48 protein-coding genes, 3 tRNA genes and 1 pseudogene (2 of these 52 cut by a window edge) are annotated in these 57,671 nt (G+C 59.7%); 40 read left to right on the top strand and 12 right to left on the bottom strand.

Annotated features, from left to right (window positions below):
* The 3 genes from AB4N64_RS21465 to AB4N64_RS21455 form a co-directional block, all read right to left on the bottom strand.
* Positions 1 to 1,122, bottom strand: partial view of a LutB/LldF family L-lactate oxidation iron-sulfur protein gene (locus AB4N64_RS21465; protein WP_460118284.1) — the 5' portion only. 333 nt of this gene lie to the left of the window's left edge; only the first 1,122 of its 1,455 coding nucleotides appear in the window; it begins with the start codon at positions 1,120 to 1,122; the stop codon falls past the left edge of the window.
* Positions 1,119 to 1,943 (bottom strand): (Fe-S)-binding protein, encoded by an 825-nt coding sequence (locus AB4N64_RS21460; RefSeq protein WP_460118282.1) that lies wholly within the window; start codon positions 1,941 to 1,943, stop codon positions 1,119 to 1,121. Before AB4N64_RS21460 ends, AB4N64_RS21465 begins: the two co-directional genes overlap by 4 nt.
* Before the next feature lie 142 nt (positions 1,944 to 2,085).
* A complete protein-coding gene (locus AB4N64_RS21455; protein WP_460118280.1) occupies positions 2,086 to 3,780 on the bottom strand; it encodes a lactate permease LctP family transporter in 1,695 nt (564 codons plus the stop codon).
* A gap of 261 nt (positions 3,781 to 4,041) precedes the next feature.
* On the opposite strand from AB4N64_RS21455, the gene AB4N64_RS21450 reads away from it, so the two are divergent.
* Entirely contained in the window at positions 4,042 to 4,809 is a 768-nt protein-coding gene (locus AB4N64_RS21450; RefSeq protein ID WP_460118278.1) for a GntR family transcriptional regulator, read from the top strand.
* Positions 4,810 to 4,925: 116 nt separating this feature from the next.
* Here the strand turns inward: AB4N64_RS21450 and smpB are convergent, their stop codons facing one another.
* Positions 4,926 to 5,408 (bottom strand): SsrA-binding protein SmpB, encoded by a 483-nt coding sequence (gene smpB, locus AB4N64_RS21445; RefSeq protein ID WP_460118276.1) that lies wholly within the window; start codon positions 5,406 to 5,408, stop codon positions 4,926 to 4,928.
* 118 nt (positions 5,409 to 5,526) lie between these two features.
* Between smpB and AB4N64_RS21440 the strand changes: the two genes are divergently transcribed.
* The 4 genes from AB4N64_RS21440 (at position 5,527) to AB4N64_RS21425 (ending at position 8,320) form a co-directional block, all read left to right on the top strand.
* Positions 5,527 to 6,930, top strand: coding sequence for a sodium-dependent transporter (locus AB4N64_RS21440; RefSeq protein ID WP_460118274.1), 1,404 nt, complete (start codon positions 5,527 to 5,529; stop codon positions 6,928 to 6,930).
* A gap of 7 nt (positions 6,931 to 6,937) precedes the next feature.
* On the top strand, positions 6,938 to 7,372 hold the full coding sequence (locus AB4N64_RS21435; protein WP_460118272.1) for a type II toxin-antitoxin system RatA family toxin: 435 nt from the start codon (positions 6,938 to 6,940) through the stop codon (positions 7,370 to 7,372).
* 2 nt (positions 7,373 to 7,374) lie between these two features.
* Complete coding sequence (locus AB4N64_RS21430) at positions 7,375 to 7,677, top strand: RnfH family protein (RefSeq protein WP_460118270.1); 303 nt, start codon at positions 7,375 to 7,377, stop codon at positions 7,675 to 7,677.
* Between the two features lie 232 nt (positions 7,678 to 7,909).
* Positions 7,910 to 8,320 (top strand): hypothetical protein, encoded by a 411-nt coding sequence (locus AB4N64_RS21425; protein WP_460118268.1) that lies wholly within the window; start codon positions 7,910 to 7,912, stop codon positions 8,318 to 8,320.
* Between the two features lie 244 nt (positions 8,321 to 8,564).
* Here the strand turns inward: AB4N64_RS21425 and AB4N64_RS21420 are convergent, their stop codons facing one another.
* On the bottom strand, positions 8,565 to 9,092 hold the full coding sequence (locus AB4N64_RS21420; RefSeq protein WP_460118266.1) for an outer membrane protein assembly factor BamE: 528 nt from the start codon (positions 9,090 to 9,092) through the stop codon (positions 8,565 to 8,567).
* Positions 9,093 to 9,189: 97 nt separating this feature from the next.
* Between AB4N64_RS21420 and fur the strand changes: the two genes are divergently transcribed.
* A complete protein-coding gene (gene fur / locus AB4N64_RS21415; RefSeq protein ID WP_110966279.1) occupies positions 9,190 to 9,594 on the top strand; it encodes a ferric iron uptake transcriptional regulator in 405 nt (134 codons plus the stop codon).
* A 76-nt stretch (positions 9,595 to 9,670) separates the two neighbouring features.
* Here the strand turns inward: fur and recN are convergent, their stop codons facing one another.
* Positions 9,671 to 11,344, bottom strand: coding sequence for a DNA repair protein RecN (gene recN / locus AB4N64_RS21410; RefSeq protein WP_460118264.1), 1,674 nt, complete (start codon positions 11,342 to 11,344; stop codon positions 9,671 to 9,673).
* 240 nt (positions 11,345 to 11,584) lie between these two features.
* Between recN and grpE the strand changes: the two genes are divergently transcribed.
* From grpE to AB4N64_RS21370, 8 genes are all read left to right on the top strand, one after another.
* Positions 11,585 to 12,151: a nucleotide exchange factor GrpE gene (grpE, locus tag AB4N64_RS21405; protein WP_460118262.1), complete on the top strand. Its 567-nt coding sequence runs from the start codon at positions 11,585 to 11,587 to the stop codon at positions 12,149 to 12,151.
* A gap of 102 nt (positions 12,152 to 12,253) precedes the next feature.
* Positions 12,254 to 14,170, top strand: coding sequence for a molecular chaperone DnaK (gene dnaK / locus AB4N64_RS21400; protein WP_460118260.1), 1,917 nt, complete (start codon positions 12,254 to 12,256; stop codon positions 14,168 to 14,170).
* A gap of 310 nt (positions 14,171 to 14,480) precedes the next feature.
* The gene (gene dnaJ / locus AB4N64_RS21395; protein WP_460118258.1) at positions 14,481 to 15,605 is read left to right on the top strand and encodes a molecular chaperone DnaJ; all 1,125 of its coding nucleotides are present in this window, start codon (positions 14,481 to 14,483) and stop codon (positions 15,603 to 15,605) included.
* Positions 15,606 to 15,614: 9 nt separating this feature from the next.
* Positions 15,615 to 16,421, top strand: coding sequence for a 4-hydroxy-tetrahydrodipicolinate reductase (gene dapB, locus AB4N64_RS21390; protein WP_460118257.1), 807 nt, complete (start codon positions 15,615 to 15,617; stop codon positions 16,419 to 16,421).
* A gap of 261 nt (positions 16,422 to 16,682) precedes the next feature.
* Positions 16,683 to 17,819 carry a glutamine-hydrolyzing carbamoyl-phosphate synthase small subunit gene (carA, locus tag AB4N64_RS21385; RefSeq protein ID WP_460118255.1) on the top strand — a complete coding sequence of 379 codons (1,137 nt, stop codon included), beginning with the start codon at positions 16,683 to 16,685 and terminating at the stop codon, positions 17,817 to 17,819.
* A gap of 119 nt (positions 17,820 to 17,938) precedes the next feature.
* Positions 17,939 to 21,160 (top strand): carbamoyl-phosphate synthase large subunit, encoded by a 3,222-nt coding sequence (gene carB, locus AB4N64_RS21380; RefSeq protein WP_460118253.1) that lies wholly within the window; start codon positions 17,939 to 17,941, stop codon positions 21,158 to 21,160.
* Positions 21,161 to 21,162: 2 nt separating this feature from the next.
* Positions 21,163 to 21,639, top strand: a complete 477-nt coding sequence (gene greA / locus AB4N64_RS21375) for a transcription elongation factor GreA (protein ID WP_460126823.1) — start codon at positions 21,163 to 21,165, stop codon at positions 21,637 to 21,639.
* 28 nt (positions 21,640 to 21,667) lie between these two features.
* Positions 21,668 to 22,072, top strand: a complete 405-nt coding sequence (locus tag AB4N64_RS21370; RefSeq protein ID WP_460118251.1) for an MFS transporter — start codon at positions 21,668 to 21,670, stop codon at positions 22,070 to 22,072.
* Positions 22,073 to 22,081: 9 nt separating this feature from the next.
* On the opposite strand, the gene AB4N64_RS21365 is transcribed toward AB4N64_RS21370, so the two are convergent.
* Entirely contained in the window at positions 22,082 to 22,390 is a 309-nt protein-coding gene (locus AB4N64_RS21365; protein WP_460118249.1) for a YhbY family RNA-binding protein, read from the bottom strand.
* Positions 22,391 to 22,491: 101 nt separating this feature from the next.
* Between AB4N64_RS21365 and rlmE the strand changes: the two genes are divergently transcribed.
* The 17 genes from rlmE (at position 22,492) to AB4N64_RS21280 (ending at position 38,458) form a co-directional block, all read left to right on the top strand.
* Complete coding sequence (gene rlmE, locus AB4N64_RS21360; RefSeq protein ID WP_460118247.1) at positions 22,492 to 23,121, top strand: 23S rRNA (uridine(2552)-2'-O)-methyltransferase RlmE; 630 nt, start codon at positions 22,492 to 22,494, stop codon at positions 23,119 to 23,121.
* A gap of 202 nt (positions 23,122 to 23,323) precedes the next feature.
* Complete coding sequence (gene ftsH / locus AB4N64_RS21355; RefSeq protein WP_460118245.1) at positions 23,324 to 25,225, top strand: ATP-dependent zinc metalloprotease FtsH; 1,902 nt, start codon at positions 23,324 to 23,326, stop codon at positions 25,223 to 25,225.
* Positions 25,226 to 25,233: 8 nt separating this feature from the next.
* Positions 25,234 to 26,085 carry a dihydropteroate synthase gene (gene folP, locus AB4N64_RS21350; protein ID WP_460118243.1) on the top strand — a complete coding sequence of 284 codons (852 nt, stop codon included), beginning with the start codon at positions 25,234 to 25,236 and terminating at the stop codon, positions 26,083 to 26,085.
* 16 nt (positions 26,086 to 26,101) lie between these two features.
* Positions 26,102 to 27,439: a phosphoglucosamine mutase gene (gene glmM / locus AB4N64_RS21345; protein ID WP_460118241.1), complete on the top strand. Its 1,338-nt coding sequence runs from the start codon at positions 26,102 to 26,104 to the stop codon at positions 27,437 to 27,439.
* A 66-nt stretch (positions 27,440 to 27,505) separates the two neighbouring features.
* A complete protein-coding gene (gene tpiA, locus AB4N64_RS21340) occupies positions 27,506 to 28,261 on the top strand; it encodes a triose-phosphate isomerase (RefSeq protein WP_460118239.1) in 756 nt (251 codons plus the stop codon).
* 4 nt (positions 28,262 to 28,265) lie between these two features.
* Complete coding sequence (gene secG, locus AB4N64_RS21335; protein WP_017336473.1) at positions 28,266 to 28,649, top strand: preprotein translocase subunit SecG; 384 nt, start codon at positions 28,266 to 28,268, stop codon at positions 28,647 to 28,649.
* Positions 28,650 to 28,671: 22 nt separating this feature from the next.
* Positions 28,672 to 28,757: transfer RNA gene (locus tag AB4N64_RS21330), tRNA-Leu, on the top strand.
* A 98-nt stretch (positions 28,758 to 28,855) separates the two neighbouring features.
* Positions 28,856 to 28,932, top strand: a tRNA-Met gene (locus AB4N64_RS21325).
* Positions 28,933 to 29,057: 125 nt separating this feature from the next.
* On the top strand, positions 29,058 to 29,516 hold the full coding sequence (rimP, locus tag AB4N64_RS21320) for a ribosome maturation factor RimP (RefSeq protein WP_460126821.1): 459 nt from the start codon (positions 29,058 to 29,060) through the stop codon (positions 29,514 to 29,516).
* Positions 29,517 to 29,563: 47 nt separating this feature from the next.
* Positions 29,564 to 31,045 (top strand): transcription termination factor NusA, encoded by a 1,482-nt coding sequence (nusA, locus tag AB4N64_RS21315; RefSeq protein ID WP_460118237.1) that lies wholly within the window; start codon positions 29,564 to 29,566, stop codon positions 31,043 to 31,045.
* Positions 31,046 to 31,072: 27 nt separating this feature from the next.
* Entirely contained in the window at positions 31,073 to 33,610 is a 2,538-nt protein-coding gene (gene infB / locus AB4N64_RS21310) for a translation initiation factor IF-2 (protein WP_460118235.1), read from the top strand.
* Positions 33,611 to 33,769: 159 nt separating this feature from the next.
* Positions 33,770 to 34,171 carry a 30S ribosome-binding factor RbfA gene (gene rbfA, locus AB4N64_RS21305; RefSeq protein ID WP_460118233.1) on the top strand — a complete coding sequence of 134 codons (402 nt, stop codon included), beginning with the start codon at positions 33,770 to 33,772 and terminating at the stop codon, positions 34,169 to 34,171.
* A 3-nt stretch (positions 34,172 to 34,174) separates the two neighbouring features.
* Positions 34,175 to 35,092 (top strand): tRNA pseudouridine(55) synthase TruB, encoded by a 918-nt coding sequence (gene truB / locus AB4N64_RS21300; RefSeq protein WP_460118231.1) that lies wholly within the window; start codon positions 34,175 to 34,177, stop codon positions 35,090 to 35,092.
* 142 nt (positions 35,093 to 35,234) lie between these two features.
* Positions 35,235 to 35,504: a 30S ribosomal protein S15 gene (gene rpsO, locus AB4N64_RS21295; protein ID WP_460118228.1), complete on the top strand. Its 270-nt coding sequence runs from the start codon at positions 35,235 to 35,237 to the stop codon at positions 35,502 to 35,504.
* A gap of 196 nt (positions 35,505 to 35,700) precedes the next feature.
* Positions 35,701 to 37,806 (top strand): polyribonucleotide nucleotidyltransferase, encoded by a 2,106-nt coding sequence (gene pnp / locus AB4N64_RS21290; RefSeq protein ID WP_368556984.1) that lies wholly within the window; start codon positions 35,701 to 35,703, stop codon positions 37,804 to 37,806.
* Positions 37,807 to 37,946: 140 nt separating this feature from the next.
* Positions 37,947 to 38,022 (top strand) — tRNA-Thr (locus AB4N64_RS21285).
* Positions 38,023 to 38,152: 130 nt separating this feature from the next.
* Positions 38,153 to 38,458 (top strand): DUF6388 family protein, encoded by a 306-nt coding sequence (locus AB4N64_RS21280; protein ID WP_460118226.1) that lies wholly within the window; start codon positions 38,153 to 38,155, stop codon positions 38,456 to 38,458.
* A gap of 74 nt (positions 38,459 to 38,532) precedes the next feature.
* Here the strand turns inward: AB4N64_RS21280 and nadC are convergent, their stop codons facing one another.
* Positions 38,533 to 39,381 carry a carboxylating nicotinate-nucleotide diphosphorylase gene (nadC, locus tag AB4N64_RS21275; protein WP_460118224.1) on the bottom strand — a complete coding sequence of 283 codons (849 nt, stop codon included), beginning with the start codon at positions 39,379 to 39,381 and terminating at the stop codon, positions 38,533 to 38,535.
* Positions 39,382 to 39,629: 248 nt separating this feature from the next.
* Here nadC and AB4N64_RS21270 point away from each other — a divergent pair, with 248 nt between their 5' ends.
* The 6 genes and pseudogenes from AB4N64_RS21270 to AB4N64_RS21245 all read left to right on the top strand — a co-directional run bounded on the left by AB4N64_RS21270 (position 39,630) and on the right by AB4N64_RS21245 (position 46,059).
* Positions 39,630 to 41,798, top strand: coding sequence for a DUF1631 domain-containing protein (locus tag AB4N64_RS21270; protein ID WP_460118222.1), 2,169 nt, complete (start codon positions 39,630 to 39,632; stop codon positions 41,796 to 41,798).
* Positions 41,799 to 41,862: 64 nt separating this feature from the next.
* The gene (gene ampD / locus AB4N64_RS21265; RefSeq protein WP_460118220.1) at positions 41,863 to 42,423 is read left to right on the top strand and encodes a 1,6-anhydro-N-acetylmuramyl-L-alanine amidase AmpD; all 561 of its coding nucleotides are present in this window, start codon (positions 41,863 to 41,865) and stop codon (positions 42,421 to 42,423) included.
* Positions 42,420 to 43,256 carry a regulatory signaling modulator protein AmpE gene (gene ampE, locus AB4N64_RS21260; RefSeq protein ID WP_460118218.1) on the top strand — a complete coding sequence of 279 codons (837 nt, stop codon included), beginning with the start codon at positions 42,420 to 42,422 and terminating at the stop codon, positions 43,254 to 43,256. The genes ampD and ampE overlap by 4 nt, the downstream gene beginning before the upstream one ends.
* 210 nt (positions 43,257 to 43,466) lie before the next feature.
* Positions 43,467 to 44,558 (top strand): annotated as a pseudogene (locus AB4N64_RS21255) (methyl-accepting chemotaxis protein); the annotation flags it as partial.
* Positions 44,535 to 45,464, top strand: a complete 930-nt coding sequence (locus AB4N64_RS21250) for a methyl-accepting chemotaxis protein (protein WP_460126819.1) — start codon at positions 44,535 to 44,537, stop codon at positions 45,462 to 45,464. The pseudogene AB4N64_RS21255 and the gene AB4N64_RS21250, both read left to right, overlap by 24 nt.
* 205 nt (positions 45,465 to 45,669) lie before the next feature.
* Positions 45,670 to 46,059 carry a hypothetical protein gene (locus AB4N64_RS21245; protein ID WP_460118216.1) on the top strand — a complete coding sequence of 130 codons (390 nt, stop codon included), beginning with the start codon at positions 45,670 to 45,672 and terminating at the stop codon, positions 46,057 to 46,059.
* Here AB4N64_RS21245 and AB4N64_RS21240 read toward each other — a convergent pair whose 3' ends face one another.
* The gene (locus AB4N64_RS21240) at positions 46,060 to 46,836 is read right to left on the bottom strand and encodes a TatD family hydrolase (protein WP_460118214.1); all 777 of its coding nucleotides are present in this window, start codon (positions 46,834 to 46,836) and stop codon (positions 46,060 to 46,062) included.
* A gap of 3 nt (positions 46,837 to 46,839) precedes the next feature.
* Positions 46,840 to 47,835 carry a catabolite repressor/activator gene (gene cra / locus AB4N64_RS21235; protein WP_460118212.1) on the bottom strand — a complete coding sequence of 332 codons (996 nt, stop codon included), beginning with the start codon at positions 47,833 to 47,835 and terminating at the stop codon, positions 46,840 to 46,842.
* 287 nt (positions 47,836 to 48,122) lie between these two features.
* Here cra and ptsP point away from each other — a divergent pair, with 287 nt between their 5' ends.
* Genes ptsP through AB4N64_RS21220 form a run of 3 tightly spaced genes read left to right on the top strand, consistent with a single transcriptional unit; the run spans position 48,123 to position 53,670 of the window.
* A complete protein-coding gene (ptsP, locus tag AB4N64_RS21230; protein ID WP_460118210.1) occupies positions 48,123 to 50,978 on the top strand; it encodes a phosphoenolpyruvate--protein phosphotransferase in 2,856 nt (951 codons plus the stop codon).
* Positions 50,978 to 51,919, top strand: a complete 942-nt coding sequence (gene pfkB / locus AB4N64_RS21225; protein ID WP_460118208.1) for a 1-phosphofructokinase — start codon at positions 50,978 to 50,980, stop codon at positions 51,917 to 51,919. The genes ptsP and pfkB overlap by 1 nt, the downstream gene beginning before the upstream one ends.
* A gap of 11 nt (positions 51,920 to 51,930) precedes the next feature.
* Positions 51,931 to 53,670, top strand: coding sequence for a PTS fructose-like transporter subunit IIB (locus tag AB4N64_RS21220; protein WP_460118207.1), 1,740 nt, complete (start codon positions 51,931 to 51,933; stop codon positions 53,668 to 53,670).
* Between the two features lie 313 nt (positions 53,671 to 53,983).
* Here AB4N64_RS21220 and AB4N64_RS21215 read toward each other — a convergent pair whose 3' ends face one another.
* Positions 53,984 to 56,509 (bottom strand): PepSY domain-containing protein, encoded by a 2,526-nt coding sequence (locus AB4N64_RS21215; RefSeq protein WP_460118205.1) that lies wholly within the window; start codon positions 56,507 to 56,509, stop codon positions 53,984 to 53,986.
* 275 nt (positions 56,510 to 56,784) lie between these two features.
* A protein-coding gene (locus AB4N64_RS21210; protein WP_460118203.1) for a TonB-dependent receptor crosses the window boundary here: on the bottom strand, positions 56,785 to 57,671 show its 3' end. Its footprint extends 1,432 nt past the window's final position; 887 of the gene's 2,319 nt are visible here — the last part of the coding sequence; its start codon lies off the right edge, out of view — the gene reads right to left on this strand; the stop codon is at positions 56,785 to 56,787.

The raw sequence follows: 57,671 nt of genomic DNA, 5'->3' as shown, positions 1-57,671 counted from the left end.
GGCGCCGCACAGCGACGAGGCGCTCGGGTGGTTACGCACCTTCGCCAAACCGACCATGTGCGGCGTGATGATTTTTCCGATAGGGCCGGGGTACACCTCCCCATAGGCGTGGCCGCCGATTCGGGTATACACCGGGCAATGGTTCATGCAGGCGCCGCAGCGGATGCAGTTCAGGCTCTGGCGCAATTCGCTGTCGGCAAACGCCTGGCTGCGACCGTTGTCCAGCAGCACCAGGTGCACTTCCTGCGGGCCGTCGAGTTCATGCTCCTTGCGCGGGCCGGAGATCATGTTGACGTAGGTGGTGATCGGGATGCCCAGGGCAGAGCGGGTCAGCAGCGACAGCAGCGGCACCACGTCGCGCAGGTTTTCCACGACTTTCTCGATGCCGGTGACAGCGATGTGCACCGGCGGTACGGTGGTGGTCATGCGCCCGTTGCCTTCGTTTTCCACCAGCAGCAGGGTGCCGGTTTCGGCGACGGCGAAGTTGACACCCGAGACGCCGATGTCCGCTTCGAAGAATTTCTGCCGCAAGACCTTGCGACCGATCTGAATGAGTTGGTCAACGTCCTTGGTGTATTCCACGCCAAGTTTGTCGTGGAACAAGGACGCGACCTGACCGGCATTCTTGTGGATCGCCGGCATAATGATGTGTGAAGGCTTCTCGTGGTCGAGCTGGACGATGTATTCCCCCATGTCCGACTCCAGGCATTCAATGCCTTGAGCTTCGAGGACATGGTTCATTTCCATCTCTTCGCTGACCATCGATTTGCCCTTGATCACTTGCCGCCCCTCGTGAGCGCGGATGATCGACAGGACGATGTCATTGGCTTCGTCCACCGTTTCCGCCCAGTGCACTGTCACACCGTTGCGGGTCAGGTTTTGTTCAAGCTGCTCGAGCAGGTCGGGCAGCTTGGATAGCGCACGGGCGCGGACGGCATTGCCCAGCGCTCGCAAATGTTCTCTTTCGTGGGCATCGCCGAAGGCGGTTGCCCGTTTGGACATCAGTGAATCCATCGCCTTGCGAAAGTTGTTTCGCAATTGCTGGTCACCCAATGCCTTGTGCGCACGGGTGTGGAAATCTTCTTCTACGGCGACCGTAGGAATAATCGTGGAAGCGTTCATTGAGCGCCTCCGGTGCGTTGCCAGAGGAAGCTGGCCAGATGCTGACCGCGCAACGCTTCCTGCTGTTTTTCCAGTGAGCCGTTGATGTTCATCAGGCAACCGCAATCGGCACTGATCACCTGATGCGCGCCGGACTCCTTCAACGAGCGGGTCTTGTCAGCCACCATTGCCCCGGAAATATCTGGCATACGGACGCTGAAAGTCCCACCGAAGCCACAGCATTCGCTTTCACGGCTGTGCTCCACCCGTTCCACGTTGCCCAGTTGCGCCAACAGCTCGCGACCGTGCAGGTGGGTGTTCATCTCGCGACGGGCCGAGCACGATGTGTGCAGGGCCACTTTGACCGGGGCGCCGCTGTCCTTGAGCTGCACCTTGCAGACAAACAGCAGGAACTCGGCCAACTCATACGTCCGGGCCGCCAGGGCCTGGACCTGTTGCAACGTCTGCGGCTCGTCCTTGAACAAGTCGGCGTAGTGCTCGCGGATCATGCCCGCGCAGGACCCCGACGGCACCACCACCGGATAATCCCCGGCAAACAGTGCCAGTTGCGCGCGCGCCACGGTCCGCGCCTGCTCGGTGTAACCCGAGGTGTAGGCCGGCTGTCCGCAGCAGCTTTGCCCTTGCGGGTACTCGACACGAATGCCTTCGCGCTCCAGCAGGTGGATCGCGTCCATCCCGGCTTCCGGGTAGAACAAATCCACCACACAGGTCCCGAACAGGTAGACCCGGGACGGTTTTTCGCCGGGGTACTGTCGAGGCTCTGGCAGGGGCGGGGCGACGCGGGTCGCATTCGGCACGGCGTTGTAAAAAAGCTCGCTCATCAGGCGTTGTCTCCGGGTGGTCCCGGTTATCCGTCCGCTGAGGCTGCTCAATATAGAGCGTATTGCTTTCAGCAGCCTTACGGACCGGGTTGTGGATAACTGACGCCGCAGTGGGGCGCGGCGTCGGTTCTTGCGCAGGGGATCAGTGCACCAGCATGCCGGTGAACCAGTAGGCTTGAGCCAGGGTGATCAGGCCGACGATGGTGGCGAAGAACAGGCTGTGTTTGAGGGTGAAGCGGAACAGGTCCGATTCCTTGCCCACCAGGCCGGTTGCGGCGCACGCCACGGCGATCGATTGTGGCGAGATCATCTTGCCGGTTACGCCGCCGCTGGTGTTGGCCGCTACCAGCAGGGTGTCGTTGACGCCAATCTGGTGTGCGGTGGTGGCTTGCAGCGAACTGAACAGGGCGTTCGACGAAGTATCGGAACCGGTCAGGAATACGCCCAGCCAGCCGAGGAACGGCGAGAAGAACGGGAAGGCCGCACCCGTGCCAGCCAATACCAGGGCCATGGTCGACGACATGCCCGAGTAGTTGGTGACGAAGGCGAAGGCCAGCACCATGCCGATGGACAGGATCGGCCAGCGCAGTTCGTAAAGGGTCTCTTTAAAAGTGGTAAGACCAGTTTTGACGTTGATCTTCAACACCAGCATCGAGATCAGCGCCGAGAAGAAAATCGCGGTGCCGGTCGCGGAGATCGGGTCCAACTTGAACACCGCTGGAATGGCGGTTGGTGCTGCCACGATCGGTGCGGTCTTGATTACCAGTTGATCGAGGTGCGGGATCGCAAAGTTGAACACCCAGCTGTACATCGAACCGCCAGCAGCGAACATGGCCTTGAACGGTTTCAGGGTCCAGATTGTGACCAGCACGGTGAGGATCAGGAACGGCGACCAGGCCTTGAAGATTTCACCCAGGCTGTAAGGCGATGCCGTGGTAGTGCGAGGCTGGCCGAAACCACCGGCACTGGCGGTGACCACCGAGGCGGACACGGCACCGGCGACATGTTGCCCGGCGGCGCGTTTTGGCTGCCAGACTTTCAGGAACAGGGTCAGGGAAATCAGGCTCGCCAGGGCCGAGGTGATGTCCGGCAGTTCCGGGCCGATGAAGTTGGAGGTGAAATATTGGGTAACGGCAAAGCTCAAGCCAGCCACCAACGCTGCCGGCCAGGTTTCACGGACGCCGCGCAGGCCATCCATCATGAACACCAGCCAGAACGGCACGAACAACGACAGCAGCGGTAGTTGGCGACCGGTCATGGCGCCGATCTTGAACGCGTCGATACCGGTGACCTGGCCGGCCACGATGATCGGGATCCCCAAGGCGCCAAAGGCTACAGGCGCGGTGTTGGCGATCAGGCACAGGCCGGCGGCGTACAGCGGGTTGAAGCCCAGGCCTACCAGCAGGGCGGCGGTAATCGCTACCGGCGCGCCGAAACCGGCGGCACCTTCAAGAAATGCACCGAAGCAGAAGCCGATCAGCAGAACCTGCAGGCGCTGGTCGTCGGTGATCGACAGGACCGAGCTGCGAATGACCTCGAACTGACCGCTCTTGACCGTCAGTTTGTAGAGGAAAACTGCTGCCACGATGATCCACGCGATCGGCCACAAGCCATAGGCGAAGCCGTAACCGGCGGCGGCGAAGGCCATGTCGACCGGCATCTGGAACGCGAAGATGGCAACCAGGATGGACAAGGCCAGCGTGATGCTGCCCGCCACATGGCCTTTGAGGCGGAACACCGCCAATGCCAGGAAGAAGAACACAATGGGAATAACGGCCGCGAGCGCGGATAGGCCGAGGCTGCCGAGCGGGCTATAGAGCTGTTGCCAGGTTTGCATATGGGGTGGCCCCTAGTTGTTGTTGGTAGGCACTGGTCAGCGTTCTTGGTTAATTGGTAATACCAATTTACAATCGCTGTTCGCTAGGGTAAAAGCCTTGTTGGTGGTGTGTCAATTTGCAGCACTTAAACTTTTGTCGAATAAGGGCCGCGCCGCGTGCGTGGTCTGCTCGAACAAATGTCGTCTGGTGCGTGCTGGCTCGGCGTCGATAGGCCAGAATAGAGAGCCCGGCGAGCGGTCGGGACCGTGGAGAATTGAGTTATGGGCTTTGATCAGATTCGTCAGCGCCGTTTGTCTGACGATATTGTCGAGCGGCTTGAGGGGATGATCCTCGAAGGTACCTTGAAGGCGGGCGAGCGCTTGCCGGCCGAGCGTGCCCTGGCCGAGCAGTTCGGCGTGTCACGCCCCTCATTGCGCGAAGCGATTCAGAAGCTGGCGGCCAAGGGGCTGCTGGTCAGTCGCCAGGGTGGCGGCAACTATGTGGTGGAATCATTGGGCACCACATTCAGTGATCCGCTGCTGCATCTGTTGGAAAGCAACCCCGAGGCTCAGCGTGATCTGCTGGAGTTTCGCCATACGCTGGAGGCGTCCTGCGCCTACTACGCTGCGTTGCGGGCCACGGATGTCGACCGTGAGCGACTGAGCGCGGCGTTCAATGAGTTGCAGGATTGCTACTCGCGTCACGATGAAGTGAGCCGGGCGGAAGAGGGCGCGGCGGATGCGAAATTCCACCTGGCGATCGCCGAGGCCAGTCACAACGCGGTGTTGCTGCACACCATTCGCGGGTTGTTCGATTTGCTCAAACGCAACGTGGTGACCAACATTGGTGGCATGTACAAACAGCGCACGGAAACCCGCGACATGCTGATCACCCAGCATCGGGAGTTGTACATGGCGATTATCGAAGGCCGGGCGGAGCAGGCGCGGGAAGTGTCCAGCCGGCACATTCTGTATGTGCAGGAAGTGCTGGAGGAAGTGCGTCAGGAAGTGCAGCGGGTGGCGCGGGCGGAGCGGCGCAAAGGGATGTAGGCGGGGATTTTGTGGTGGGTGTGCGATTGCTATCGCGAGCAAGCTCGCTCCTACAGGTTTTTTGATATCCCTGTAGGAGCGAGCTTGCTCGCGATGGGGCCATCAGAACGAGCGAATTACTCTTCCTTGCCCTTGTTGCGCACCGCACGCTGCAACTCGCGACCGGCGTCGCGCTCGCGTTCGGTATCACGCTTGTCGTATTCCTTCTTGCCCTTGCCCAGTGCGATCTCGCACTTGACCATGTGCTTGCTCCAATACCAGGACAGGCACACGCAGGCGTAACCCTTTTGCTGCACGGCAGCGGAGAGTTTGTCGATCTCGCGCCGATTGAGCAGCAGCTTGCGGGTGCGGGTCGGGTCGGCAATCACGTGGGTGCTGGCGGTGGTCAGCGGCGTGATGTGGCTGCCGAGCAACCAGGCTTCGCCGTCCTTGAGCAGGACATAACTGTCCACCAGCTGCAGCTTGCTTGCCCGCAGACTTTTTACTTCCCAGCCGGCCAGGACCAGACCAGCCTCGAACTTGTGTTCGATGAAGTAATCGTGCCGCGCCTTTTTATTCTGCGCGATGGTCCCTGTTGGGTGTTTCTTCTGTTTAGCCATAGGGGCGGCATTATAGGCAGTTGCAAGCGAGTCGGCTACGGTGAAGCTGTGTGCTTGAGCAGGTTGATTGAATCCCGGACAATGCGCGCTCTTTTTTCAATGCTTGGACGTGGTAACGATGTCGACAGACAAGGTTTCTGTCCACGGCAGTTGGGCTAGCCGCTGGGTTTTCATACTGGCCGCGACCGGTTCGGCCGTGGGCCTTGGGAGCATCTGGAAGTTCCCATACATGGTGGGGGTCTTCGGTGGCGGTGCTTTCGTGCTGATGTTCCTGGCCTGTATCGCGCTGATCGGTGTGCCGGTGATGCTCGCGGAAACGCTGATCGGCCGTCGCGCCCGCCAGAGTCCGGCCAATGCCCTGAAAGTGTTGGCGCTGGAGGCCGGGCATTCGGCAAAGTGGTCCTGGGGCGCGTTCGCCGGAATGATCACGGCCCTGTTGATTTTGTCTTTCTACAGCGTTGTCGGCGGCTGGTCGCTGGATTACATCATCGACATGGGGCGCGGCGATTTCCAGGGTGTCACGCCTGACCAGGTTGGCGCGTATTTCGGTCATGTGATCGCCGATCCCTGGCGCCTGACACTTTGGCACACGATTTTTATGGTGCTATCGGCCCTCGTGATCGCCAAAGGCGTCGTCGCCGGGCTCGAACGCAGTTTGCGCATCATGATGCCGCTGTTGTTTGTGATGATCCTGGTGCTGCTGGGCTACAGCATGACCACCGGCCATTTCATGGATGGCCTGCATTTCATGTTCGACTTCCACCCGGAAAAGGTCCTCGATGGCTTGCTGCCAGCGATGGGGCATGCGTTCTTTTCGCTGAGCGTCGGTGTCGGCTCGATCATGATCTACGGCGCTTACATGCCGAAGGACGCATCCATTTCCGGCACGGTGGTCGGTGTCGCGTTGCTCGATACCTTTGTGTCCCTGGTGGCGGGTCTTGCTTTGTTTCCTATTGTGTTCGCCGCCGGGATGAACCCGAGTGAAGGCCCTGGGCTGATGTTTGTCAGCCTGCCATTTGCCTTCGGGAACGTAGCATTTGGCCAACTGATGGGCGTAGTGTTCTTCGTGCTGGTAGCGATTGCCGCCTGGAGTTCGGCGATTTCGTTGCTGGAGCCGATGGTGGCTTACCTGGTTGAACGCACCAGAATCCGCCGTGCCTGGGTAACCTTCTGGCTGGCGTTCACGTGCTGGTTCGTTGGCCTGGGCACGGTGTTTTCGTTCAACATCTGGAAGCAGGCCAAGTTCTTCGTGAACGAAGGCGGGATGTTTCACCTCTACCAATGGGGTGCCGCCGGCGGTCTGGATTTCTTCGGTGTGATCGATTTTTTCACCTCGCGGATCATGTTGCCACTCGGTGGTTTGTGTTTCGTGTTGTTTGCGGGCTGGGTGATGGGGCGTGAAGCGGTGCGCGACGAATTGTCGATCCGCAGCCCCGGGTTGTTCGCCTTGACCCTGTTTTTGATGCGCTATGTGGCGCCCATCGGCATTCTCGTAGTGTTTGCCGCCCAGCTGTGGAAGTGACGCTGACATGACGACACACATTCAACGTTCGGCGCTGCTGCCGTATCCGGCACAAGCGCTGTATGACTTGGTCAATGACGTAGCGAGTTACCCGCAATTCCTGCCGTGGTGCTCGTCGGCTGAAGTCCTGGAAAGCTCCCCCGAGTTCATGCGCGCAAGCGTCGGGGTGGCCAAGGGCGGGCTCAGTCAGCACTTCGTGACGCGCAATACTCTGGTGCCGGGGCAATCGATCGAGATGAACCTCGAAGAAGGCCCCTTTACCCAATTGCACGGCATTTGGGTGTTCAAGGCGCTGACCGACAAGGCCTGCAAGATCAGCCTGGATCTGTCGTTCGATTACGCCGGGCCGATCGTTCGCGCCACGCTGGGCCCGCTGTTCAATCAGGCTGCCAACACCCTGGTCGATGCGTTCTGCCAGCGCGCCAAGCAGATACATGGTTGATCATGATTGAAATCGAGGTGGTCTACGCGGCCGTAGACCGTCAGGTGCTCCTGACGTTGACGGTGCCGGTCGGGACGACCGTGCGGGCAGCCTTGCTCGGGTCCGCCGTGGCTCGGGAGTTTCCGGAGCTGGATCTGGTCCATTGCCCTGTGGGAATCTTCGGCAAGGTTGTAGCCGATCCAGAGCGTCGTTCTGTTCAGGCAGGGGATCGAATCGAGATTTACCGACCACTGCTGGCCGATCCGAAAGAGGTGCGCCGACTGCGCGCGGTAAAAGCTGCCGAGGCTAAGGCCCGGAATCAGTGAGTGGCTTGAGCGCCAGGCAATAAAACCCGTCAGCAATGAGCAGGCGTCAGTCTCGGATTGCAGGTGCACTTTGTAGGATGTTTATTGTGCATCTGTAAGATAAGTTTGATTCTTAAAGCGAATTTTCAATTCGTTCCCATCGCGGTTGAATGCTTGGTTCTGAATAACCTAAGGTCAAATCTCGCCCTTGTTGAATGCAGGGTGCAGATAATTTGTTTAGGGATAAATACAAATGAAATTGACCAAATTTTTGAAGTGTATAAGTTTATGCTCGGTGATAGGCGCGGTTTCCGTTATTACGCCTGCCAGTGCAACTTCCAATGTCTTGACTGCCACGATCAGCGCTCAGGGTAAGGTGCTGACTCAGACGCCCGAATGGATCTCCACGGTCGAGCAGAGCTCGCAACCTGACTATCTCGCGAATTACAAGGTTGGCTTCAAACCGGGCGTCTTCACAATCGCTCCACGGTTCTGCTCGGTTTCCTTGATCGATACCCGTTCCAGCGATGATCTACTGCATGGACAGGCCAGGCTGGGGGCTGCTCCGAAACAGGAGTACGTGACCGTTATTACCCATTTGCTCGGATTGAAGGGACCTTCCGGTGATTCTTCCCAGGACTTTATGTTGATGTGTGTTAATTAAGTCCAGGTCATCCATACTCACTCGTGCTTTTGCCAACTTGACTGAATCAGTTTGGTTGGCTTTGTCGTAGCTGAGTGAGGGGCGCAACAGTTTGCGATAACCAGAAAGGAAAAGCTGATTGTTGGCGCCACACAAGAATCCGATACCAGCGATTGGGTATCGGATTGTTCGCGACGCTTGCAATGACTCGAATACTTGAGTCAGAGGCATTTAATCTTGAAGCGGCTTTTTACCTCGTCACAAATTATTGCGGCGAGGTGTCCAGCGGTTCTGGCGTCGGGACTGGAACGGTTTCTACACCGTCGACGTCCTTCTGAATCTGATCGAGTAACGAACCTGGCTTGACCGGTTTTTCCGGTTTTGGCTTCTCGGCATTTTCGGCAGGGGCGGTCACGCTGTTGCCGCTGTCCTTGCCCAGAATGGCTTCATCTCGGCTCACGCCTGGCATGAAGTCACCGGAGAGGCTGACAAGTTGATCATTTGGGTTGAAGATAACGCTAATGCGTTCCTGTTGGCGTTCACCGCCACCCGGTTGCAGGCTGTACAGATAATCCCAGCGATCGGCATGGAACGTGTCGGCCAGCAGGGGGTTGCCCATGATAAACCGTACTTGCCGTCGGGTCATTCCGGGGCGTAACTGGTCTATCATGTCCTGCGTGACGACATTGCCCTGCTGGATGTCGATTTTGTAAACCCCGGGGAATGAACAACCGGCGAGTGCGAGCAGTCCCACAAAGGTGAAACTGGTTAGCAAGAGCTTGGTGTTTTGCATCGGTGGGCGACTTCCACTATCTTGGCTGGGACAACGTAAACGCCGATCATACCCGCATTAAGAGAAGCTGCGAAGCAGCATCGCGAGAAAGCTGACCATGGTTGAAAATAGCGAACTACGCAAAGCAGGCCTCAAAGTGACCCTGCCACGGGTCAAGATTCTGCAAATGCTCGACTCCGCCGAGCAACGCCACATGAGTGCCGAAGATGTTTACAAGGCATTGATGGAGGCTGGCGAGGACGTCGGTCTGGCCACGGTTTACCGTGTTCTGACCCAGTTCGAGGCAGCAGGCCTTGTGGTGCGGCACAACTTCGACGGGGGCCATGCGGTCTTCGAGCTGGACGATGGCAAGCATCACGACCATATGGTCAACGTCGAAACCAGTGAAGTGATCGAGTTCTTCGATCAGGAAATCGAAAACCTGCAGAAAGCAATCGTCGAGAAGTATGGCTTCGAAATGGTTGATCACAATCTGGTGCTGTACGTACGCAAGAAAAAGTAAGCATGTCGCGTGAACTGCCAGGTTCACGAAACGAACAAAGGCGACCCGAGGGTCGCCTTTGTGCTTTTTGCTGGGTTTACGCCTTCGCGGCAACCACCATTTTTTTCGCGTGGGCCAGGGACTCCTTGGTCAGGTCGATGCCCCCCAGCATGCGGGCGACTTCCTCGACGCGATCATTCTTGCTGAGCTTGGACACGGCCGTGCGGGTAGCGTCTTCACCGCGCACCTTGTGCACAAACAGATGCTGATGCCCCTGCGCCGCCACTTGCGGCAAGTGAGTCACCGTCAGTACCTGTCCGCGCTCGCCCAGGCGACGGAGCAACTGGCCGACAATCTCGGCCGTCGGCCCGCCAATCCCCACGTCCACTTCGTCGAATACCAGGGTGGGTACGCGGGAGGTCTGGGCGGTGATGACCTGGATCGCAAGGCTGATCCGTGAAAGTTCACCGCCCGAGGCGACTTTGGCCAGGGCTTTGAGGGGTTGGCCGGGGTTGGCGCTGACCAGCAGTTCGACCTGTTCCAACCCGTTGGGCAGCAGTTCATCGCCGCTGTTGGGGCGTAATTCGATGGTGAAGCGCCCCCCCGGCATGCCCAGGCGTTGGATTTCCTGTTCGACGGCGCTGGCCAGGCTGCTGGAGGCTTGATGGCGCAGGTCGCTCAACTCCCGGGCCTTTTCCTGATAATGACGAGCGTAGGACGCCAACTCATCGCTGAGGCGTTCGATTGATTCGTCGTTGGCATTGAGTGTCTCGATTTCATCCAGCAGTCGCTGCTGCATTTCGGCGACTTCGGTCGGCTGGATGCGGTGTTTGCGTGCCATGGTGTAGATCGCATCGAGGCGTTCTTCCAGGTATTGCAGGCGCGCCGGGTCTGCGTCGAAGTTGTCGAGGAAACGGTTGAGCTCGCCGACGGCCTCTTCCACCTGGATTTGTGCGCTGGTCAGCAGGCTGCTGGCTTCGCCCAGTGCGCCAATGGTGCTGTTCACGCTCGAGAGGCGATTGAGGCTGGCGGTCAGTGCATTCAGGACATTGCCGTTATCACTCTCGCTGCATTGCTCGACCACCTGGCGACAGATGCCGAGCAAGGTTTCGGCGTTGGTCAGGTTCTTGTGTTCCTGCTCCAGCTCTTCCAGCTCGTTTTCGCCCAGCCCGAGATTTTCCAGCTCTTCGAGTTGATAGCTGAGCAACTGGTGGCGGGCACGTTGTTCGTCGCCGGAGTTGGACAGTCGCTCCAACTCCTGGCTGGTCTGGCGCCAGCGCTGGGCGGCGAGCTGAACCTGGCGAGCCAGATCGGTCGCGCCGGCATATTCGTCGAGCAGGCGGCGGTGGGTGTCGGTCTTGAGCAGGGACTGGTGTTCATGTTGGCTGTGAATATCGATCAGCAGCTCGCCCAGTGCCTTGAGGTCGCCCAGCGGGCAGGGCGTGCCATTGATATAGCCCCGGGAGCGTCCCTCGGCAGTGATCACTCGACGCAGGATGCACGGCCCTTCGCTTTCCAGGTCGCGTTCGGCCAGCCAGGTGCTGGCTTCCGGGATGTCGACCAGGTCGAAGGTAGCCAGGATGTCGGCCTTGTCCGCACCGGGGCGGACCACGCCGCTGTCGGCGCGGTCGCCGAGGGTCAGGCCCAGGGCGTCGAGCATGATCGACTTGCCGGCGCCGGTTTCTCCTGTGATCACGCTCATCCCGCGATCGAGTTCAAGATCGAGATGTTCAACGATGGCGTAGTTATGTACGGACAGGTGCACCAGCATGACGGCCGCTCCCAGGCTTTAGGTCTGGTTATTTATACAGTGTTTTATTCGCAGCTGACAATGCCTTGCCTTAGCTCGATTTGATTGGTCCGACGAAAGCGTTAGTGCGCCTGGGAATGACAATGCAGGGGTTTTTTGTAGGGTTAATGCGCTCGAGCCCTTGAAGCCTGTTTTTACGGCCCCATATACCGGGACAGAAGCGCGAGTACAGCTCGCGGACGAAATTGAAAGGAGAATTCTATGGCTGACGAACAGACAGTGGATACGCAAAACCCAGACGTCAACCAGGCGCCCGAGGCTTCGGGTGAAGACCTGGCGACTCGTGTGCAAGCGCTCGAAGATCAACTGGCTGCTGCGCAGGACGCCACCCTGCGAGTCACCGCTGACCTGCAGAACGTCCGCCGCCGTGCCGAGCAGGACGTTGAGAAAGCTCATAAGTTTGCGTTGGAAAAATTCGCCGGCGACCTTCTGCCGATCATCGACAGCTTGGAGCGAGGCCTGGAATTGTCCAACCCGGACGACGAGAGCATTCGTCCGATGCGCGAAGGCATCGAGCTGACCCTGAAAATGTTCCAGGACACCTTCAAGCGATACAGCGTCGAAGCGATCGACCCGCATGGCGAACCGTTCAATGCCGCTCTTCACCAGGCAATGGCCATGCAGGAAAGCGCCGACGTTGAACCCAACAGTGTGCTGAAGGTGTTCCAGAAGGGTTATCAGCTCAGCGGTCGCCTGCTGCGCCCGGCCATGGTCGTGGTCAGCAAGGCTGTGACACCGACTCAACCTTCTATTAATGAGCAGGCTTGAAATCCGCCGCAAGGCCCCCATTTATAAGTCAAGCGTTTAAGTGCTACCGCAGTTAGCCACCACTGCTGCGGCAACCAAATCCAAAGTTTCGGGAGAGTGAACATGGGCAAAATTATCGGTATCGACCTGGGGACTACCAACTCCTGCGTCTCCGTGCTGGAAAACGGCAAGGCCAAAGTGATTGAAAACGCCGAAGGCGCGCGTACCACGCCTTCGATCATCGCTTACGCCAACGATGGCGAAATCCTGGTTGGCCAGTCGGCCAAGCGTCAGGCAGTGACCAATCCGCACAACACCCTGTACGCGGTGAAGCGTCTGATCGGTCGTCGCTTCGAAGAAGAAGTGGTCCAGAAAGACATTCAGATGGTCCCTTACAAGATCGTCAAGGCTGACAACAACGACGCCTGGGTTGAAGTGAACGGCCAGAAAATGGCGCCGCCACAAATCTCGGCTGAAATCCTGAAGAAAATGAAGAAGACCGCCGAAGATTACCTCGGCGAGGCTGTGACCGAAGCGGTGATTACCGTTCCGGCCTACTTCAACGACAGCCAGCGTCAAGCCACCAAGGATGCTGGTCGCATCGCAGGCCTGGACGTCAAACGTATCATCAACGAACCCACCGCAGCTGCTCTGGCTTACGGTATGGACAAGGCCAAGGGCGATCACACCGTGATCGTTTATGACCTGGGTGGCGGTACTTTCGACGTTTCCGTGATCGAGATCGCTGAAGTCGATGGTGAGCACCAGTTCGAAGTGTTGGCCACCAACGGTGACACCTTCCTGGGTGGTGAAGACTTCGATATTCGTCTGATCGACTACCTCGTCGACGAATTCAAGAAAGAAAGCGGCATGAACCTCAAGGGTGACCCGCTGGCCATGCAGCGCCTGAAAGAAGCCGCTGAAAAAGCCAAGATCGAGCTGTCGTCCGCTCAGTCGACCGACGTGAATCTGCCGTACATCACTGCAGACGCCACCGGTCCTAAGCACCTGAACGTGAAGATCTCTCGCGCCAAGCTGGAATCGCTGGTCGAAGACCTGGTTCAGCGCACCATCGAGCCTTGCCGCATCGCGCTGAAAGACTCCGGTATCGACGTTGGTTCGATCAACGACGTGATCCTGGTCGGCGGTCAGACCCGTATGCCACTGGTTCAGAAACTGGTGACCGAGTTCTTCGGTAAAGAAGCTCGTAAAGATGTGAACCCGGACGAAGCCGTTGCCATGGGTGCTGCTATCCAGGGCGCCGTTCTGGCCGGTGACGTTAAAGACGTTCTGCTGTTGGACGTTAGCCCGCTGACCCTGGGTATCGAAACCATGGGTGGCGTGATGACCGCGCTGATCGAGAAAAACACCACGATTCCTACCAAGAAATCGCAAGTGTTCTCGACTGCCGACGACAACCAGGGCGCCGTGACCATTCACGTGCTGCAAGGTGAGCGTAAGCAAGCGGCGCAGAACAAGTCTCTGGGCAAGTTCGACCTGGCCGAGATTCCACCTGCACCACGTGGCGTGCCACAAATCGAAGTGACCTTCGACATCGACGCCAACGGCATCCTGCACGTAGGCGCCAAGGACAAGGCCACTGGCAAGACTCAGTCGATCGTGATCAAGGCCAACTCCGGCCTGTCCGACGAAGAGATCGAGCGTATGGTGCGTGATGCCGAGGCGAACGCCGAGGAAGATCGCAAGTTTGAAGAGCTGGCCGCTGCCCGTAACCAGGGTGATGCACTGGTTCACTCCACGCGCAAAATGGTCGCTGACGCTGGCGACAAAGTAAGCGCTGAAGAGAAGACTGCGATCGAAGCCGCCGTGGTTGCCCTGGAAGCCGCTGTCAAAGGCGACGACAAGGCTGCCATCGAAGCCAAGGTCGAAGAGCTGTCGAAAGTCTCCGCTCCAGTGGCGCAGAAGATGTATGCCGAGCAGGCTCAACCTGCTGAAGGCGCTGCACCGCAAGGCGAATCGGCTGAGAAGGCTGACGACGTGGTCGACGCCGAGTTCGAAGAAGTCAAAGACAACAAGTAAGTTGTTGGTCGTCCGGTTGACCGCCTTCGGGCAGTGACTGGTAGGATGTCGCCGCGCGGGAGCCTGCCTCCCGCGTTGGCGTGTCTGGAGTACACGAATTTTTACAGCATGCGACAAGGCTTCGGGCCGGCTCGGATGTTGGCGGTATGGCCGGGAATGCTCCTGCTTTTCGTGCCGCAGATGCCGCAATGAAACAAAGACCAGGATCGTTGAATTGACGTGAGTTGGGTCCGGGCCTGTATTGGGGCTCAACGAGTTTGACGAGGCTCAGGAGAGGTTTGTCGAACGTCCTCAAGAGTGCAGAAGACTTATGGCAAAACGTGACTATTACGAAGTATTGGGTGTTGAGCGCGGCTCAAGCGAAGCTGACCTGAAGAAGGCCTATCGCCGCCTGGCGATGAAGCACCACCCGGACCGTAATCCTGATGACAAAGCATCGGAAGAGCTGTTCAAGGAAGCCAACGAGGCCTACGAAGTGCTGTCCGATTCCAGCAAGCGCGCTGCGTATGATCAGTACGGTCATGCCGGTGTCGACCCGAGCATGGGGGGCGGCGGCGCAGGGTTTGGCGGTCAGAACTTCTCCGACATCTTTGGAGACGTCTTCAGTGACTTCTTTGGTGGCGGTCGCGGCGGTGCTCGTGGCGGTGCCCAGCGCGGCAGCGACCTGCGCTACACCCTGGAGCTGAACCTGGAAGAGGCTGTTCGCGGCACCACCGTGAATATCCGCGTTCCGACGCTGGTCAACTGCAAGCCGTGCGACGGTTCGGGCGCCAAGAAGGGCTCTTCGCCCGTCACTTGCCCGACTTGTGGCGGTATTGGCCAGGTGCGCATGCAGCAAGGTTTCTTCTCGGTGCAGCAGACCTGCCCGCGTTGCCATGGCCAGGGCAAGATCATTTCCGATCCGTGCAACTCGTGTAATGGCGACGGTCGCGTCGAAGAGTACAAGACCCTTTCCGTGAAAGTGCCAGCCGGTGTCGATACCGGTGACCGCATTCGTCTGTCTGGCGAAGGCGAAGCGGGCGCTCAGGGTGGCCCGACGGGCGACCTGTACGTGGTGATCAACGTGCGCGAGCACGCGATCTTCCAGCGTGACGGCAAGCACCTGTTCTGTGAAGTGCCGATCAGCTTCGTCGACGCGGCGCTGGGTGGCGAGCTGGAGATTCCGACTCTCGATGGTCGGGTCAAGTTGAAGATCCCGGAAGGGACTCAGACCGGCAAGCAGTTCCGTGTTCGCGGCAAAGGCGTTGCGCCGGTGCGTGGCGGCGGTGCAGGCGACCTGATGTGCCGCGTGGCGGTGGAAACCCCGGTCAACCTGGGTCGTCGTCAGCGCGAATTGCTCGAAGAGTTCCGCAGTTCGCTGGCGGACGACAACAGCCATTCGCCCAAAACCACCGGTTGGTTTGAAGGCGTGAAGCGCTTCTTCGGCGATCTGTAAGGAGTGAGCATGCGACGTATAGCTGTCATGGGCGCCGCTGGCCGCATGGGCAAGATCCTCGTCGAAGCGGTGCAGCAGCGCGCGCCGCTGACCGGTCTGACGGCCGCCATCGTGCGCCCCGGCAGCACGCTGATCGGCGTGGACGCGGGTGAGCTGGCCTCGCTGGGGCGTATCGGCGTTCCGTTGTCCGGTAACCTGGAGTTGGTGGCGGAGGAGTTCGATGTGTTGATCGACTTCACCCTGCCGGAAGTCATGCTGAAAAACCTCGCGTTCTGCCGCAAGGCTGGCAAGGCGATGGTCATCGGCACCACCGGGCTGGATGCTGCGCAGAAGCAGTTGCTGGCCGAGGCGGGCAAGGACATCCCCATCGTGTTTGCCGCCAACTTCAGCGTCGGGGTGAACCTGTCGCTCAAGTTGCTCGACATGGCCGCGCGCGTGCTGGGCGATGATGCCGACATCGAAATCATCGAGGCGCATCACCGGCACAAGATCGATGCGCCTTCGGGCACCGCCTTGCGCATGGGTGAAGTGATTGCCAGTGCGCTGGATCGCGATCTGCAGAAGGTCGCGGTGTATGGGCGTGAAGGCCACACCGGTGCGCGGGAGCGGGAAACCATCGGTTTCGCCACTGTTCGTGGCGGTGATGTGGTGGGTGATCACACGGTTCTGTTCGCTTGTGAGGGCGAGCGGCTGGAGATTACCCACAAGGCGTCCAGTCGCATGACCTTCGCCAAGGGCGCGGTGCGTGCCGCGTTGTGGCTGGATGCTCGCGAGCCGGGCCTGTACGACATGCAAGACGTGCTCGAGCTGCGGTAAGATGCCCCCAGAAACCGGGAGCCGATTCAGCGTCGGCCCCGGTTTTGTTACGCCAAGCGACGTCCTGTCGCATTCTCCAGCCTTTAGGGCTCATTGGCGGTAGACCAAAAAACCCTTTTTCTGTAAGCTACAGCTTTAGTGTGTCCACTAAAAGCGCGCAGAAAATTATTCAGTGAAGAAGCGGGGTGACGTGTCCATACGTCACTCCGCTTTTTTACAACCTGCGATCGCCCTTTCAGGCTTTATTTACGGGAGGTCTTCTTGACTAAGCCAGCCATACTCGCCCTTGCTGATGGCAGCATTTTTCGCGGCGAAGCCATTGGAGCCGACGGACAAACCGTTGGTGAGGTGGTGTTTAACACCGCAATGACCGGCTATCAGGAAATTCTTACCGATCCTTCCTACGCCCAACAGATCGTTACCCTGACTTACCCGCACATCGGCAATACCGGCACCACGCCGGAAGACGCCGAGTCGAACCGCGTATGGTCCGCTGGCCTGGTCATCCGTGACCTGCCACTGGTTGCGAGCAACTGGCGTAACACGATGTCCCTGTCCGATTACCTGAAGGCCAACAACGTTGTGGCCATCGCTGGTATCGACACCCGTCGCCTGACGCGCATCCTGCGCGAAAAAGGCGCGCAGAACGGCTGCATCATGGCCGGTGACAACATTTCCGAAGAAGCCGCCATCGCCGCCGCCCAGGGCTTCCCTGGCCTCAAGGGCATGGACCTGGCCAAGGTCGTCAGCACCAAGGACACCTACGAGTGGCGTTCGACGGTCTGGGACTTGAAAACCGACAGCCACGCGACCCTCGAAGCATCCGAGCTGCCTTACCACGTCGTGGCGTACGACTACGGCGTCAAGGTCAACATCCTGCGCATGCTGGTCGAGCGCGGCTGCCGCGTGACCGTGGTTCCGGCGCAAACCCCGGCTGCCGACGTGCTGGCACTCAATCCTGATGGCGTGTTCCTGTCCAACGGTCCTGGTGACCCAGAGCCTTGCGATTACGCCATCCAGGCGATCAAGGACGTACTGGAAACCGACATCCCGGTGTTCGGCATCTGCCTCGGTCACCAACTGCTGGCTCTCGCCTCCGGTGCCAAGACCCTGAAAATGGGCCATGGCCACCACGGCGCCAACCACCCCGTTCAGGACCTGGACACCGGTGTCGTCATGATCACCAGCCAGAACCACGGTTTTGCGGTGGACGAAGAAACCCTGCCGGCCAACGTTCGTGCGATCCACAAATCGCTGTTCGACGGCACCCTGCAGGGGATCGAGCGTACCGACAAGAGCGCCTTCAGCTTCCAGGGTCACCCGGAAGCCAGCCCTGGCCCGAACGACGTAGCGCCATTGTTTGATCGCTTCATCAACGAGATGGCCAAGCGTCGCTGATCGCTGGCCCTGATGCAGCAAGGCCTTAAGGGCGGTCCCGACACCGGTGGCCCCCTCAAGGCTCAACAGATTGAACAAGACGGCTTGCCGACTGACCTGCGGATTTGAGTGACAAACCCATGCCAAAACGTACAGACATTAAAAGCATCCTGATTCTCGGCGCTGGCCCGATCGTGATCGGCCAGGCCTGCGAATTCGACTACTCCGGCGCCCAGGCCTGCAAAGCCCTGCGCGAAGAGGGTTACCGCGTCATCCTGGTGAACTCCAACCCGGCCACCATCATGACCGACCCGGCCATGGCCGACGCTACCTACATCGAGCCGATCAAGTGGCAGACCGTTGCCAAGATCATCGAAAAAGAGCGTCCGGACGCGCTGCTGCCGACCATGGGTGGCCAGACCGCGCTGAACTGCGCTCTGGACCTGGAGCGCGAAGGCGTCCTTGAAAAATTCGGCGTAGAGATGATCGGTGCCAATGCCGACACCATCGACAAGGCTGAAGACCGTTCGCGTTTCGACAAGGCCATGAAAGACATCGGTCTGGCGTGCCCGCGTTCCGGTATCGCCCACAGCATGGAAGAGGCCAACGCGGTCCTCGAGAAACTGGGTTTCCCTTGCATCATCCGTCCGTCCTTCACCATGGGCGGCACCGGTGGCGGTATCGCTTACAACCGTGAAGAGTTCGAAGAAATCTGCGCCCGTGGTCTGGACCTGTCGCCGACCAAGGAACTGCTGATCGACGAATCCCTGATCGGCTGGAAAGAATACGAGATGGAGGTTGTCCGCGATAAGAAGGACAACTGCATCATCGTCTGCTCCATCGAGAACTTTGACCCGATGGGCGTGCACACCGGTGACTCGATCACCGTGGCGCCGGCACAGACCCTGACCGACAAGGAATATCAGATCCTGCGTAACGCCTCCCTGGCGGTACTGCGCGAGATCGGCGTGGAAACTGGCGGTTCCAACGTTCAGTTCGGTATCTGCCCGAACACCGGCCGCATGGTCGTGATCGAGATGAACCCGCGTGTATCGCGTTCCTCGGCCCTGGCTTCGAAAGCCACCGGTTTCCCGATTGCCAAGGTCGCGGCCAAGCTGGCCGTGGGCTACACCCTCGACGAGCTGTCGAACGACATCACCGGCGGCAAGACCCCGGCGTCCTTCGAGCCGTCCATCGACTACGTCGTGACCAAGCTGCCGCGTTTCGCCTTCGAGAAATTCGCCAAGGCTGACGCGCGTCTGACCACCCAGATGAAATCGGTGGGTGAAGTCATGGCCATCGGCCGTACTTTCCAGGAATCCCTGCAGAAAGCCCTGCGCGGTCTGGAAGTGGGCGTTTGCGGCCTGGACGAGAAGCTCGACCTGAGCAACCCGGAAAGCATGAGCGTGCTCAAGCGCGAGTTGACCGTGCCGGGTGCCGAGCGTATCTGGTACGTGGCTGACGCGTTCCGCGCCGGCCTGAGCGTCGAAGACATCTTCGGCATGAACATGATCGACCCTTGGTTCCTGGTGCAGATCGAAGACCTGATCAAGGACGAAGAGAAGGTCAAGACCCTCGGTCTGTCGGCCATCGACCGCGATCTGATGTTCCGCCTCAAGCGCAAGGGTTTCTCCGATCAGCGCCTGGCCAAGCTGCTGGGTGTCACCGAGAAGAACCTGCGCACTCACCGCCAGAAGCTGGAAGTGTTCCCGGTCTACAAGCGCGTCGACACCTGCGCGGCCGAGTTCGCCACCGACACCGCCTACCTGTACTCGACCTACGAGGAAGAGTGCGAGGCAGCGCCGTCCAACCGCGACAAGATCATGATCCTCGGCGGTGGCCCTAACCGTATCGGCCAGGGTATCGAGTTCGACTACTGCTGCGTACACGCGGCACTGGCCCTGCGCGATGACGGTTACGAGACCATCATGGTCAACTGCAACCCGGAAACCGTTTCCACCGACTACGACACGTCCGACCGTCTGTACTTTGAGCCGGTGACCCTGGAAGACGTGCTGGAAATCGTGCGTGTCGAGAAGCCAAAAGGCGTGATCGTCCAGTACGGCGGCCAAACCCCGCTGAAACTGGCCCGTGCCCTTGAAGCGGCTGGCGTGCCAATCATCGGCACCAGCCCTGACGCCATCGACCGTGCCGAAGACCGTGAGCGCTTCCAGCAAATGGTCGAGCGCCTGAACCTGCGTCAGCCGCCAAACGCCACCGTGCGCAGCGAAGATGAAGCCGTGCGCGCCGCCGCCAAGATCGGTTACCCGCTGGTGGTGCGTCCTTCGTACGTACTGGGCGGTCGGGCGATGGAAATCGTCTACAAGGAAGAAGAACTCAAACGTTACCTGCGCGAAGCGGTGCAAGTGTCCAACGACAGCCCGGTGCTGCTGGACCACTTCCTCAACTGCGCCATCGAGATGGACGTGGATGCGGTCAGCGACGGCAAGGACGTCGTGATCGGCGCGATCATGCAGCACATCGAACAGGCTGGCGTTCACTCCGGTGACTCCGCTTGCTCGCTGCCGCCGTATTCGCTGCCGGCGCACATCCAGGACGAGATGCGCGAACAGGTCAAGAAAATGGCCCTGGAACTGGGTGTGATCGGCCTGATGAACGTGCAGTTGGCGCTGCAGGGCGAAGACATCTACGTCATCGAAGTCAACCCGCGCGCTTCGCGTACCGTACCGTTTGTGTCCAAGTGCATCGGTGTTTCCCTGGCAATGATCGCTGCGCGCGTGATGGCCGGTAAGACCCTGAAAGAACTGGGCTTCACCAAGGAAATCATTCCGAACTTCTACAGCGTGAAAGAGGCGGTGTTCCCATTCGCCAAATTCCCAGGCGTTGACCCGATCCTCGGCCCAGAGATGAAGTCCACCGGTGAAGTCATGGGTGTCGGCGACACCTTCGGCGAAGCCTTCGCCAAGGCCCAGATGGGCGCCAGCGAAGTCCTGCCGACCGGCGGTACTGCGTTCATCAGCGTACGTGATGACGACAAACCACTGGTTGCAGGTGTCGCCCGTGATCTGATCAACTTGGGCTTCGAAGTGGTTGCCACAGCAGGTACTGCCAAGCTGATCGAAGCCGCAGGCCTGAAAGTGCGCCGCGTGAACAAGGTGACCGAAGGCCGTCCGCACGTGGTCGACATGATCAAGAATGACGAAGTCACGCTGATCATCAACACCACCGAAGGTCGCCAGTCGATCGCCGACTCGTACTCCATTCGTCGTAATGCCTTGCAGCACAAGATCTACTGCACCACCACCATTGCTGCAGGCGAGGCCATCTGTGAAGCGCTGAAGTTCGGTCCCGAGAAGACCGTGCGCCGCTTGCAGGATCTACACGCAGGGTTGAAGGCATGAGCATAACCAAGTACCCAATGACCGTTCAGGGCGCTCGCGCCCTGGAAGAGGAGCATGCTCACCTGACCAAGGTCGTCCGTCCGAAGCTCAGCCAGGACATCGGGACGGCTCGTGAGTTGGGTGATTTGAAGGAAAACGCCGAATACCATGCTGCCCGCGAGCAGCAGGGTATGGTGGAAGCGCGTATCCGCGACATCGAAGGCCGCATGCAGAACGCTGTGGTCATCGACGTCACGACGATTCCTCACACCGGTAAGGTGATCTTCGGCACGACCGTCGAGATTGCCAACGTCGAAACCGATGAAAGTGTCACTTACCAGATCGTTGGTGAGGACGAGGCTGACATCAAACTCGGCAAGATCTCCGTGGGTTCGCCTATCGCTCGCGCCTTGATTGCCAAGGAAGAAGGCGATGTGGTCGGCGTCAAAACGCCCAGCGGCGTTATCGAGTACGAGATTGTCGAAGTCCGCCACATCTGAAGGTAGGCGCCCGCTGCGTGCGGGCGCCATGCTTTGGCAACTGACCCAGATGCTGTGGGTGGGTGGCCTCTGGTTGTCGCATATCGGTCTGCCGCCGGTGCTGGGTCGAATTGGCCTGGCCCCGCTGCTGGTGGACGAAATTGCAGGCATGCTCAATGCGCTGATGGTGGCATTTGCCGCAGCATGTGTGGTTTTCCAGGGGATGGTGCTGGTGCGGTCCGAAGGGCTTTCCAGCCTGTGGCGCGATATTCGTGGGCAGTTACTGCTGATGGCGCTTTATGCCAGCGCAATGTTTTTCGCAGTACTTCTCGGTTGGCCGGATGCCGTTCGTTGGCAGGTATTCAGTTATCTGATCCTGGGCTTTTCCGGGGTGGTGCTGGTTTTGCAGCCGGTGCCGGGATGGAGTGGCGGGGTGCGCCATGCACACCCTTGACCCTTTCCATCACTTGAAGCGATGGACGTTCGACAGCTGCTTGTTGACGCTGAAGTTCTTGCGGTAGATCAGTGCCATCTTGCCGATGACCTGGACCAGATCCGCCTTGCCGACCTTGCACAGCTCTGCAATGGCTGCCAGGCGCGATTCACGATCGAGGATGTTGAGCTTGATCTTGATCAGCTCGTGATCCGCCAGTGCGCGTTCAAGTTCGGCTAACACACCTTCAGTCAGGCCGTTGTCTGCCACAATCAGAACTGGTTTCAGATGGTGGCCAATGGATTTGTACTGTTTCTTCAGCTCTGGAGTGAGCGGCATAATCTGACCCTTACGTCTGGATTCTGTAAAATGGCGGCCATTTTACCCGAGGGCTCGTTGATCCGCCCAACTAATCACGACCCTAATCATCGAGGTGCCCAGTGGCGCGTTCCAAGACAAGCCTTGGTTGGCTGAAAAGACATGTCAATGATCCCTATGTGAAGCAGGCGCAGAAGGATGGCTACCGCTCGCGTGCTAGTTACAAGCTTCTGGAGATCCAGGAGAAATACAAGCTGATCCGTCCTGGGATGAGTGTGGTTGACCTGGGTGCGGCACCCGGCGGCTGGTCGCAGGTCACCAGCCGGCTGATCGGTGGTCAGGGGCGCCTGATCGCCTCGGACATCCTGGAGATGGACAGCATCCCGGACGTTACTTTCATTCAGGGTGACTTTACCGAGGACTCGGTGCTCGCGCGGATCCTTGAAGCCGTGGGTAATTCTCAGGTGGACCTTGTGATTTCCGATATGGCCCCCAATATGAGTGGTACGCCTGAAGTGGATATGCCCAAAGCCATGTTCCTTTGCGAGCTGGCCCTTGATCTGGCGGAGCGCATACTCAAGCCTGGCGGCAATTTTGTGATCAAGATTTTCCAGGGCGAAGGGTTCGATGTTTACCTGAAGGACGCTCGCAAGAAGTTCGACAAGATCCAGATGATCAAGCCGGACTCTTCCCGTGGCACCTCTCGCGAGCAGTACATGCTGGCCTGGGGCTTTCGCCGCGGAAACGGGTAAAGCGGGGTTTTTTCGCAGGGTCGATAGGTTTTTCGTATTTCGCCCTGTGGGCATAAGCGAATACTGTGTAGAAAGTGTTTCACAAAGGGTTACAGACGGCGCCTGCCAAGCCGTACGTAATGTAGTAAGTTAGGCCGGTGAATATCATGCGAAGCGCGCGCCATTAGCGGAGCTTGCTTCAGAGGGTAGTTAATTGAACGATATGGCAAAGAATTTGATCCTGTGGTTGATCATCGCGGCTGTCCTGGTGACGGTGATGAACAACTTCTCCAGCCCTAACGAGCCGCAGACCCTCAACTATTCCGACTTCATCCAGCAGGTCAAGGATGGCAAGGTCGAACGCGTAGCGGTTGACGGCTACGTGATCACCGGCAAGCGCAACGATGGCGACAGCTTCAAGACCATTCGTCCTGCAATCCAGGACAACGGCCTGATCGGCGACCTCGTCGACAACCACGTCGTGGTTGAAGGCAAGCAGCCCGAGCAGCAAAGCATCTGGACCCAACTGCTGGTTGCCAGCTTCCCGATCCTGGTGATCATCGCCGTGTTCATGTTCTTCATGCGCCAGATGCAAGGTGGTGCTGGCGGCAAGGGCGGGCCGATGAGCTTCGGCAAGAGCAAGGCGCGCCTGCTGTCCGAAGACCAGGTGAAAACTACCCTGGCTGACGTCGCCGGTTGCGATGAAGCCAAGGAAGAAGTCGGCGAGCTGGTTGAGTTCCTTCGCGATCCGGGCAAATTCCAGCGCCTGGGCGGCCGTATTCCTCGCGGTGTGCTGATGGTTGGTCCTCCGGGTACCGGTAAAACCTTGCTGGCCAAGGCGATTGCCGGTGAAGCCAAGGTGCCGTTCTTCACCATTTCCGGTTCCGATTTCGTCGAAATGTTCGTCGGTGTCGGTGCCAGCCGTGTTCGGGACATGTTCGAGCAGGCCAAGAAACACGCACCGTGCATCATCTTCATCGACGAAATCGACGCCGTCGGTCGCCATCGTGGCGCTGGCATGGGCGGCGGTCACGACGAGCGCGAGCAGACCCTCAACCAGTTGCTGGTAGAGATGGACGGCTTTGAGATGAACGACGGCATCATCGTCATCGCTGCAACCAACCGTCCGGACGTTCTGGACCCGGCGTTGCTGCGTCCTGGCCGTTTCGACCGCCAGGTAGTGGTCGGTCTGCCGGATATCCGCGGTCGCGAGCAGATTCTCAAGGTTCACATGCGCAAAGTACCAATGGGTGACGATGTCGCTCCAGCGGTTATTGCTCGTGGTACTCCTGGTTTCTCCGGTGCGGACCTCGCCAACCTGGTCAACGAAGCCTCTTTGTTCGCCGCACGTGCTGGCAAGCGCATCGTGGAGATGAAAGAGTTCGAGCTCGCCAAGGACAAGATCATGATGGGCGCCGAGCGCAAATCCATGGTCATGTCGGAAAAAGAGAAGCAGAACACCGCTTACCACGAGGCGGGTCATGCCATCGTTGGTCGCATGGTTCCCGAGCATGATCCGGTCTACAAGGTATCGATCATTCCACGTGGTCGTGCGCTGGGTGTGACCATGTTCCTGCCCGAAGAAGACCGCTACAGTCTGTCCAAGCGTGCCTTGATCAGTCAGATCTGCTCGCTGTACGGTGGCCGTATCGCTGAAGAAATGACCTTGGGCTTCGATGGTGTGACCACTGGCGCATCCAACGACATCATGCGTGCCAGTCAGATTGCACGGAACATGGTGACCAAGTGGGGTCTGTCGGAAAAGCTCGGTCCATTGATGTACGCCGAAGAAGAGGGCGAGGTGTTCCTCGGTCGTGGCGGTGGTGGTCAGAACGCCAGCTTCTCGGGTGAAACCGCCAAGCTAATCGACTCCGAAGTGCGCAGTATCATTGACCAGTGCTACGGCACCGCCAAGCAGATCCTCACGGATAACCGTGACAAGCTCGACGCCATGGCCGATGCCCTGATGAAGTACGAAACGATCGATGCTGAACAGATCGACGACATCATGGCGGGTCGTGCTCCTCGCGAACCCCGCGACTGGTCGGGCGGCGCCGGTACACCGCCGCCAGTGCAGGATCCTCGTCCGGAAGCCCCGATCGGCGGTCCAGCTGCTGACGTTTAAGGTTTGAAATGACTTCTGTTCAGTCCTCGACCCGGTTGCCGTGTGGCAACCGGGTTCTTGATTTGGCCCATACGCATGTCATGGGCATTCTCAATGTCACCCCCGATTCCTTCTCCGATGGCGGTCGATACAGTCATCTCGATGCGGCTCTGCGTCATGCCGAAGCCATGGTGTTGGCTGGCGCGACGCTGATCGATGTCGGCGGCGAGTCTACCCGGCCTGGCGCCAGAGCGGTTTCGCCGATCGAGGAGCTTGAGCGAGTGGCTCCGATTGTCGAACGCATCCATCGCGAGCTGGATGTGATCATTTCGGTCGACACCTCCACTCCTGCGGTCATGCGCGAAACGGCGCGTCTCGGGGCGGGGTTGATCAATGACGTTCGTGCGCTGCGTCGTGAGGGCGCGCTGGACGCGGCGGCAGATACCGGTTTGCCGGTCTGCCTGATGCATATGCTCGGAGAGCCGGGCGATATGCAGGATAATCCGCACTATCAGGACGTCACTCAGGAGGTTGCCGCGTTTCTCGCTGAGCGCATGGCGCAGTGTGCTGCGGCTGGCATTCCGGCAGAGCGGATCATCCTCGATCCGGGTTTTGGCTTCGCAAAAAACCTGCAGCACAATCTAAGCTTGTTCAAGCATATGGAAACCCTGCATGCCTTCGAAAGGCCCCTGTTGGTTGGGGTTTCGCGCAAGAGCATGATTGGTCAGGCCTTGAATCGCCCGGTCGATGAGCGACTGTCGGGTGGCCTGGCGCTCGCGGCACTGGCATCTATCAAGGGGGCGCGTATATTGCGCGTCCATGATGTGGCAGAGACTGTCGACGTCGTGCGCATGATCGCTGCAGTGGAATCAGCCGAATAAGAAACATGGAGCACTTATGACTAAGAAATACTTTGGCACCGACGGCATTCGCGGTCGGGTCGGCGAATACCCGATTACCCCTGAATTCATGCTCAAGCTCGGATGGGCAGCGGGCATGGCATTCCGCAAAATGGGTGCCTGCAAGGTCTTGGTAGGCAAGGACACGCGGATTTCCGGGTATATGTTCGAATCAGCGCTTGAAGCCGGGCTGACGTCGGCGGGCGCCGACGTGATGCTGCTGGGGCCTATGCCGACACCGGCTATCGCTTACCTGACGCGCACGTTCCACGCCGAGGCCGGCATCGTGATCAGTGCTTCGCACAACCCTCACGATGACAACGGCATCAAGTTCTTCTCCGGCAAGGGCACCAAGTTGCCGGATGAAGTCGAGCACATGATCGAAGAGTTGCTCGATACCCCGATGACGGTGGTGGAGTCGAGCAAGATTGGCAAGGTGTCGCGCATCAATGACGCCTCGGGCCGTTACATCGAGTTCTGCAAGAGCAGCGTACCGACCGGCACCAGCTTCGCCGGCATGAAGATCGTGATCGATTGCGCCCACGGTGCAACCTACAAAGTGGCGCCGAGCGTGTTTCGTGAGTTGGGTGCCGACGTTGTTGTGCTTTCGGCACAGCCCAACGGCCTCAACATCAACGACAACTGCGGCTCGACGCACATGGGGCCGCTGCAGGCAGCGGTCCTGGCTGAGCATGCCGATCTGGGTATTGCGTTCGATGGTGATGGCGACCGGGTGCTGATGGTCGACCACACGGGCGCGGTCGTCGATGGCGATGAGTTGCTGTACATCATTGCTCGCGACCTGCATGAGCGTAATTGCCTCAAAGGCGGCGTGGTCGGGACCTTGATGAGTAACCTGGGGCTGGAACTGGCGTTGGCGGACCTGTCGATTCCGTTCGTGCGTGCCAATGTTGGCGACCGTTATGTCATTGCGGATCTGCTGGAGCGCAACTGGCTGGTCGGTGGCGAAAATTCGGGTCACATCGTCTGCTTCAATCACACCACGACCGGTGATGCGATCATTGCGGCGCTGCAGGTGCTGATGGCGCTCAAGACCCGATCCGAAACCTTGGGTCAGGCTCGGCAGTCGCTGCGCAAATGTCCTCAAGTGCTGATCAATGTACGTTTCGGTGGTGGTGCGAGCCCGCTCGAACATGCAGCGGTGAAAGAGGCCAGCGAGCGTGTCACCAAGGCCATGGCGGGGCGCGGGCGTGTGCTGTTGCGCAAGTCCGGCACCGAGCCATTGGTGCGTGTCATGGTTGAAGGCGAGGACGAAACCCTGGTTCGCGGCTATGCCGAAGAGCTGGCAAAACTGGTTACTGAAGTTTCTGCCTGAATTCGGCTTGCCAGCCATGATTGTGTTGGGTAACATCTGCGCCCACTTTGACCGACGAGGTACAGCATGCGTCGCCCTATGGTAGCTGGTAACTGGAAGATGCACGGTACCCGCGCCAGCGTCGCTGAGCTGATCGACGGCCTGAGTCAAATGGCTTTGTCTGGCGGTGTTGATGTCGCGGTGTTCCCGCCTTCCTTGTATATCAATCAAGTGATTGATGGCTTGAAAGGCAAGTCGATTTCGGTCGGCGGCCAGAACTCCGCGGTGGAATCCGGGCAGGGTGCTTTGACTGGCGAGATTTCGCCGAGTCAATTGGTGGATGCAGGTTGCTCCCTGGTGCTTGTTGGGCACTCGGAACGCCGCCAGATCATGGGCGAGCAGGATGCAATGCTGGTTCGCAAGTTTGCAGCGGCGCAGGCAAGTGGCTTGATTCCGGTGTTGTGTGTAGGGGAAACCCTCGAGCAGCGCGAAGCGGGGAAAACTCTTGAAGTGGTCTCGCAGCAGCTGGGCAGCATTGTCGATGAGCTGGGTGTCGGGGCTTTTGCCAAGGCAGTTATTGCTTACGAGCCGGTCTGGGCCATTGGTACCGGGCTGACTGCTTCGCCGCAACAGGCGCAGGATGTGCATGCAGCCATCCGCGCTCAGTTGGCGGCAAAGAATTCTGAGGTCGCGCAAGGTGTGCGGCTTCTATACGGCGGCAGCGTGAAGGCGGCCAATGCGGTCGAACTGTTCGGCATGCCGGATATCGATGGGGGGCTCATTGGTGGAGCTTCCCTGAATGCAGATGAGTTCGGTGCGATTTGTCGCGCCGCGGGAAACTGAAAAAATGCTGGAAACAGTCGTAGTCGTTTTTCATCTGCTGGGTGCATTGGGCGTAGTTGCTCTCGTATTGCTGCAGCAGGGTAAAGGTGCGGACGCTGGTGCGTCTTTCGGGGCAGGTGCTTCAAATACTGTGTTCGGAAGCCAAGGTTCCTCTACCTTTCTTAGTAAGTTTACTGCTATACTTGCCGCCGGTTTCTTCATAACCAGCTTGGGGTTAGGTTACTTTGCTAAAGAGAAAGCTCACCAGCTGACTCAAGTAGGTTTGCCTAACCCGGCAGTGTTGGAAGTACCAAAGCAACAACCGGCTTCTGATGATGTCCCGGTGCTTCAAGAGCAAAAGTCGGCTACTCCAGCGACTGACGTGCCTCCAGCTCAAGAGCAGAAGTAAGAAGGGTTTCAAACGTAGTATTGCCGAGGTGGTGGAATTGGTAGACACGCAACCTTGAGGTGGTTGTGCCCATAGGGTGTAGGGGTTCGAGTCCCCTTCTCGGTACCAATTAGTCAGGAGAGCCCGCTGTTGCGGGCTTTCTTGCAGGTGGAAGGTTACATTGACCCTGTAGGGTGTTCAGTCGTATACTTCCGCCCCAGCTTTGTCGCGGGGTGGAGCAGTCTGGTAGCTCGTCGGGCTCATAACCCGAAGGTCGTCGGTTCAAATCCGGCCCCCGCAACCAGTTTCAGGAGCCCCTATTCAGGGGCTTTTTGTTAGCTGAATACTTTTGACGCCGATTTTCAATGGCGATCTCATGTGGGCTTTTTGCCCATTTTTTATTTGCAAAGCATGCACGAGGGGGTTCAGGTGTCGAGCAAGCTAGAACAGCTGCAGGCCTTGTTGGCCCCGGTAGTCGAGGCTCTTGGCTATCAATGCTGGGGGATCGAATTCATCTCTCAAGGCAAACATTCGGTCCTGCGAGTCTACATCGATAAAGAAGGCGGCATTCTGATCGAGGACTGCACCAAGGTGAGTCATCAGGTCAGCGCAGTTCTTGATGTCGAAGACCCGATCAGTTCTGAATACGCCCTTGAGGTTTCCTCTCCTGGCATGGATCGCCCACTGTTCACCTTGGAACAGTTTGCCTCGCATGCCGGTGAACAAGTGAAGATCAAGCTGCGCTCGCCTTTTGAAGGTCGACGCAACTTTCAGGGCCTTCTGCGCGGCGTAGAAGAGCAGGACGTAGTGGTGCAGGTAGAAGACCACGAGTTCCTGTTGCCGATCGATATGATCGACAAGGCCAACATTATTCCCAGTTTTGACTGAGACGCGGATCCCGCGGATCCAATGGCTTGCGAAAGGCGAGGCGTACGATGAGCAAAGAAGTACTGCTGGTAGTTGAGTCGGTATCCAATGAAAAGGGTGTACCGGCAAGTGTGATTTTTGAAGCGCTGGAGCTGGCTTTGGCCACTGCTACCAAAAAGCGTTTCGAGGATGAGGTCGATCTGCGTGTGGAAATCAACCGCCACACCGGTGCCTACGAGACTTTCCGTCGCTGGACAGTCGTCGAGGAAGACGATCTGGACGATCCTGCGATCGAAACCTGGCCGAGCAAGGTTGCGCAAACGCATCCTGGCGCCAAGGTCGGTGACGTCGTCGAAGAAAAGATCGAGTCCATCGAATTCGGCCGCATCGCTGCACAGACTGCCAAGCAGGTCATCGTGCAGAAAGTTCGCGAAGCCGAGCGTGCTCAAGTCGTTGACGCCTATCGCGAGCGCCTGGGGGAAATCATCTCCGGCACCGTGAAGAAAGTGACCCGCGACAACGTGATCGTCGACCTGGGCAACAACGCTGAAGCGTTGCTGGCCCGCGAAGACATCATCTCTCGCGAAACCTTCCGGGTTGGCGTGCGTTTGCGTGCACTGCTCAAGGAAATCCGCACCGAGAACCGCGGCCCGCAGCTAATCTTGTCGCGTACCGCGCCGGAAATGCTGATCGAGCTGTTCCGTATCGAAGTGCCGGAAATTGCTGAAGGCCTGATCGAAGTGATGGCTGCGTCCCGTGATCCGGGGTCGCGCGCCAAGATCGCCGTCCGCTCCAAGGACAAACGCATCGACCCACAAGGTGCCTGCATCGGTATGCGCGGTTCGCGCGTCCAGGCGGTATCGGGTGAGTTGGGCGGCGAGCGTGTGGACATCGTCCTGTGGGACGATAACCCGGCTCAGTTCGTGATCAACGCCATGTCCCCGGCGGAGGTTGCGGCAATTATCGTTGACGAAGATGCCCATGCAATGGACATCGCCGTTGGCGCAGACAATCTGGCTCAGGCCATCGGTCGTGGTGGTCAGAACGTGCGTCTGGCAAGCCAATTGACTGGCTGGACCCTGAACGTGATGACCGAATCGGACATCCAGGCCAAGCAGCAAGCAGAAACTGGCGACATCCTGCGCAACTTCATCGACGAGCTGGAAGTCGACGAAGAGCTGGCGCAGGTGCTGGTTGATGAAGGCTTCACAAGCCTGGAAGAGATTGCCTACGTACCGTTGGAAGAAATGCTCAACATCGACGGCTTTGACGAAGAAATCGTCAACGAGCTTCGTGCTCGTGCCAAGGACCGCTTGTTGACCAAAGCCATCGCTACTGAGGAAAAGCTGGCAGACGCCCATCCGGCCGAAGACCTGCTCTCGCTTGAGGGTATGGACAAGGATTTGGCGGTGGAACTGGCGGTGCGCGGCGTAATTACCCGCGAAGACCTGGCCGAGCAGTCTATTGACGACCTGCTCGACATCGACGGCATCGACGATGATCGTGCCGGCAAGTTGATCATGGCCGCCCGAGCCCACTGGTTCGAGTAATTAGGCGCGGCCTGAGGAGAGAAATGCATGACGCAAGTCACGGTGAAACAACTGGCCGATGAGGTCAAAACACCGGTAGAGCGCCTGTTGCAGCAGATGCGTGAGGCAGGTCTGCCGCACACCGCCGCCGAAGAAAATGTGACTGACAGTGAGAAGCAATCCCTGCTGACTCACTTGAAAAGCAGCCACAAGGCGAAAGTGGAAGAACCACGCAAGATTACGCTGCAGCGTAAAACCACCAGCACCCTGCGTGTTGCTGGCAGCAAAAGCATCAGCGTTGAAGTTCGTAAAAAGAAAGTGTTTGTGCAGCGCAGCCCGGAAGAAATCGAAGCCGAGCGCAAGCGTGAGCTGGACGAGCGCCGTGCAGTAGAAAATGCTGCTCGTCAGAAGGCTGAAGAAGAAGCCAAGCGTCGCGCCGAAGAAGAAGCGCGTCGCCAGCCTGCGTCGGTTGAAGCGCCTGTTGCCGCGGCCGAGCCTGTTGCAGCGCCTGCCCATGTCGCCGAGCCTGTGCGTGAAAGCGCCCCGGTTGCAGCGGCAGCGCCGGCACCTGCGGCCGATGCTCGCAAGCGCGACGAACAGCGTCGTCCAGACAAACCACGCGCCGACGACAACAATCGTCGTGGCGGCGGTGCTGGCGATGGCGAGCGCAAAAACGCTCCGCATCGCGCTACAGTCAAAGAGAAAGCACCTGCGCCACGTGCAGCGCCACGCACTACCGACGAAGAAAGCGATGGCTTCCGTCGTGGTGGTCGCGGCAAGGCCAAGCTGAAGAAGCGCAACGCACACGGTTTCCAGAGCCCAACCGGCCCTGTCGTGCGCGAAGTGAAGATCGGCGAGACCATCACCGTGGGCGATCTGGCCCAGCAGATGTCGGTCAAGGCTGCTGAAATCATCAAGTTCATGTTCAAGCTGGGTACGCCGGCGACCATCAACCAGGTACTGGACCAGGAAACTGCCCAACTGGTTGCTGAAGAGCTGGGCCACAAAGTGACCCTGGTCAGCGACACCGCCCTGGAAGATTCCCTGGCCGAGTCCCTGAAGTTCGAAGGTGAGGCCGTTTCCCGTGCTCCGGTCGTGACCGTAATGGGCCACGTTGACCACGGTAAGACCTCCCTGCTCGACTACATCCGTCGTGCGAAGGTTGCTGCTGGCGAAGCCGGTGGTATTACCCAGCACATCGGTGCATACCACGTTGAAACCGACCGTGGCATGGTGACGTTCCTCGACACCCCTGGTCACGCCGCGTTTACCGCCATGCGTGCCCGTGGTGCCAAGGCGACCGACATCGTGATCCTGGTGGTTGCAGCGGACGACGGCGTGATGCCGCAGACCATCGAAGCGGTGCAGCACGCTCAGGCCGCCGGTGTTCCGCTGGTCGTGGCCGTGAACAAGATCGACAAGCCGGGCGCCGATCTCGATCGCATCCGTAGCGAACTGTCGGCACACGGCGTGACCTCGGAAGAGTGGGGTGGTGACACTCCATTCGTACCGGTTTCCGCGAAAATGGGTACCGGTGTCGACGAGTTGCTCGAAGCCGTATTGCTGCAAGCCGAAGTACTGGAATTGACTGCCACGCCATCGGCTCCTGGCCGTGGTGTCGTGGTTGAATCGCGCCTGGACAAGGGCCGTGGCCCGGTGGCTACCGTGCTGGTTCAGGACGGTACTCTGCGTCAAGGCGACATGGTCCTGGTCGGTTCGAACTATGGCCGCGTTCGCGCCATGCTCGACGAGAACGGCAAGCCAATCAAGGAAGCCGGTCCGGCCATCCCTGTCGAGATTCTCGGCCTGGACGGTACCCCGGACGCTGGCGACGAGATGAGCGTGGTTGCCGACGAGAAGAAAGCCCGTGAAGTGGCTCTGTTCCGTCAAGGCAAGTTCCGCGAAGTCAAACTGGCTCGCGCTCACGCCGGCAAGCTGGAAAACATCTTCGAAAACATGGGTCAGGAGGAGAAGAAGACGCTCAACATCGTCCTCAAATCCGACGTCCGTGGTTCGTTGGAAGCGTTGAACGGTGCCTTGAATGGCCTGGGCAACGACGAAGTGCAAGTGCGCGTAGTGGGTGGCGGCGTCGGTGGTATCACCGAGTCCGACGCCAACTTGGCACTGGCTTCCAACGCTGTTCTGTTCGGCTTCAACGTGCGTGCCGATGCTGGCGCTCGCAAGATCGTCGAGCAGGAAGGTCTGGATATGCGTTACTACAACGTGATCTACGACATCATCGAAGACGTCAAGAAAGCCCTGACCGGTATGCTCGGCAGCGATGTTCGCGAGAACATCCTGGGTGTGGCCGAAGTACGTGACGTGTTCCGTTCGCCGAAGTTTGGCGCGATCGCCGGTTGCATGGTGATCGAAGGTACCGTTTACCGTAACCGTCCGATCCGTGTACTGCGTGAAGACATCGTTATCTTCGAAGGCGAGCTGGAATCCCTGCGCCGCTTCAAGGATGACGCTTCGGAAGTACGTGCCGGCATGGAATGCGGTATCGGCGTCAAGAGCTACAACGACGTCAAAGTCGGTGACAAGATCGAAGTCTTCGAGAAGGTTCAGGTTGCTCGCAGCCTCTAACTCGCGCACTTCAAGGGCCACGCCAAGCCGCCGCATGCAGATGCGCGGCGCGGTGTCCTGGCTCTGAACGCAACGCCCGGTCTGGCTTTCGTCAGGCCGGGCGTTTGCCGCTTTCAGACCCTGCGGGTTTCACCGTGGGGCAGTAACAGGTAACAAGACATGGCAAAAGAATACAGCCGTACCCAACGTATCGGCGATCAAATGCAGCGTGAGCTGGCCCAGTTGATCCGTCGTGAAGTCAAGGATCCACGTGTCGGCCTGGTGACCATCACCGCCGTTGAAGTGAGCCGTGACGTCGGTCACGCCAAGATCTTCATCACGGTGATGGGGCAGGACAACGCCGAAGACATCGCGCAAAGCATCAAGGTGCTCAACTCCGCCGCCGGTTTCCTGCGTATGCAGTTGGCCCGCGAAATGAAGTTGCGCAGCGTTCCGCAGTTGCACTTCCACTACGACGAAAGCGTCGTGCGTGGCGCGCACCTGTCGGCCCTGATCGAGCGCGCGGTCGCTGAAGACAACCAGCACTCGGTTGCGGCGCAAGCTGAAGACACCAAGGAGTAATCGGTGGCTCAGGTCAAACGTATCCGTCGTAACGTCAGCGGCATCATTCTGCTCGACAAGCCCCTGGGCTTTACCTCGAACGCGGCGTTGCAGAAGGTTCGCTGGCTGCTCAATGCCGAGAAGGCCGGGCACACCGGCAGTCTCGACCCGCTGGCCACCGGGGTATTACCGTTGTGCTTCGGGGAGGCCACCAAGTTTTCGCAATACCTGCTCGATTCCGACAAGGGGTACGAAACCCTGGCGCAACTGGGCAAGACCACCACCACGGCGGATGCTGAGGGTGAGGTTTTGCAGGAGCGTCCGGTGACCGTTGGTCGATCCGATGTCGAAGCGGCGCTGCCGAAATTTCGAGGTCAAATCAGTCAGATACCGCCAATGTACTCGGCGCTCAAGCGTGATGGCCAGCCGCTGTACAAGCTCGCACGTGCAGGTGAAGTAGTGGAGCGCGAACCGCGTTCTGTTACTATTGCGCGCTTGGAATTGCTGGCCTTCGAAGGTGATACTGCGCGGCTTGCCGTGGATTGCAGCAAAGGCACCTATATTCGCACCCTGGTGGAGGATATCGGTGAGCAACTCGGTTGTGGCGCTTACGTTGCAGAACTGCGACGTACCCAGGCCGGGCCTTTCACGCTGGCGCAGACGGTGACGCTCGAAGAGCTGGAAGCCGTACATGCCGAAGGCGGCAACGAAGCGGTCGACCGCTTCCTGATGCCATCGGACAGCGGTTTGCTGGATTGGCCGCTGTTGCAGTTCTCCGAAGCGAGCGCGTTCTATTGGCTCAACGGCCAACCGGTTCGTGCCCCGGACGCTCCGAAGTTCGGCATGGTACGGGTACAGGATCACAACGGTCGCTTCATCGGGATCGGTGAAGTGAGCGAAGACGGGCGCATCGCGCCGCGTCGATTGATTCGGTCGGAATGACCGAAACCGGTCTGCGTAACAGCAGGCTGGCGAGGGTGGCTGTTAGCAGGCACGGTTACTTCTCATTTATAGATACAGGGATTTGTCCCTGGCCTGTTGAAGCTGTTTCTCTGAAACAGTTTCCTGATAAAAGGATTGCCTCATGGCTCTCAGCGTTGAAGAAAAAGCTCAAATCGTTACCGACTACCAGCAAGCTGTTGGTGATACTGGTTCTCCAGAAGTGCAAGTTGCACTGCTGACCCACAACATCAACAAACTGCAAGGTCACTTCAAGGCCAACGGTAAAGATCACCACTCCCGTCGTGGTCTGATCCGCATGGTTAACCAGCGTCGTAAGCTGCTGGACTACCTGAAAGGCAAAGACGTGAGCCGTTACAGCGCTCTGATCGGTCGCCTGGGTCTGCGTCGCTAATCAGCGATTGCGCTAGAGGTTGGTTGTCTGTCTTACGTCAGTGGGTTTCCCGCTGGCTTAGGGCAGGCTCCCAGCCTCAAGTTTTATCTGGATGCACGTTTTACCCTGGACAGGCGTTGGGCCGATTCCCGACATTGCCCAAGAATTTCGCAAGAAGACAAGTTCCCCCAAGAGCCACAAAAGAAGGTAGGACACCGTGAACCCGGTAATCAAAAAATTCCAGTTCGGTCAGTCGACCGTTACTCTCGAGACTGGCCGTATCGCCCGTCAGGCCTCCGGCGCAGTATTGGTCACCGTTGACGACGACGTCAGCGTATTGGTGACCGTAGTCGGTGCCAAGCAAGCCGATCCAGGCAAGGGCTTCTTCCCTCTGTCCGTTCACTACCAGGAAAAGACTTACGCTGCCGGTAAGATCCCTGGCGGTTTCTTCAAGCGCGAAGGCCGTCCTTCCGAGAAAGAAACCCTGACTTCCCGACTGATCGACCGTCCGATCCGTCCGCTGTTCCCAGAAGGCTTCATGAACGAAGTGCAGGTTGTCTGCACCGTCGTTTCCACCAGCAAGAAGACCGATCCGGACATCGCTGCGATGATCGGTACCTCGGCTGCGCTGGCGATCTCCGGCATTCCTTTCGATGGCCCGATCGGCGCTGCCCGTGTTGCTTTCCATGAAAGCACCGGCTACCTGCTGAACCCGACCTACGAGCAACTGGCTGCCTCCAGCCTGGACATGGTCGTCGCCGGTACCGAAGAAGCCGTACTGATGGTTGAATCGGAAGCCAAAGAACTGACCGAAGACCAGATGCTGGGCGCTGTACTGTTCGCCCACGACGAATTCCAGTCGGTGATCAAAGCTGTAAAAGAGCTGGCTGCCGAAGCTGCCAAGCCAACCTGGACCTGGGCTCCACAAGCTGAAGCCACCGAACTGCTGGGCGCTATCCGTGCCGAGTTCGGCGAAGCGATCTCCCAGGCTTACACCATCACCGTCAAGGCCGACCGTTACGCTCGTCTGGGCGAGTTGAAGGATCAAGTGGTTGCCAAGCTGTCCGGTGAGGAAGGCCAGCCTTCGTCCAGCGAAGTCAAAGCGGCTTTCGGTGAAATCGAATACCGCACCGTTCGCGAAAACATCGTTAACGGCAAGCCACGTATCGACGGTCGTGACACCCGTACCGTTCGTCCGCTGAACATCGAAGTGGGTGTTCTGCCAAAGACCCACGGTTCGGCGCTGTTCACCCGTGGTGAAACCCAGGCGCTGGTCGTTGCAACCCTGGGCACCGCCCGTGACGCGCAACTGCTGGACACCCTGGAAGGCGAGAAAAAAGACCCGTTCATGCTGCACTACAACTTCCCTCCGTTCTCGGTAGGCGAGTGTGGCCGCATGGGTGGCGCTGGTCGTCGTGAAATCGGTCACGGCCGTCTGGCTCGTCGTTCGGTTCAGGCCATGCTGCCCGCTGCCGACGTGTTCCCGTACACCATCCGCGTGGTATCGGAAATCACCGAATCCAACGGTTCGAGCTCGATGGCTTCGGTCTGCGGCGCTTCCCTGGCCCTGATGGACGCTGGTGTTCCAATGAAGGCGCCGGTTGCCGGTATCGCCATGGGCCTGGTTAAAGAAGGCGAGAAATTCGCCGTCCTGACCGACATCCTGGGTGACGAAGACCACCTGGGCGACATGGACTTCAAGGTAGCCGGTACCGCCAAAGGCGTCACCGCGCTGCAGATGGACATCAAGATCAAGGGCATCACCGAAGAAATCATGGAGATCGCTCTGGGCCAAGCCCTGGAAGCGCGCCTGAACATCCTCGGCCAGATGAACCAGATCATTGGCCAGTCGCGTACCGAACTGTCGGCCAACGCTCCGACCATGATCGCGATGAAAATCGACACCGACAAAATCCGTGATGTCATCGGTAAAGGCGGCGCGACCATCCGTGCGATCTGCGAAGAGACCAAGGCTTCGATCGACATCGAAGACGATGGCTCGATCAAGATCTTCGGCGAAACCAAGGAAGCGGCTGAAGCGGCTCGTCAGCGCGTCCTGGGCATCACCGCAGAAGCTGAAATCGGCAAGATCTACGTCGGCAAGGTTGAGCGCATCGTCGACTTCGGCGCGTTCGTCAACATTCTGCCGGGCAAGGACGGTCTGGTTCACATCTCCATGCTGAGCGATGCTCGCGTAGAGAAAGTGACCGACATCCTCAAGGAAGGCCAGGAAGTGGAAGTATTGGTACTGGACGTGGACAACCGCGGCCGTATCAAGCTGTCCATCAAAGACGTGGCAGCAGCCAAGGCTTCGGGCGTTTAATCACCACGCACGCCTGACCGCTCCAACGTTATGAAAAATGCCCCGCAGCGCAAGTTGCGGGGCATTTTTTTTGTGTGCACGAAAACGAAACGAATCGTGAAGTTGCCTGGCCTGAACGTCAGTGCTAGGTTTAGCCCACTGCCCGTGTAGCTCAGTCGGTAGAGCAGCGCACTCGTAACGCGAAGGTCGCAGGTTCGATTCCTGTTTCGGGCACCACCACCCTGTTTGCGATGATCCCCGAATGGTTCTGAAGGCCAGATAAACCGCCGTACATCCGGTTATTTGCGTCAGAGAGATCCTAGATGATCCAGATCCATCTTCCATTCCATCGATCAGCGAGAACGACATGACCGTAACAGCATTGAGCCAGGAAGCCCGGCACGAAGAAGCGCTGAAAAAGTACCTGCTTGAATCCCCGCAATTGGCCGACGAGATCAAGGATCTGCCCGCTGATGATCAGAAAGACCAGATCCAGTGGGCGTTCGAGGATGAGGCGGAAGCCCAGGGCTTGCAACCGTGGGAGCTGACGCTCAAGTACACCTCGAGCCCGGAGGAATTCGAGGCGACGCGCCTGGCCCTGCACAAGGAAGCGGCCGAAGTGTTGGGCGTCGAGTGGGAAGAGTACTGCGAGATGAATAATCTCGTCGTTTGACGAGAGCTTCAAGCGGCGAGCCTCAAGCGGCAAGTGACCCTGCCTGGGCTTGCGGCTTGCGGCTAATCGCTGGGTTACAAACTCAAGCGCATCGACAGATCGACTGCTTTCACATCCTTGGTCATTGCACCAATGGAAATGTAATCCACCCCGGTCTGCGCAATCGGCAGCAATGTCGATTCGTTGATTCCGCCGCTGGCCTCCAGCTTCGCCTTGCCGCCATTGAGTCGCACGGCTTCGCGCATGTCATCCAGGTTCAGCTCGTCGAGCATGATGATGTCGGCGCCGGCCGCCAGTGCTTCCTTGAGCTCTGCCAGGCTTTCCACCTCGATCTCCACCGGTTTGCCCGGCGCAATCTTGTGCGCAGCGCTGATCGCCTCGGCGATGCCACCGCACGCGGCGATGTGGTTTTCCTTGATCAGGAAAGCGTCGTAGAGGCCGATGCGGTGGTTGTGGCAGCCGCCGCAGGTGACGGCGTACTTTTGCGCCAGGCGTAGCCCTGGCAGGGTTTTGCGCGTGTCGAGCAGCTTTACCTGGGTTTCAGACACGAAATCTGCCAGGTATTGAGCGCGAGTGGCCACGCCGGAGAGCATTTGCAGGAAATTCAGGGCGCTGCGTTCGCCCGTCAACAACGAGCGAGCAGGGCCTTCGAGGTGGAACAGGGCCTGGTTGGGCTGGACCCGTTCGCCGTCTCGCACCTGCCAATGCACCGCAACACGAGGGTCCAGCTGGCGGAACACCGCGTCTACCCAAGCGGTGCCGGCAATGACAGCCGCGTCGCGGGTAATGATGGTGGCTTTGGCCAGGCGTTCAGCCGGGATGAGTTGCGCGGTGATGTCGCCGCTGCCCACATCTTCGAGCAACGCACGGCGTACGTTGGCTTCGATTTCGGCGGTGAGATCGGCGAGACGAAGATTGGGCATAACGGACTCCACAAACAAAGTGGCCCGAGTATAGGGCCTTGGCGCAACGCACCCAAGGCGTGTGACGCCCTTGTGTCGCTCCGAAGGCGTCATTTTCTCGGTTTCCGTGAATCATTCGCCGCCATCGATGGTCCATCTGGAGTGCCTGCTTGCGGTCTGTAGAGAGTTTGCTGGCACTGGAGCCCTCTTTTACAAGATAATGCGCCTTGCATTTGGCGCCATGACTTTGACGCCCACAGGAGAGCGGGATGCACAACGATGGGAATGTAGTGCCTTTGCGCAAGGTGACTACCGATTCGGCAACATTGTCGCCGCTCGCCCGTGTGCCCGTGATTCTGCTGCAGGTTCGCGACAAGGCGGTACTCCAGCTCAGGCACGGTATGCAGGCGCTGTTCGATAATGCCGATGATATGTTGTTCGAAATGTCCGACCGTGCGCGTGGTGACGTCGAACAGAACATCTTCTTCCAGGCCATGCGCGACTTGCGACTCAAGCGCAAAAATATCGAACGGGTTTTTCTTGAGCAGGTGCTGGAGGCGTTCGTCAGTCTCACCCGCTACAGCGAAGCGGCGATCGCGGCCCCTGCTGCCCTCGGCGTGGTAACGCCGCTCTCTGGCGATGAGCTGGAGCGCAGCCTGGCGGTAGAGGCCATGGTCAACAAGGTGCTGAACCGCGACGGTTTTGCGCTGGACCAGCTGACCGCCAGGCTCAGCACCCTGATCGGCAAGAAATTGGTGACCGCAGACAATCCGTTGGGACCTGCGATGCTTTGCGAGTATTTCATGCAGGCGGCACGCAATCTTGGGTTGGAGATCAAGGTCAAGTTGATCATCCTCAAGCTTTTCGAGCGTTATGTGCTCAACGACGCCGACCAACTCTACGCCGAAGCCAACCAGCTGCTGATCGCCACCGGCATCTTGCCCGATCTCAAGTCCGCCCCTGCGCGGCGCGCGCTCGATCGTGCGCAGGCCAGTGTCCAGGCCGAAATCACCGAAGCCAGTGCGCCGCTCGATCAGGATGTTCAGGAAGTGTTCGCCGCCCTGCAAGAGCTGCTGCTTCACATGCGTGGCCGAATAGCGCCGACCCTGGAGGTCAGTGCGCAGGCTCAGCCGATCTCCACCCGCGACCTGTTGCGTCTGCTCTCGCATCTGCAGCAATACGTGCCGCCGCCTGCGGTGCAGGATGACTTCGACCTTCGCAACCAGCTCGAACAGCTGTTGACCCGGGTCAGCCTCAAAAGCGGCAAGTCGCGAGTGGTGGGTGTCGCCGATGAAGACGTGATCAACCTGATCACGATGTTGTTCGAATGCATCCTCGATGACCGCAACTTGCCGGATTCGCTGAAAGCGCTGATTGGTCGCCTGCAGATTCCGATGCTCAAGGTAGCGGTGCTGGACAAGAGTTTCTTCAGTCGGGGCTGTCACCCGGCTCGGCGCCTGCTCAACGAAATCGCCGCCGCCGCCATGGGCTGGGGTGATTGCGACGATCACCAGCGCGACAGTTTGTACCTGCGTATCGAACAAGTCGTGCAACGCCTGTTGAGCGACTTTGTCGACGATCCGGCGATCTTTTCCGATCTGTTGGCCGAATTCCTGGCTTTCACCAGCGACGAACGTCGCCGCAGCGACCTGTTGGAGCAACGCACCCGCGACGCCGAAGAGGGCCGTGCGAGAGCCGAGTTGGCCAGCCAGCAGGTTGAGCAGGCATTGAACGCGGTGCTGCTGGGTAAAGTGCTGCCCAGGCAAGTACTGGCATTTGTTCAGCAAGCCTGGAGCCAGGTCTTGCTGTTGACGTGCCTCAAGCACGGTGACCAGTCCGAGCAGTGGCGAGCCGATGTACAGACCCTGGAACAATTGGTCTGGAGCGTGCAGCGTCATGACGAGCCCGACAGTGAGCTACGGCTGCTGGAACTGGTGCCCGGGTTGCTCAAGGCGCTGCGCGAGGGGTTGAACCGGTCGGCGTTCGATCCGTTTGCCACGGCCGAGTTTTTCAGTGAGCTGGAAAGCCTGCACGTCCAGGCGTTCGAACAAAAAGCCCCCGAGGCCGAGGCGCCGGTGATGGTGCAGGTGCAGGAGCAAATCCAGTTGCACAACGCCGATGAGGGGCCGGTCGATACAGGTTCGGCGGCGGACGATGAGAGCCTGCTTCAGGTTGATCGGCTGCAGGTGGGGGGCTGGGTAGAGTTTCAGGAAGAAGAGGAAAACACCCTGCGTTGCAAGCTGGCGGCAATCATCGACACCACGGGCAAGTACATTTTCGTGGATCGCACCGGGATGAAGGTGCGCGAGCGCAGCCGTGAAAGCCTGGCACTGGATATTCGCCGCCATACCGTGCGAATCCTCGATGACACCTTGCTGTTCGATCGGGCCCTGGAGTCGGTGATCGATAATCTGCAGCGTCTCAATCGCGGCAAGTGATCGCGTGACGGGGGGCTATCGCGGCATACTGGGTGCCAACACAGTCGACGTCGAAGGAAACGGTATGCAGTTGGACCCCGCGAGCGGTTGGTGCCAGGGCGTGAATGTTTGCCCTTCACCCAACTTCAATGCGCGCCCCTCGGGCGAAATCTCCCTGCTGGTGATCCACAACATCAGCTTGCCGCCGGCGCAATTCGCCACCGGCAAGGTGCAGGAATTCTTCCAGAATCGGCTGGATGTCACAGAGCATCCCTACTTTGAGGGGATCGCCGAACTGCGGGTGTCGGCCCACTTCCTGATTGAGCGAGACGGTACTGTCACCCAATTCGTGTCGTGCCTGGAACGCGCCTGGCATGCCGGTGTTTCGTGTTTCGAAGGCCGGGAAACCTGTAACGATTTTTCCGTGGGCATCGAGCTGGAAGGCACCGATGATCTGCCTTTCACCGACGCTCAATACGAGGCATTGACTGCATTGACGTTGCAGTTGCAGGACGCCTTCCCGGCCATCACCACGCAGCGTATCTGCGGGCATAGCGACATTGCTCCCGGGCGCAAGACTGATCCGGGGCCGGCGTTTGACTGGAGTCGTTATCGCGCAGCCCTGGCCAAAGAGGAACAACGATGAGTTTTCTGGTGTTGCTGTTGGCAGTGTGGATCGAGAAATTCTCGGCCCTGCGCCATCAAATTCAGCGTGACGGCGGTTGGGTACGTGAACTGCACAAGCTGGAGGCCAGCCCGCGCCTGGTCAATCACCCGTGGTGGGTGCTGCTGATCCTGGTGTTGTTGCCGGTGGCCCTGCTGGGGCTGTTGCTGGTGGTACTGGACCCGGTCGCCTACGGATTGCTGGCGCTGCCGGTGCATTTGCTGGTGGTGATTTACAGCTTGGGGCGTGGTGATTTGCTGGGTGGTCTCGGGCCGTTTCGCGATGCCTGGCGCCGCGAGGATTTGCAGGCTGCGGCGCATGTTGCCAAGCGCGATCTCGATATCTGCGCCGACAGTGGCGAGCAACTGCTGGAGCGTGTCCAGGGGCACCTGCTGTGGCAGGCCTACCAGAGCTTTTTTGCGGTGATCTTCTGGTATTTCCTCCTGGGGCCGGTGGCAGCGCTGAGTTATCGCCTGTTGGCCCTTGCCGAGGAGCATGGGCAAAATCCGACGGTGGTTGAGTGTGCGGCGCAGTTGCGACACGCCTTCGACTGGGTGCCGGTGCGCCTGCTGGCCGCCAGTTTTGCCTTGGTTGGCAATTTTGTCGCAGTGAGCCGGGTCATGCTCCACGAACTGTTGAACTGGAACATCAGCGCCGCTCAATTGATCGAGAAAATCGGACTGGTGGCCGGTGAAATCCCCGCGCCGGTAGCCGGACCCGATGGCATCAATAGCCTCGACCGGATCTGGGAGCTGCTACTGCGGGCCGCGGTGCTCTGGTACGCCGGTTTTGCCCTGTGGACGGTCCTTCCCTGAACGCATTCCTGTAGCCGCGGTTCTTCCCTGCGGCTACAGATCCGCGGCTGCCTCCGTTAACTTTAAGTTACAAAACCCCCCGTCGATTTGAGTTATACAACGACAGCACTCAATGGTGGCTATCTGCTGTCGACGTGCGCCGGCCAATAACAATAAAAAATCAACGGGGGACTTCCAGTGAAGAGCTTGCTCTATCCCGCTGTCGCGCTAATGAATCGCTTGAGCTTCGGCATGAAGTTCAGCCTGATCAGCATTCTGTTCCTGGTGCCGATGCTGGTGACCAACTTCTATCTGGTGCGCGATTCGTATCGTGAATTCCAGGGCACGCAAGTGGAGTTGCAGAGCCTCGATCTGCTGGGCAGCAGCCTGACTCTGCGCCGCGACCTGGAAACGCTGAACAACCTGGTGCAGATCAACGTCGTCCTGGGCCAGGCAGGCAAAGCCGGTCATGTCGAATCGAAAATCACCGCACTCGAACAGAATTTGCTGACGCGCCTGCAAGGGCTGACGGCGATGACGACCGATCCGGAACAGATCGCCGTGTTCGATGGTAAACGCGATGAAATGATCAGTGCGTTAAAGGCTCAGCAGACGGAAAATTCGCTGCAGAGCAAAAGTGCGCTGATCGGCAAACTGCTGGGCAATGCCCAGATTTTCAGCCAGATCGTCGCCAGCCAGGCGGGTCTGAGTCGTGACAGCCAGAGCGACATGCGTCAGCTCACCGAGCTCATTACCAACATCACACCGCCGGTCACCCAGATGCTAGGCGATGGGCGCGCCATGGGGTCCTACTCCCTGGGACAGGGCTTTCTCAATTCGTCGTCGAGCACACGCTTCGACGAGTTGCTTGCGCAGATCGAAAAACTGCAAGCCGAATACAGCCTGAAGCTCCAGGACGCATTGGGTTCGAGCAAGGTCGCGCGCGAAACACTGGCGACCCAGGCGGAGGCCAGCAAAGCGTCGCTGAAAAAGGCCAGTGAACTGTTCGAGGAGCAGGTGGTGATGGCCGACACCCTGGATGCGCCATGGCAGGCTTTCTACGATCAGGTCACCGGCTTGATGGACCAGACTTATCAGCTCAATGAAGCCACGCTGAAATTTCTCGATACCCAGTTGCAACAGCGCCTCAGCCAAAACCGCACCCACATGTTGCTGCAGGCCATCGCGCTGTCGGTGGTGTTTGTGCTGATTTTTTACCTCTACGGCGGTTTCTACGCCTCGACCCGCACGACCCTCAAGCGGCTCGGCGCGATGATGGACAAGGTGGCGGCCGGCGATATGACCGTCACCTTCAACGCCAACAGCCGTGATGAGCTGGGCGAGTTGGGTGAGGTGTTCAACGGCACGGTGAAAAAAATCCATGACCTGATCGAGCGCGTTGGCCACACCGTGGCAGAGGTCGAGCGGCAGGCCGGTCAGGTCGAGAATGTCTCGGCCCAGAGCAACCAGGCTGTGGCGGGGCAGCGCACGCAGATCGAGCAGGTGGCGACGGCAATGAACCAGATGTCGGCCACCTCCCAGGAAGTGGCGCGCAGTGCGGCTGCGGCAGTCAGTAGCGCCCACAGCGTCAATGACGAAACCATCAACGGGCGCGGCCTGGTGGAATCACAACAGGGCAGCATCGCTGCGCTGGCCAGCGAGATCGATCAATCGGTGCTGGTGATCAACCAACTGGCCAGTGATAGCCAGTCCATCAGCAGCGTGCTGGAAGTGATCAAAAGCATCGCCGAGCAGACCAATCTGCTGGCGCTCAACGCGGCTATCGAGGCGGCGAGGGCGGGTGAGCAGGGGCGTGGGTTTGCGGTGGTGGCGGACGAGGTCCGGACTTTGGCCAAGCGCACCCAGCAATCGACTGAAGAAATCGAACAGATGATTGCTAAATTGCACAGCGGTGTCGGCGCTGCGGTGAAAGCCATGGGCACCAGCCATCAGATGGCCAACGGCACGGTCGGACAGTCGGAAAAGGTTCAGCAGGCGCTGGAAAACATCCTCGGCGCTGTGGGAATGATCGTTGATCAGAACCAGCAGATCGCTGCGGCCGTGGAGCAACAGACCGCCGTCGCCCACGACATCGACCAGAACATCGTCGAGATCAACCGCGCCGGCGAGCGCACTGCTGAAGGCGCACACCAGACGGAGGACGCCAGCCGGGCGTTGTCGGTCCAGGTCATGGAACTCAAGCAACTGATCAGTGCATTTCGGGTCTGACGCACCCCGAGCCCCCTCTTGTGGGAGTGAGACTGCTTGCTCCCGCAAGAGGAAAAATCGCGCAGATTCCGGTGATTCTCGGGCGCCGTCTGTAATATTTGTTACCTCGGCGGGTAGGTATTATCTGCTTTCTCTCCAGGCTCTGGTTTTTGGTCTTCAATAAAGGATGATCCACAACCCTGACCTACCCTGAGGAGGCTCGGTTATGTCCGTCGTCACTACTGGAATACAGGGCCATTGCGCCCATTGTGGATGCACCCACCCACTCGAAGCCTGGCAGCTCAATGCCATCGCCATCCATGAGGCATTTCCCTGTTCGCACTGCCACAGAACGCTGGAGCTGAACGACCCCAGGCAAATCAAACGCATCAAGTCCCTGGATTCCCTCGCGATGCTGCGTGCCAGTACGTTGGTGATGGTGTGCACCGCTCTGCTGGTGGCGCTGGTGATGGAATGGATCGGATTACTCAGCGTGGTTGAACAGGTCAACTTCTCGCTGGTGGCGATTCTGATTTACTTTGTGGTGGTGCAATACGCCAGGCACCGGCAACACATCACGCTGATTCTGGAAGCCGCGAAGGTGCACGCCGACTGACTACCAGTTGAACAGCTCGCAGGCGTTGGCTGTGCTGGCCGCGGCCAGGCGCTCTGGGCTGATTGCCATGATCTGCGCCAGCGCCGCGCAGATCGCCGGCAGATGCGCAGGGCTGTTGCGCTGGCCGGCAAACATGGCCGGCGCCATGTCGGGTGAATCGGTTTCCAGCACTACCGATTCCAGCGGCAACTGGGCGAGTACCCGATGCATGCGCAACGCCTGCGGCCAGGTGGCGGCGCCGCCAAGACCCAATTTGAAACCGAGCCTTGTGTACTCGCGCGCTTCTTCGCGGCTGCCGGCAAAGGCGTGGATGATGCCCGCGCGTCGGGGTTTGAAGCGCTTGAGCGTGGCGATCACTGCCGCATGACTGCGTCGTACATGAATCAGCGCCGGCAGGTTGAAGTCGACGGCCAATTGCAATTGGGCCTCGAACAGAATCTGTTGGCGCTCACGATCAAGGGTCTCGATGAAATAATCCAGGCCGATCTCACCGACAGCGCAAAGCTGGCGGTGGCTGGCCAGGCGGCCCAGCCAGTCACCCAGTTCGTGCAGATCCTGCGGGCCATGCTGGTCCAGGTACACCGGGTGCAGGCCCAACGCCGCATGCAGGTCCGGGTCGCTTTGCACCAAGTCCCAGACCCGCTGCCAATTGGCTTGATAAACCCCCAGTACCACCATCTGGCGCACGCCCAGAGCGCGGCTTTGGGCGATCAACGCCTGGCGATCAGGGTCGAAGTCCGGAAAGTCCAGATGGGTGTGGGTGTCGATCAGCTCCACGGTTCAATCCTGGCGAATACGCTGCTTGAAGGTTCGCGCAATGGCATGTACGCCCGGCTGGTAATCGGACTGCTCGATGGCGGCCAGGGCTAGTTGCAACGCTTTGTCGGCGATCAATTGATGCTGCTGGGCCATGGCATTGACCGGCAGCGGCAGGAAGTCCAGCAACTGCGTGTCGCCAAAGGTGCCAAGGCGCAGCGGACGGGTTTTGAGCGGGAAGTCATGCAAGGCATCGAACACGCCTTGCAGCAGCACGTAGGAGGTGGTCACCAGCGCATCCGGTAAATGCCCCAGGCGCTGGAGCAGTTCTTCCATCAACTGCTGGCCGCAATCGCGGCTGAACGATTCCCCCTGCTCGATCAGGATTTCGCCTTCGAAACCGGTCAGTGCCTCCTTGAAGCCCGCCGCCCGCTCCTGGCTGATGCTCAGCTCCGGCCGCGCACCGATCAGCGCGATCTGCCGGGGCAATGGGTCGAGCAGGCTGCGGGTCAAATGCAGGCTGGCTTCGCGATCGTCGCTGATCACCGAGCAGAAATCGTCAGATGCCATGACCCGGTCGATGGCGATGATCGGAATACCCTTGGCCTGCAATTGGCGATAACTGTCGTCATCGGACGGCAGGCAACTGGCGACGATCAGCGCATCGCACCGACGGGCGCGGAACAATTGCAGCAATTGGCGCTCGCTCTCGGGCTCATCGTCGGAGCTGGCAATCAGCAACTGATAGCCTCGCGCCCGCGCCCCTTGTTCGAGCAATTTGGCAATGCGCGCATAACTGGGGTTTTCCAGGTCCGGCAGGATGAAACCCAAGGTGCGGGTATGCCGGCTGCGCAGCCCGGCTGCCTGTGGATTGGGGGTAAAGCCGTGGGCCTCGACGACCGCCCGTACGCGCTCGACGGTGGCGCTGCTGATACGTTGCTGCTCAGCCTTGCCGTTGATGACATAACTGGCGGTGGTAACGGACACACCGGCCAACTGCGCGATATCACTGAGTTTCAAACCGGGATTTCCTTTTTTTTCGAGCATGCCCGACATTTTGCCAATCCTACCCGATTCGGGCATGCAGCTTTTGTCGCAACGTATCCGACAGGTTGTGCTTCAACGAGACCGCATAATCGAGTAACGTTCCAAACATACTAGATTAAACGTTTCAGCAAGCGTATTTTCTGCGCATTAGTTGCATTTGGCCGGTTCTGCCGCGAAACCGCCAAAAGTTGCGACCAAGCGCTTAAGCTGACTCATTCAAAACAATACCTGGCGCCCCGAGGTGCCAAAAAGGAGAACGCATGCTCGAGCTCACGATAGAGCAGATTTCCATGGGCCAATCAGCCGTGGACAAGTCTTCGGCGCTGGAGCAACTGGCCGGCCACCTGGTGACCGATGGCCTGGTGGCCGACGGGTATCTCGCCGGTCTGCAGGCACGTGAGGCCCAGGGCTCGACGTTTCTTGGCCAAGGCATTGCCATTCCCCACGGCACCCCGCAAACCCGCGACCAGGTGTTTTCCACCGGCGTACGGTTGATGCAGTTCCCCGATGGTGTGGATTGGGGCGACGGCCAGATGGTCTACCTGGCCATCGGCATCGCGGCCAAGTCCGACGAACATCTACGCCTCCTGCAATTGTTGACCCGTGCCCTCGGTGAGACCGATCTGGGTCAGGCCCTGCGTCGCGCCACTTCTGCTCAAGCCCTGTTGAAACTGCTGCAAGGCGCGCCACAGGAGCTGGCGCTGGACGCACAGATGATCGGCCTGGGGGTGCCGGCAGAGGACTTCGAAGAGCTGGTCTGGCGCGGCGCCCGTCTGTTACGTCAGGCCGATTGCGTCAGCAGCGGTTTTTCTGCGGTGTTGCAGCAAGTCGAAGCCCTGCCCCTCGGCGATGGCCTGTGGTGGCTGCACAGTGAGCAAACGGTCAAGCGTCCGGGCCTGGCCTTCGTTACACCGGACAAGCCCCTGCGTTATCTCGGCCAGCCGCTAAACGGTCTGTTCTGCCTGGCCAGTCTGGGTGAAGCACACCAGGCTCTGCTCGAGCGGCTGTGCGCGCTGCTGATCGAAGGCCGTGGCCATGAACTGGGTCGCGCCACCAGTTGCCGCAAGGTTCTCGAAGTGCTGGGCGGCGAGTTGCCGGCGGACTGGCCCAGCGCGCGCATTGCCCTGGCCAATGCCCACGGTTTGCACGCACGTCCGGCGAAGATCCTCGCGCAACTGGCGAAGAGCTTTGACGGCGAAATCCGCGTACGCCTGGTCGACGGGCACGACAGCGCCGTATCGGTGAAGAGCCTGAGCAAGTTGCTCGGCCTCGGCGCCCGTCGCGGTCAGGTGCTGGAATTGATCGCTCAGCCGAACATCGCCGCGGATGCATTGCCTGCATTGTTGGCGGCCATCGAGGAAGGCCTGGGTGAAGAGGTCGAACCGCTGCCGGCTGTGGGTCAGCAGCCCGAGGTCGAGGTTGCCGAAGTGTTGCTCGCTCCGGTGGCCGGTAGCGTGGTCCGGGCCATCCCGGCGGCGCCGGGCATCGCCATTGGCCCGGCACATATCCAGGTGCTGCAAGCCATCGATTATCCGCTGCGGGGTGAGTCCGCCGCTGTTGAGCGCCAGCGGCTGCAACAGGCGTTGGCGCAAGTGCGGCAGGACATCGCCGGCTTGATCGAACGCAGCCAGTCCAAGGCGATTCGCGAGATTTTTGTCACCCACCAGGAAATGCTCGACGACCCTGAATTGACCGACGAGGTCGAGACCCGTCTCAAGCAAGGTGAAAGTGCCGAAGCCGCCTGGATGACCGTGATCGAAGCGGCGGCCAAGCAACAGGAATCGTTGCAGGACGCGCTGCTGGCCGAGCGCGCGGCGGACTTGCGCGACATCGGTCGTCGTGTGCTGGCACAACTGTGCGGCATCCAGACTCCGAGCGAGCCGGATCAGCCGTACATTCTGGTGATGGACGAAGTGGGGCCGTCCGACGTGGCGCGCCTGGATCCCGCCCGGGTTGCTGGCATTCTCACTGCCCGGGGTGGCGCCACCGCTCACAGCGCCATTGTCGCTCGCGCACTGGGCATCCCGGCGCTGGTCGGTGCGGGTGCGGCGGTATTGCTGTTGACGCCGGGCACGCCCTTGCTGCTCGACGGTCAGCGCGGTCGGCTGCACGTGGAGGCCGACGCCGCGACCTTGCAGCGCGCCACACAAGAGCGCGACAGCCGCGAGCAACGCTTGAAGGCGGCCGCCGAACAACGTCATCAACCGGCGCTGACCACCGACGGCCACGCGGTCGAGGTGTTTGCCAATATCGGTGAAAGTGCCGGTGTCAGCAGCGCGGTGGAGCAGGGCGCCGAAGGTGTTGGCCTGTTGCGCACCGAACTGATTTTCATGGCCCACCCGCAGGCACCGGACGAAGCGACCCAGGAAGCTGAATACCGTCGTGTCCTCGATGGCCTGGCCGGTCGCCCATTGGTGGTGCGCACCCTCGATGTCGGCGGCGACAAGCCGTTGCCTTACTGGCCGATCGCCAAGGAAGAAAACCCCTTCCTCGGCGTGCGGGGTGTACGCCTGACCCTACAGCGCCCGCAGATCATGGAAGCGCAACTGCGCGCATTGTTGCGTGCCGCCGACAATCGCCCGTTGCGTATCATGTTCCCGATGGTCGGCAGCGTCGAAGAGTGGCGCCAGGCGCGGGACATGACCGAACGGCTGCGCCTGGAAATTCCGGTGGCAGACCTGCAATTGGGGATCATGATCGAAGTGCCCTCGGCAGCGCTGCTCGCGCCGGTACTGGCCAGGGAAGTCGACTTCTTCAGCATCGGCACCAACGACCTGACCCAATACACCCTGGCCATCGACCGTGGTCATCCGACTTTGTCGGCCCAGGCTGACGGCTTGCATCCGGCGGTGTTGCAACTGATCGACATCACCGTGCGCGCGGCCCATGCCCATGGCAAATGGGTCGGCGTGTGCGGCGAGCTGGCGGCAGACCCGCTGGCGGTGCCGGTGCTGGTCGGTCTGGGCGTCGATGAACTCAGCGTCTCCGGACGCAGCATTGCTGAGGTTAAAGCGCGCGTGCGCGAACTCAGCCTGAATCAGGCGCAAACCCTCGCCACCCAGGCGCTGGCCGTGGGCAGCGCGAATGAAGTCCGTACACTCGTGGAGGCCCTGTAATGGCCCGGATTCTCACCCTGACCCTCAACCCGGCGCTGGACCTGACGGTGCAGTTGCCACGGCTCGAGGCCGGTCAGGTCAACCGCAGCGACGACATGCACACCCATGCGGCCGGCAAAGGCCTGAACGTGGCGCAGGTGTTGGCTGACCTGGGACATGAACTCACCGTCTGCGGGTTTATTGGGGAAGACAATCTCCAGGCATTCGAAAGCCTGTTCGCCAAACGGGGCTTCGTGGACGCGTTCATCCGTGTGCCCGGCGAAACCCGAAGCAACATCAAGATCGCCGAACGTGATGGTCGCATCACCGATGTCAACGGCCCGGGGCCCAGGGTCAGTGAGTCGGCCCAGCAAGCGCTGCTCGATCGCCTTGAACAGATTGCCCCTGGGCATGATGCGGTGGTGGTGGCCGGCAGCTTGCCTCTGGGGGTCACCCCCGAGTGGTTCCAGGGGGTGGTGCTGGGGTTGAAAACGATGGGGTTGAAAGTGGCGCTGGACACCAGTGGCGATGCGTTGCGAGCGGCGCTCAAGGCCGGGCCGTGGTTGATCAAACCCAATACCGAAGAGTTGGCCGAGGTGCTCGGCTGCGAAGTGATCTCGGTGGCCGCCCAGGCGGATGTCGCGACCCGCCTGCACGCCCAGGGCATCGAGCACGTGGTGGTTTCCCACGGTGCGGACGGCGTGAACTGGTTCAGTGTGGGCACGGCGCTGCACGCCATGCCGCCCAAGGTCAGCGTCGTCAGCACGGTGGGTGCCGGGGATTCGCTGCTTGCTGGTGTGCTCCACGGTCTGCTCAGTGCCGATACGCCCGAGCAAACCCTGCGCACGGCCACGGCGATTGCCGCGATGGCGGTGACGCAGATCGGTTACGGCATTGGCGATGCGGCGCAGTTGGCGCAGCTCGAACAGGGTGTACGCGTGCGTCCCCTGACAGAACAATAAGAGGGTATGTCATGAAGTTAGCCATTGTTACGGCCTGCCCGACCGGTATGGTCACCAGTGTGCTGTGCGCTCGTCTGCTCGATGCTGCGGCGCAGCGCCAGGGCTGGAGCACCAGCGTCGAAGTGATTGACGCGTCCCATCCGGAGCGACAGTTGTCGGCGGCCACCATCGAGGCGGCCGAGTGGGTGCTGCTGGTGACCAGCGCGCCGGTGGACCTCTCGCGATTCGTCGGCAAACGCGTGTTCCAGAGTACCCCTGCTCAAGCGTTGCAGGATGTCGAGGCGGTGTTGCGACGCGGTGCGCAGGAGGCGCAAGTCTGTGTGCTGTCCGAAGCTGGCAGCGAACCCGCACCCGTCACGAAAAGCATTCCGCGTCTGGTGGCGATCACCGCTTGCCCGACCGGCGTCGCCCACACCTTCATGGCCGCCGAAGCCTTGCAGAGCGCAGCGAAACGTTTGGGTTATGACCTGCAGATCGAAACCCAGGGTTCGGTCGGTGCTCGCAACCCACTCAGCGCCCAGGCGATTGCCGAGGCCGATGTGGTGTTGCTGGCCTGCGACATTGAAGTGGCCACCGAACGTTTTGCCGGCAAGAAGATTTATCGCTGTGGCACCGGTATCGCTTTGAAACACGCCGAGTCGACCCTGAACAAGGCACTGGCCGAAGGCGAGCAGGAAAGTGCGGCGGCCGGGGCCAAGGCACCCGCCAAGCAGGAAAAGAGCGGCGTCTACAAGCACCTGCTCACCGGCGTTTCGTTCATGCTGCCGATGGTGGTGGCGGGCGGGCTGATGATTGCGTTGTCGTTTGTGTTCGGCATCACCGCGTTCAAGGAAGAGGGCACGCTGGCTGCTGCGCTGATGCAGATCGGCGGCGAGACCGCGTTCAAGTTGATGGTGCCGTTGCTGGCGGGTTACATCGCCTATTCGATTGCCGACCGTCCAGGCCTGGCGCCGGGGATGATCGGTGGCTTGCTGGCGAGCACGCTGGGTGCCGGGTTTATCGGCGGGATCATTGCCGGTTTCATCGCCGGTTACGCGGCCAAGGCGATCAGTCGTTACGTGGCATTGCCGCAGAGCCTCGAAGCGCTGAAACCGATCCTGATCATTCCACTGTTCGCCAGCCTGTTCACCGGTCTGGTGATGATCTACGTGGTCGGCAAGCCAGTGGCCGGGATGCTCGCGGCGCTCACGCATTTCCTCGACAGCATGGGCACCACCAACGCGATCCTGCTGGGCGTGTTGCTGGGCGGCATGATGTGCGTCGACCTAGGCGGGCCGATCAACAAGGCGGCGTACGCCTTTTCGGTGGGGCTGCTGGCCTCGCAGAGCTACGCACCGATGGCCGCGACCATGGCCGCCGGCATGGTGCCGCCGATTGGCTTGGGCATCGCCACCTTCCTCGCTCGCCGCAAGTTCGCCCAGACCGAGCGCGAGGCCGGTAAAGCCGCGTTGGTGCTGGGGCTGTGTTTCATCTCCGAAGGCGCAATCCCCTTCGCCGCCAAGGACCCGCTGCGCGTGATCCCGGCCAGCATCGCCGGTGGTGCGCTGACTGGGGCGTTGTCGATGTATTTCGGCTGCAAACTGATGGCGCCACACGGCGGTTTGTTCGTGCTGGCGATCCCCAATGCGATCAACCATGCGCTGCTGTACCTGCTGGCAATAGTCGCGGGAAGCCTGCTGACGGCAGTGGCGTATGCGCTGCTCAAACGCCCGGAAGTGGCGGAGTTGGCGGTGGAACCGGTGAGCGCCTGACCTGACACCCTGCGGTGGTCGTCAACGATGACGCGGGATGCCTGATACCTCGCGGTGTTCATGCGTTCATCGCGAGTAAACTCGCTCCTACAGGGATTTGTGGTGAACGCAATTCATGTGAACGCCGCCGATCCTGTAGGAGCGAGCCTGCTCGCGATGGTCGTCAACGATGACGCGGGATGCCTGATACCCCGCGGTGTCCATGCGTTCATCGCGAGCAAGCTCGCTCCTACAGGGATTTGTGGTGAACGCAATTCCCGTGAGCGCCGCCGCTCCTGTAGGAGCGGGCTTGCCCGCGATGGCGATCGCGCTGTCAGTAGACGTCCCGGCGATACCGCCCCTGTTCGATCAACCGCTCGACCTCGGCAGCGCCGAGCACTTCGTTGAGCACGTGGTCCACGCCACTGGCCATGCCTTCAAGGCTGCCGCAGATGTAGATCGACGCACCGTCCGCCAGCCATTTTTTCAGCTCGTCGGCGCGCTGGCGCAACAGGTCCTGCACGTAGACTTTCTCGGATTGATCACGCGAGAAGGCCAGGTCCAGGCGTTCGAGGTCGCCTGAAATCAGCCACTCCTGCAACTCGTCGCGACACAGGAAATCGTGCTCGCGGTTACGCTCCCCGAACAATAGCCAGTGGCGCTGTTGCCCATCGGCGATCCGCGCCTTGAGCAAACTGCGCAGTCCGGCCAGGCCCGTGCCGTTACCCAGCAAAATCATCGGTACCGGTTCGGCTGGCAGATGGAAACCGCTGTTACGCCGCACCCGCAGGCTGATGCTGCTGCCCACGGGGGCGTGTTCGGTCAGCCAGCCGGAGCCGATGCCCAGGCTGCCATCGGTGTGCAGTTGCTGGCGTACGATCAGCTCCAGCACGCCGTCGGCGGCAATTGAAGCGATGGAGTATTCGCGTATGGCCAGGGGCACCAGCGCGTCGACCAGCGCCTGGGCGTGCAGGCCAACCAGATGCGCGCGGTTCTCCGGCAGTTGGCGGGTGGCAAGTGCTTGCTCCAGTGGCTGCGACAGGTCATCGAGGTGCACGTTGGCGCGACCGTCGATTCCCAGGCCATCGAGGAAGTGCTCGATGGCCCACGGGCAATTGCGCGGCATCACTTCCACCAGGTCACCGGCCAGCCAACTGCTGGTGCTCGGTGCGCTGAGGCCCAGCAGGTACACCGGCGCGCCGCTGCTGTCAGGGTTCATCAGGTCGCGGCGTACCAGCGTCCAGTTGTCGTAGCTCGGTGCCTGCCAGGTGTCGACGGGGGCCTGTCCGGTCAGTTGGCTCAGTTGCTGCTGCCAGTGACGCAGGGCGTACGGGTCGCCGCTGTCGACTTCCACCGGGGTGAACAGGCTTTTGCCGCCATGCTCGCCCAGCCAGTTGTGCAGACGACGGGCGAAACCGCAGAAGTGCTGATACTGGCGATCACCGAGGCCCAGTACCGCGTAGTTCAAGCGCTCCAGGCTCAATGCCTGGCCCAGCACTTTGCGTTCGAAACCGCGGGCGCTGTCCGGCGCATCGCCCTCGCCAAAGGTGCTGACCACGAACAGCGCGTTGCTGGAGTCCTGCAAGTCCTGTTCGCTGACGCTGGCCAGCGGCTGGACGTTCACCGGCACCCCGGCCGCCTGCAACTGGCCGGCGGTCTGCCACGCCAGTTGCTCGGCAAACCCGCTCTGGCTGGCGAAACCGATCAGCCACGCCGGAGCGTTGCCGGAGGGCTGTGCCAGGCCCTGGCGTGCGTCCTTGATCTGGCGTTTCTTGCGGCGTCGGTCCAGGTACAGCAACCACCCGGTGACGAAGAACAGCGGCATGGTCAGGGAACTGATCGTCAGGATGATGCGCCCGGTGATGCCGAAGTAACTGCCGGTGTGCAGCGCATAGATACTGGTCAGCAGCTGCCCGCCGAGGCGCTTGTCACTGTAACGGTCGTGGCGCTTGATCACGCCGGTGGCCGGGTCCAGGGTGATCTGGTTCAGGGCGCGGTCATGGGGCGAGTCTTTCAACAGGTAGAACACCGTCGCCGGCTGCCCGGCCACGGGCGGCATGCGTGTGTTGTAGAAGCTCAAACCAGGCCCAGCGGCGCTGTAGATGCTGCTCCACATGGCCGAATAATCGGCGGCAGGCGCCGGGCCGTCGGGTGCTGGACCCCGGTTGCGCACGCGCTCGTTCTGCGGCGAATCGGAGAGCAACTGCGTCAGCCCCTTGCTGTACCACTCGTAGGACCAGAACAACCCGGTCAAGGCTGAGAAAAGGTAAAACACCAGGCACCAGGTGCCCGCGACCGAATGCAGGTCCCAGTTGAAGCTGCGACCTTTTTTCTTCCAGTCGAGGGTCAGCCAGGCGCGCCAGCTTTTCCACTGACGAGGCCAGCGCAGGTACAAGCCGGACAGGCAGAAGAACAACAGGATCAAGGTACAGGCGCCCGTGATCTGCCGGCCGCTTTCACCCATGGCGAGAAAGCGGTGCAGTTGCAGCATCAGGCCGAAGAATTGCTGCCCGCTGGCGTCACCCATCAGTTCGCCGGTGTAAGGGTCGAATATGCGCATGGGGCCGCGACGCTCACCCGGCGGCGGGGTGAAGAAGGCACGGGCGGCGAGGTCGCTGTCGATGTTGACCGAGAGCATCGCGACTTTAAGCCCTGTGGCCGCTTCGACTTTCGCCACCAGCTCGGCGGGCGGCAGTACGCCGGCAACCTGTTTTTGCACCTGCAGCACTGAAGGATTGATGGCGTACAGGATTTCATCCTGAAACGAAACCAGCGCCCCGGTGATGCCCATCAGGGCCAGGACCAGTCCGGCACTGATGCCAAAAAACCAGTGCAACTGGAACAGGGTTTTCTTCAACACGTCGCTCGCCTTGTTCGTTCGAAAGTGGTCATCACGGCGCGCATTATGAAGCCGTGGGTTGTCGAGAAACATTGTTTTCACGCAACAAAGCCCTGTTCATCTGGATGAACAGGGCTATTTGCTTTTCCCGCTTCCTGTAGGAGCGAGCATGCTCCGGGCGGCGTTCCGACGATGGTGGTCAACGATCACGCGGGGGGCCTGACACCCAGCAGCGTTCTCGAGTCCAATCGCGAGCAAGCTCGCTCCTACAGGGGGCAGGGCAGTGTCCGGTTTTTTTAGAAGTGGAAATTGGTACTCAGCAGCGCCGTACGCCCCGCCGCCTGGTTGGCGAAGTGGGTCGAGAAGGCCTTGTCGTAGTAGGTTTCGTCGGTCAGGTTCTGCACGTTCAATTGCAGGTCGATGTTCTTGGTCAGCTTGTAGGCGGCCATCGCATCGTAGCGAACGTAAGAATCAACCATGGTGGTGTTGGCGGTACTGCCAAACACGTCGTCGACATAGAAGGCACCGCCGCCGATGGTCAGCTTCGGCGTCACCTGGTAGGTCGTCCACAGGCTGGCACTGTTCTTCGGCGTGTTCGGCAGTTCATTGCCGTTGTTGGCCTTGTTGGCCGGCAGATCACCGCCGTCAATTTGCTCGCTGTCCATGAAGGCGTAGCCTGCGAAGATTTGCCATTTGTCGGTGAGCTTGCCGCTGGCCGACAGTTCGAAGCCCTGCACGCGGGTCTTGCCGGCATTTTCGTAGGTCGTGGTGTTGACCTGGACGCGGGCGTTTTCCTTCTCGGTGCGGAACACGTCTGCGGTCAGCGACAGACGATCATTGAAGAAGTCCCACTTGGTACCAATCTCGTAGTTCTTGGTGGTTTCCGGCTCCATGTCGCTGCTCAGCAGGTTGCCGCTGCGATCCGGCGTACCGCTCAACGGGTTGCCGTCCTGGCCTTCGCCGAGGGTGGCGCCCGGTGGGGTCGCAGAGGTCGCATAAGAGGCGTAGATGCTGCCATTTGGCGCTGGCTTGTAGACCACGCCGAATTGACCGGTCACGAATTCGCTGACGTCGTCACCTTTGAAGGTGGTCGCGCCGGCGCCGTTGTAGCTCTTGTACTCGGTGTCGAAGTGGTCGTAGCGCAGGCCCATGTTGACCAGCCACTGCTCGGACAATTCCAGGG

The sequence above is a fragment of the Pseudomonas sp. S2_C03 genome (genome assembly GCF_054668405.1).
The sequence above is the reverse complement of the archived record's forward strand: the minus strand, read 5'-3'. Positions and strand labels throughout refer to the sequence as shown.

Coding starts and splice junctions, on each gene's coding strand:
- AB4N64_RS21460 (WP_460118282.1), bottom strand. CDS start 1,943: ATGAGCGAGCTTTTTTACAACGCCGTGCCGAATGCGACCCGCGTCGCC.
- AB4N64_RS21455 (WP_460118280.1), bottom strand. CDS start 3,780: ATGCAAACCTGGCAACAGCTCTATAGCCCGCTCGGCAGCCTCGGCCTA.
- AB4N64_RS21450 (WP_460118278.1), top strand. CDS start 4,042: ATGGGCTTTGATCAGATTCGTCAGCGCCGTTTGTCTGACGATATTGTC.
- smpB (WP_460118276.1), bottom strand. CDS start 5,408: ATGGCTAAACAGAAGAAACACCCAACAGGGACCATCGCGCAGAATAAA.
- AB4N64_RS21440 (WP_460118274.1), top strand. CDS start 5,527: ATGTCGACAGACAAGGTTTCTGTCCACGGCAGTTGGGCTAGCCGCTGG.
- AB4N64_RS21435 (WP_460118272.1), top strand. CDS start 6,938: ATGACGACACACATTCAACGTTCGGCGCTGCTGCCGTATCCGGCACAA.
- AB4N64_RS21430 (WP_460118270.1), top strand. CDS start 7,375: ATGATTGAAATCGAGGTGGTCTACGCGGCCGTAGACCGTCAGGTGCTC.
- AB4N64_RS21425 (WP_460118268.1), top strand. CDS start 7,910: ATGAAATTGACCAAATTTTTGAAGTGTATAAGTTTATGCTCGGTGATA.
- AB4N64_RS21420 (WP_460118266.1), bottom strand. CDS start 9,092: ATGCAAAACACCAAGCTCTTGCTAACCAGTTTCACCTTTGTGGGACTG.
- fur (WP_110966279.1), top strand. CDS start 9,190: ATGGTTGAAAATAGCGAACTACGCAAAGCAGGCCTCAAAGTGACCCTG.
- recN (WP_460118264.1), bottom strand. CDS start 11,344: ATGCTGGTGCACCTGTCCGTACATAACTACGCCATCGTTGAACATCTC.
- grpE (WP_460118262.1), top strand. CDS start 11,585: ATGGCTGACGAACAGACAGTGGATACGCAAAACCCAGACGTCAACCAG.
- dnaK (WP_460118260.1), top strand. CDS start 12,254: ATGGGCAAAATTATCGGTATCGACCTGGGGACTACCAACTCCTGCGTC.
- dnaJ (WP_460118258.1), top strand. CDS start 14,481: ATGGCAAAACGTGACTATTACGAAGTATTGGGTGTTGAGCGCGGCTCA.
- dapB (WP_460118257.1), top strand. CDS start 15,615: ATGCGACGTATAGCTGTCATGGGCGCCGCTGGCCGCATGGGCAAGATC.
- carB (WP_460118253.1), top strand. CDS start 17,939: ATGCCAAAACGTACAGACATTAAAAGCATCCTGATTCTCGGCGCTGGC.
- AB4N64_RS21370 (WP_460118251.1), top strand. CDS start 21,668: ATGCTTTGGCAACTGACCCAGATGCTGTGGGTGGGTGGCCTCTGGTTG.
- AB4N64_RS21365 (WP_460118249.1), bottom strand. CDS start 22,390: ATGCCGCTCACTCCAGAGCTGAAGAAACAGTACAAATCCATTGGCCAC.
- ftsH (WP_460118245.1), top strand. CDS start 23,324: ATGGCAAAGAATTTGATCCTGTGGTTGATCATCGCGGCTGTCCTGGTG.
- folP (WP_460118243.1), top strand. CDS start 25,234: ATGACTTCTGTTCAGTCCTCGACCCGGTTGCCGTGTGGCAACCGGGTT.
- glmM (WP_460118241.1), top strand. CDS start 26,102: ATGACTAAGAAATACTTTGGCACCGACGGCATTCGCGGTCGGGTCGGC.
- tpiA (WP_460118239.1), top strand. CDS start 27,506: ATGCGTCGCCCTATGGTAGCTGGTAACTGGAAGATGCACGGTACCCGC.
- secG (WP_017336473.1), top strand. CDS start 28,266: ATGCTGGAAACAGTCGTAGTCGTTTTTCATCTGCTGGGTGCATTGGGC.
- nusA (WP_460118237.1), top strand. CDS start 29,564: ATGAGCAAAGAAGTACTGCTGGTAGTTGAGTCGGTATCCAATGAAAAG.
- infB (WP_460118235.1), top strand. CDS start 31,073: ATGACGCAAGTCACGGTGAAACAACTGGCCGATGAGGTCAAAACACCG.
- rbfA (WP_460118233.1), top strand. CDS start 33,770: ATGGCAAAAGAATACAGCCGTACCCAACGTATCGGCGATCAAATGCAG.
- rpsO (WP_460118228.1), top strand. CDS start 35,235: ATGGCTCTCAGCGTTGAAGAAAAAGCTCAAATCGTTACCGACTACCAG.
- AB4N64_RS21280 (WP_460118226.1), top strand. CDS start 38,153: ATGACCGTAACAGCATTGAGCCAGGAAGCCCGGCACGAAGAAGCGCTG.
- nadC (WP_460118224.1), bottom strand. CDS start 39,381: ATGCCCAATCTTCGTCTCGCCGATCTCACCGCCGAAATCGAAGCCAAC.
- AB4N64_RS21270 (WP_460118222.1), top strand. CDS start 39,630: ATGCACAACGATGGGAATGTAGTGCCTTTGCGCAAGGTGACTACCGAT.
- ampD (WP_460118220.1), top strand. CDS start 41,863: ATGCAGTTGGACCCCGCGAGCGGTTGGTGCCAGGGCGTGAATGTTTGC.
- ampE (WP_460118218.1), top strand. CDS start 42,420: ATGAGTTTTCTGGTGTTGCTGTTGGCAGTGTGGATCGAGAAATTCTCG.
- AB4N64_RS21250 (WP_460126819.1), top strand. CDS start 44,535: ATGACCGTCACCTTCAACGCCAACAGCCGTGATGAGCTGGGCGAGTTG.
- AB4N64_RS21245 (WP_460118216.1), top strand. CDS start 45,670: ATGTCCGTCGTCACTACTGGAATACAGGGCCATTGCGCCCATTGTGGA.
- ptsP (WP_460118210.1), top strand. CDS start 48,123: ATGCTCGAGCTCACGATAGAGCAGATTTCCATGGGCCAATCAGCCGTG.
- pfkB (WP_460118208.1), top strand. CDS start 50,978: ATGGCCCGGATTCTCACCCTGACCCTCAACCCGGCGCTGGACCTGACG.
- AB4N64_RS21220 (WP_460118207.1), top strand. CDS start 51,931: ATGAAGTTAGCCATTGTTACGGCCTGCCCGACCGGTATGGTCACCAGT.